The sequence below is a fragment of the Janthinobacterium sp. KBS0711 genome (assembly GCF_000988085.1).
Classification (GTDB): Bacteria; Pseudomonadota; Gammaproteobacteria; order Burkholderiales; family Burkholderiaceae_D; genus Janthinobacterium; species Janthinobacterium lividum_E.
In genome coordinates this window covers 169,751-226,172 of the sequence record NZ_LBCO01000004.1, presented here as the reverse complement: position 1 = coordinate 226,172, position 56,422 = coordinate 169,751, and the positions used below count along the sequence as shown (strand labels likewise).

Genomic DNA, 56,422 nt, shown 5'->3' with positions numbered 1-56,422 from the left:
GGAAGTGATCCTGGCCGTATTCGCCGACAAGGCCATCGGCAAGAAAAAACCCGTGCAAGCCGACATCGTCGGCCTGGTGATCCCGAACCGCTTCGTCGTCGGCTTCGGCATGGATGCGTATGGCTACTGGCGCAACCTGCCGGGGCTGTGGGCCATCAAGCCTGAGGATTTGAAGCAGGAGTGATGGCGGTGTTGTCGGATTACGCGCTGCGCGCTAATCCGACTAATGCCCGATCGCGTAGGTCGGATTAGGCCAAAGGCCGTAATCCGACAACTACCACCAGTGTTACAGCTTCAACCGCGCGCGCGCCGCATCGTATTCGGCCTTCAGGCGCGCCACCATCTCTTCCACGCTCGGCACGTCGTCCATCAAGCCCACGCCCTGGCCCGCGCCCCAGATGTCGCGCCAGGCCTTGGCGCTGCCCGAGCCGAAATTCATCGCGCTCTTGTCCGCTTCGGGCAAGGCTTCCGGATCGAGTCCGGCCGCTACAATCGATTTTTTCAGGTAATTGCCGTGCACGCCCGTAAACAGGTTCGTGTAGACGATGTCGGCCGCGCTGGAATCGACGATGGCGTCACGGTAGCCGTCGCTGACGTTCGATTCCTTGGTCGCCAGCCAGCGCGAGCCGATGTAGGCAAAGTCGGCGCCCATCGCTTGCGCGGCCAGCACGGCGTCGCCCGTGGCGATGGAGCCCGACAGGGCCAGCGGACCGTCGAAGAATTTGCGCACTTCGCCCACCAGCGCGAACGGCGACAGGGTGCCCGCGTGGCCGCCGGCGCCGCTGGCCACCAGGATCAAGCCATCGACACCGGCTTCCAGCGCCTTTTTCGCGTGGCGGATCGAGATCACGTCATGCAGCACGATGCCGCCATAGCTGTGGATGGCGTCGAGCATTTCCTTGGGCGGCGCGCGCAGCGAGGAAATGATGATGGGGATCTGGTGCTTCACGCACACTTCCACGTCATGCGCGAGGCGGTCGTTCGACTGGTGCACGATCTGGTTGACGGCGATCGGCCCGACTTTCTTGTCCGGATTGGCGGCCTGGAAAGCGGCCAGTTCGGCCTGCAGCTCCGTGAGCCACGTATCGAGCAATTCGGCGGGACGCGCGTTCAGGGCCGGGAACGAACCGACGATGCCGGCCTTGCACTGCGCCGCGACGAGGGCCGGGCCGCTGGCAATGAACATCGGCGAAGCGATAACGGGTAAGGAGAGGTTTTGCAACGCAACAGGCAATGCCATGGCGGACTCGCTGGAAAGTTGATCGGGATGAGAAACACACTGAGGTTGATTATAGTGCAGAAAAAGTACGATCGTGCTGAATTTATCGCCTGACCATTTCAGCCCTCGTTAAGCAAGTACTCACCCTCGACACGCGCCGCCGTGGCCCGCATCAATTGTGAAACGGCCCACTCGGCCAGCGCGGCCGATTCCTGGCGCAGGAAGCGCCGGTTGGCCTCTTCGAAGACGGGCATGCCGCGCAGCAGGCCCGGTATGTCGGCGAGGGCGATGCGCTGGCGTTCCAGCAGCAGGAATTTCAGCAGCACTTTTACGGCGTTCTGCGCATTGCGCACGGGGTCGGACGCCAGGTAATCAAGGCGCGAATACGCGCGCTGCAAGGCGCCGGCCGTATCCTGGAACGGCCGCCCGTGGCCGGGGATCACCACGCGCACGTCCAGACCGGCGATCAAGTCCAGGGTGGCGCGCGCTTCAGGAAAGCCGGAGCCGCCATCAAGCTCCGGGAAGATCACGCCAAAGCCGTTTTCCCACAGGGCGTCGGCGGAGATCAGGATGCCCTCCTCGGCGCAGTAAAAAATCAGCGAGTGCGGATCATGGCCCGGCGCGCCCAGCGCTTGCCAGCGCATGTCGGCCAAGGTCAACGTGTCGCCTGGCGAGACGGTGGCGTCAAAGCCGAAGCGCGGGCATTGCTGGCCCGTGGCCTGGAAACTCAGGGCGTCGACATCCCAGGCGCGCACCTTGTCCGCTTCCGACACGGGAATGGCCGTATGGCAGCCGTATTGCGCTTGCAGCAGCGCGTTGCCGCCGCAATGGTCGGAGTGCAGGTGGGTGTTGAACAGGCGGTCCAGCGGACGGCCGGCAAGGCTATGGCGCAGCAGGGCCAGGGTTTGCGGCGCATGCGTGACATAGCCGCTGTCGATCAGGGCCGTGTCGTCCCGGCCCAGGAACAGGATGTTGTTCGACGAGAGCCAGCCGCGTTCGAACACCTGCATGGCATCGGGGAACAGCGCTGGCGATCGCGGCATGGCTTCCTCAGTAGTCTGGCTCGAAGTCGAGCAGTGATTCGCGTCCTGGCAATTCTGCCCACACGGCGCGCTTGAAGTCGTCGTCGGCCTTGCTCCAGGCGATGATCTCGTCGAGCGTGCGCAAACAGCCTTCGCACAAGCCGCTGTTGCGGTTCATCTTGCACAGGCTGACGCAGGGCGACGGTACCGGCGACGGCAAGGGGAGCGGAACGGCTGGCGGAGGTGGGTTGGCGACCATCATGGAGCGGCATCGGTAAACGTGAAGGCTTTCATTATGCCGCGAAACCGCGCCGGCGAGTCGGCGGCATCGCCATGCAATGTTTCTGTGAATATATTTTCCAGAGTAAAAATGATCAAAAACGCATCTTCGGGAAATTTATTTTGCGGTGCATTCTCACTCTGCGGGTGCCCGTCCTACAACACGAACAGGCCAGATCCTGCTTGACTTGAGATATTACACAACTATACTACCATCCATACAGATGGCAATTGGATGCCACGTGGAGTTTTTGGAGAGATATGGCCAAGCAAGACAGCAAGCCCAAAATTGGGGAATCCGAGAAAATCACGATCAACCTCGGTTTGATCGACCTGGGGCAGATCGATCTGCTGGTCCAGGAGGGATTTTATTCCAACCGCACGGATCTGATCCGTACGGCCATACGCAACCAGCTGGGTACCCACGCCGACGTGGTGAGACAAACCGTCGCCCGTAAAAGCCTGGTATTGGGCATGCAGCATTACTCGCGCGCCGACCTGGAGGCGATCCAGGCAGCCGGCCAGCGCCTGCAGATACAGGTGCTGGGACTGGCCAGTATCGCCAGCGATGTCTCCGTGGAACTGGCACTGGCCACCATCGAGTCGATTTTCGTATTAGGTGCCCTGCACGCCAGCACCGTCGTCAAGACGGCGCTCGCAGGGCGAATTCACTAGCGTATTGGTTCGCGGCGATGACCCGGCCGATGCGCGGCACCGTTAAGGATGGTCATGAAACTACCTATCAACATGTTGGCGCAGATGCGCGCCGCAACCCGCAACCTGATGGGCAGCGGTCCCGCCGCCGCCACCGAAGCGATCCAGCAGGCGCTGTCCGCCGCCGGCCTGACGCCGCAAGCGGCAGCCACGCAAACGCCGCCACCACAGCCGATGCGCGACATTAATCTACCACCTGCGCCGCCACCTGCGCCCTCTCCAGCGCAGGCCCGAGCCGAGCAGCCGCAAGCTGCCGCCGCGCCAGAAACGCCTGCCGCGCCACCCACGCCCGCACAGGCGGCGCAGGACTTCGCGCAGGATTTCATGTCGCGCCTGGGCGTGCCCGCCGGCCTGGGCCAGCACAGCTTCGACATGCCCAGCTTCGAACTGCCGAATTTCCACCCGCCCGGTTTCAATGCGCCGGCCGCCACGCCGGTGGAGATCCCCGCTGGCGCGCAGTTCATCGACGGCGTGTACCGCAACCATGCGGGCACGCGCTCCTACAAACTGTATATCCCCAGCAGCTACCACGGCCAGGCCATGCCACTGATCGTCATGCTGCACGGCTGTACGCAAAATCCCGACGATTTCGCGGCCGGCACGCAGATGAATGCGCTGGCCGAAGAAAAGGAATGTTTTGTCGTCTACCCGGCGCAGACGCAGGGCGCCAACAGTTCGCGCTGCTGGAACTGGTTCAACGCCATCGACCAGCAGCGCGACCAGGGCGAACCGTCACTGATCGCCGGCATCGCCCGGCAAGTGATCGACGAATATCCTGTGAATGAACGCGAAGTGTTCGTCGCCGGCCTGTCGGCGGGCGGCGCCATGGCCGTCATCGTCGGCACCTTGTACCCGGATTTGTTTGCCGCCGTCGGCGTGCATTCGGGCTTGCCCTTCGCCTCGGCGCAGGACTTGCCATCGGCGCTGGCGGCCATGAAGGGCGGCGCCATGCCCAATGCCCAGCGCAAGGCGCCGGCCGGCGGCGTGCCCATCATCGTTTTCCACGGCGACCGCGACACCACCGTCAACCTGCGCAATGGCGATGAACTGATCGCCCAGGGTGTGCGCAGCCAGGCGGGCGGCAAGGCGGCCAAAGCCGCATCCATCGACGGCAGCGTGCCGAATGGCCACCGCTACACGCGCACCACGCACAGCCAGGCCGACGGCTCGCCGCTGGGAGAGTACTGGGTCATCCACGGCGCCGGCCACGCGTGGTCGGGCGGCAGCGGCAGCGGCAGTTATACGGATGGAAAAGGCCCGGACGCGAGCCGCGAAATGCTGCGCTTCTTCAAGACCGTCAGCTGATGTTCTCGGTATAGGGCGCGATCTGCCGCTGCTTGTCGGCGATCTCGCACACACCGTCGGCATAGCGGTGGGAGATGGCGATGAACTGATCCTGGATCTGCAAAAAGGCATCGACGATCTCGGCGTCGAAGTGCGAACCGCGTCCCTCGACGATGATCCGCACGGCCTGCGCATGGTCCATGCCCTGCTTGTAGATGCGCCGGCTGATCAGGGCGTCGTACACGTCGGCCAGCGCCATCAGGCGCGCCGAAATCGGGATGTCTTCGCCAGCCAGCCCTTGCGGGTAGCCGCTGCCATCCCATTTTTCATGGTGGCTGTAGGCGATCTCTTTCGCGTACTTGAGGAAATCGACTTCGATGCCCAGCTCGTGCTCGGCCGCCAGGATGGCGTCGCGCCCCAAAGTGGTGTGCGTCTTCATGATGGCCATTTCATGCGGCTCGAAACGTCCCGGCTTGAGCAGGATATGGTCGGGAATGCCCACCTTGCCGATGTCGTGCAGCGGCGCCGTCTTGAACAGCAGTTCGATATTCTTGTCCGTCAAAAAATCGCGGAAACGCGGCAAGCCGCGCACCTTCTCGGCCAGCGCCTTCAGGTAGTGCGAAGTGCGGCGGATATGGTTGCCCGTCTCGCTGTCGCGCGTCTCGGCCAGCGAGGCCATGGCGTGGATGGTGACGTCCTGCAGCGCCGCCACTTCCTGCACGCGGCGCTCCACTTCCGTTTCCAGGTAATGATTCTGGTCGCGCAGGAAATCCTGCATCTGCTTCATCGCCAGCTGCGTCTTGATGCGCGCCAGCACGATGGGCGCCGAGATCGGCTTGGTGATGTAGTCGACGGCGCCCAGGGCCAGGCCCAGCTGCTCGTCCGCCACTTCGCTCATGGCGGTGACGAAAATCACGGGGATGCCGGCCGTGGCGGGATCGGCCTTCAGCGCGCGGCACACGTCGTAGCCGCTCATGCCCGGCATCATGATGTCGAGCAGGATCAGGTCAGGCTGGTCGCTGCCGGCGGCGATCTTCAGGGCGCGCTCGCCATTGACGGCGATCTTGGTGCGGTAATCGTCTTCCAGCACCGCGCGCAGCAGGTCGATATTGTCTGGCGTGTCGTCGACCACCAGAATGGTTGGCTTGCTTGCCGGCGCTCTCATGCCCGTCCTTCGTTCTGCATCATTATCCTTCTCACAGTGTCAACTCCAGCGCATCGGCCACTTCGCCCAGCTGCGCCAGCGCACCTTCGAAATCGTATTGTCCCAGCATGCGCTTCAACTGGCGCGCGTGTTCCGCCTGCCCCGCCGCGACCAGCACGGGGCCGATGCCGTCGAGGTGCTTGACGGCCTGCGCATCGTCCTGCTGCAGCAGCTGCGACAGTTCGCGCAAGCCCGCTTCCAGGTGCGCCCGGTCCACCGGCGCCACGTGCGCCACCGCCGCGCCGCCCGCCTCGGCCGCATGGCCGCGCGACTGCATGGCCAGCACGATCTTCGGCACCAGCTCGTCGAGCGCCAGGGTGCAGGCTGCCAGCGCCTGCGGCAAGCCGTCGTGCGAGCCCAGGCTGAGCAAGTGCTCGACCCGCGCGGCGCTGTCGGCCAGGCCGCCGGCGCCGATATTGCCGGCCAGGCCCTTCAGGGTATGCGCTTCGCGGATGGCCGTTTCCAGCTGGTTGTTTTCGATGGCGGCAACGATGCGCTGCATGGCGTCGAACTGGGTTTCCACGAAGCGGTCCAGCAATTTTCGCATCAAAGCGGCATTGCCGCCCACGCGGCGCATGGCATCCGCCATTTTCAGGCCGGCGATCACGGGCAGCTCCGCTTCCGGCTGCGCCACCACCGCCGCCATTTCCTGCGGCGTGGCCGGCGCGATCCAGCGCGCCAGGGTGCCGAACAGCTGCGCCACGTCGATCGGCTTGGCGATGAAATCGTTCATGCCGGCGTCCAGGCATTTTTCCTTGTCGCCCACCATGGCATTGGCCGTCATGGCGATCACGGGCAAGTTTGAATAACGGGGATCCTGGCGCAGCTTGCGCGTCGCCTGGTAGCCGTCCATCACCGGCATCTGGCAATCCATCAGCACGCCGTCATAGGCGTTTTCCGCGATCTTCGCCAGCGCGATGGCGCCATTGCCCGCGATGTCGACGCGGATGCCGGCGTCGTTGAGGATATGCTGCGCCACTTCCTGGTTCACTTCATTGTCCTCGACCAGCAGCAGCCAGGCGCCGCGCAGGGCGCGTTCGTCGTCGCGGTAGCTGCTCTGGCGCTGCGTCTTGCGGCTCTGCCCCGTCACGCCGCCAAACACGAACGCAATCTGGTCAAGCAGGGTCGAGGCGCTGATCGGCTTGTTCAATACGCCGTCGAGCGGCAAGTCGCGCTGGCGCGCCGCCTCCAGCAGCGCTTCGCGATGAAAGGCCGTGACCATGATGCAGGCCGGCGTCGCATCGATGCCGGCGGCATCGGCGCGGATGCCGGCCAGGGCATCGAGGCCGTTCATGCCCGGCATTTTCCAGTCCATCAGCACCAGCCCGTACGGCCGCCCCTCGGCGCGCGCCTGCGCCACGGCGCCGATGGCCAGCGCGCCGCCAGACACGGCACGCGCCTCGAAGCCCAGCGCCGTCAGCATGCTGACGAAGATTTCACGCGCGCTGGGGTTGTCGTCGACCACCAGCACCCGCAAGCCATGGAATTGCTGTGGCAATAGCAAATTATCGCGCGGCACGGCGGCCAGGCCGAAGCGGGCCGTGAAGAAAAAGGTGCTGCCCACGCCCGCTTCGCTGACCAGGTCGATCTCGCCTTCCATCATTTCCACCAGCCGCTTGCTGATGGTCAGCCCCAGGCCCGTGCCGCCATGGTGGCGTGTGGTGGAGGTGTCGGCCTGGGTAAAGGCCTGGAACAATTTGCTGCGCTGGGGCGGCGTGAGGCCGATGCCCGTGTCGCGCACGTCCACGCGCAAGACAGCCGCATGTTCTTCCAGCTGCTGCAGGCGGATGGTGACGACGATCTCGCCCTTGTCCGTAAATTTGATGGCGTTGTTGGTCAGGTTGATAAGCACCTGGCCCAGGCGCAGCGGGTCGCCCTGCAAGGCGTTCGGCACGTCGGGGGCGATGTCGAACAGCAGTTCGAGCCCCTTGTCCTGCGCGCGCATCACGGACAGGTCGGCGATCTGCGCCAGCACGTCCTCGAGGAAGAAATCGACTTTTTCAAAGGCCATCTTGCCCGCCTCGATCTTCGAGAAATCGAGGATGTCGTCGATGATGGCCAGCAGGTTCTTCGACGCCGATTCCACCTTTTCCAGGTAGTTGCGCTGGGTCGACGTGAGTTCCGTCTGCAGCGCCAGGTGGGTCATGCCGATGATGCCGTTCATCGGCGTGCGGATTTCGTGAGACATATTGGCGAGGAAGTCCGACTTCATCTTGGTCGCATCCTCGGCCACTTCGACGGCGTGGCGCAGATCCTGCTCGACGGCCAGGCTGGTGCTCATGTCCTTGAGCGCCTGCAGCAATTCGCCCGTCTCGTCGCGCGACGTCACTTCGATGACGGAACTGAAGTCGCCATTGGCCACGCGCGTGGCGATCGCCACCGCCTCGCCCAGCGGACGCGTGATCGAGCGCGCCGACCACGCAAAGGCGAGACCCGTCAGCAAGGCCGCCAGGCCGATGCCGCCCATCAGCAGCAGCGAGGTATCGATGTCGTTGCGTATCCGTGCCGCGCTGTCGCGGATCTGCTGCTGCTGCAAGTCGTCGAGCTGGCCCACGTACAGCAGCACTTTTTCCAGCACCGGCAAGGTCTGCGTCTGCACGGCCTGCTCGGCGCGCGCATGCTCGCCGCGCTCGACCAGTTCGAACATCGTCTTGAGCGACACATAGTAGTCGGCGCGTGCCAGGTGCATCTGTTCCAGCAGGCGCCGTTCCTCGGGCCGCGCATCGAGGCCGTCGAGGATGCGCACCTGCTCGTCGATGCCCTGCTTGATCGCTTCCAGGCGCGCCTGGTTCGCCTGGCGCAGCGCCAGCTCGTGCTGGTTCGGCAGGTTGCCGATGCGCGTGGCCGCCTCGCGCGCCAGCCCGTGGATCTTGCTGGTGGCCTTGGCGGCGACCCAGTCGCGCTGCAGGATATCGTCCGTCTCGGCGCGAATGGCATAGATGCGGCTGCCGGAGAGGACGATGACGACCAGCATCAGCACGATCAACATGGCATAACCGGCATTGATGCGCACGCCGATACTGATATCCCTGAAGCGCATAACTTTCCTATAAGAAATTCTTGAAAATCGAAGTCTGAACGTATTCCCCTACAAAATGCAAGGTCTTTTGCAAAGGAAAAAGCACGCCGATGCGCTTATTTGACCGGCGTTGCTGCCGGGCGCGTCAAGGTGGCGATATGGGCTTGCAGGCAGGCGGGGCACCAGCAGCCGATGGCGGCGCTGCCGGGCACGGGAACGGCCGGCGGCAGGGAAACGCACCAGCAGGGCTCCTTGGCGTCCGGGTCAAGCTGGCCGCACTGGAAGGCGGCGCCGCACAGGCTGCACTGGCTCATGGCTGTGTGTGAATTGGCAAGTGTGTGTCATGCCGCGCCGGGAGGCGACGCAGATGTAACGGGCAGTAAAAGGGCTGGCTGGGGGACATATCGGGCCAGACTATAGGATCATCAGGGAAAATACAACAAGATCGCCCTATAATGCCTCCAGGATTTTCTTCTTCCCTGTAAAATCGCACAAATCTATTTTCCGGACTCGCCATGAATCAACTAGCTAACTTGAACCTGGACATGAATGACGACTTGACGGCGGTGTCGCCGCAAATCAAGGCGCAGATTCTGGCCGAGGCCCTCCCCTACATCCGCAATTTCCACGGCAAGACCATCGTCATCAAATACGGTGGCAACGCCATGACGGACGAACGCCTGAAGCACGGCTTCGCGCGCGACGTCATCCTGCTCAAGCTGGTCGGCATGAACCCGGTCGTGGTACACGGCGGCGGACCGCAGATCGACAACGCGCTGAAAAAAATCGGCAAGCAAGGCACCTTCGTGCAAGGCATGCGCATCACCGATGAAGAAACCATGGAAGTGGTGGAGTGGGTGCTGGGCGGCGAAGTGCAGCAGGATATCGTCATGCTGATCAACCATTACGGCGGCCAGGCCGTGGGCCTGACGGGCAAGGATGGCGGCTTGATCCGCGCGCGCAAGATGCAGATGCCGGACCGCGAACATCCGGGCGAATTCCTCGACATCGGTTTTGTGGGCGAGATCGACGCGATCAACCCGGCCGTCGTCAAGGCGCTGCAGGACGACGCCTTCATTCCCATCATCTCGCCGATCGGTTTCGGCCAGGACGGCCAGGCCTACAACATCAACGCCGACGTGGTGGCGGGCAAGATCGCGGAAATCCTGAAAGCGGAAAAGCTGATCATGATGACCAACATCGCCGGCGTCCAGGACAAGCAGGGCAACCTGGTGACCGACCTGTCGGCGCGCGAAATCGACGAGATGTTCGCCGATGGCACGATCTCGGGCGGCATGCTGCCGAAGATCTCGTCCGCGCTCGACGCCGCCAAGTCCGGCGTGAACACGGTGCACATCATCGACGGCCGCATCGAACACTCATTATTGCTGGAAGTGTTGACCGAGCAGGCTTTTGGTACTATGATCCGTTCGCACTAAAAAAATCGCAATGCATCACAGCGAGTAGTTTGGCGGCGCAGATCACCTGGCGCCGCTTTTAATTTGCCCTTGTAGCTCAGTGGTAGAGCACTCCCTTGGTAAGGGAGAGGCCACGTGTTCGATCCACGTCAAGGGCACCATCGACTTATCCCCGTATCTGAAAAATGTCCATGGCGGCGTTGCCTCGCCTCGCCGTACATGCGTACTGTCTTCGGCTCGGCGCCTTGCCCTGAACACTTTTCATCTACTCTGCCGTCATCTCCCCATAGTAAAAATGTCCATGGCGGCGTTGTCCTTCCTCGCCGACCATTCGTACTGTCTTCGTCAGTCCGCCTTGCCCTGAACACTTTTCCATCTGCTCTGCCGCGTGTTTTGCGCGACTGAGCTAGCGCTATCTCTTCTGCCTTCTGTCGTCAAAACTCAATACACCCGCTCGACCTTCAATCCGCGTTTACGCAGTAAATCCGGCACGCTCTTGTCGCCCACCAGGTGCAGCACGCCGATGGCGGCCAGGCTGGACTTTTCGCGCGCAAGCAACTTGGCGATGCCGTCGGCCAGGGCGGGGTTGCGGCCGTCCAGCAACACTTTTTGCACGAACTGCGCGGCGAACGAGGGGTCTGTGGCTGCTTTGGCGGCCAGCTTGTCGAAGGCGGCCGCGTCGGCCGTGCGCCAGGCGTTGGCGATGTCGCGTGCTTCCTGGCTTTGTTCCTGGTCTTCGATCGACGCCACGCCGTCTTCCAGGAAGCGGCACTGGTCAAGCGGCGACATGGCGCCGAACAGCGCCATCTGGCCTTCCATCGATTCGAGTTCCAGCACGGGGATCTTGCGCGCCATGGCTTGCTGCGACAGGTAATTGTCGACGGCCAGGTCGGAGCGGTAACCAAGCGTGGAAAATTCGCCGATGGCCAGCACGCTGGCCAGCATCCACGGCTTCATCGGCGCCACCGCTTCGGGCGCAATGCCGTATTTTTGCAACAGCGGCGCCAGACGCGGGGCCAGGGTCTGGCGGCAGTCAGAAGGCACTTTGCTGCCCGGCGCCTCCATGCCGTATTTGAGCACGGCACTGACGGCCTTGCGCGGATCGGCACCGGGATCGATCTCCAGCGCCAGCGCGCCGGCGCCGTCCAATGCCTGCGTCACGGTCGGCTCGAGCGGGTAAAAATCGGGCGCGCCGACATGGATGGTGCCGAACAGATACAGGGTGTGACTGGCGTCCTGCACCTTGAACAAGGCACCCCGGTTTTGCGCCACTGGCGGCGCTTCGGCCAAGGCCGCCTGCAACGGCAGCAAGAATAATCCGCAAAACATCACTATAATCTGGCGTCGCATGGTTTTCCTGATTGTTGAATTTTTCATCTTCTCTCGCTAGCAAAGACTCCTGTGCCTGTGTCCCATCTTAACCGCTCGTCGCCGGTCTGGCTGTTTGACCTCGACAACACGCTGCACAATGCCTCGCACGCCATCTTCCCCACCATCACGGCCAATATGAACACGTATATTGCCCGCGTACTGGGCGACGGCGTGACGCCGGCCGACGACGCCATCGTCAATGCGGCGCGCGCGGCCTACTGGCGCCGCTATGGCGCCACCTTGCTGGGCATGGTCAAGCACCACCAGGTGCAGGCCGCGCATTTTCTGCACGAGACGCATGCGTTCGACGATTTGCGCGCGATGATACGTGCCGAGCGGGGCCTGGGGGCTTTACTCAAACGCCTGCCTGGCCGTAAAATTTTACTCACCAACGCGCCGCTGCGCTATTCGAGCGACGTGATGCGCCACCTGGGCTTGCGCCGGCACTTTTCACACCACGTCGCCATCGAGGCGATGCATGTGCACCGCCAGCTGCGGCCCAAGCCATCGACCCTGATGCTGCGCAAACTGATGCGCAAGCACCACATCCGCCCCGGCCGCTGCATCCTGGTGGAAGACACCCTGGCCAACCTGAAGGGTGCGAAAAAACTGGGCCTGCGCACGGCCTGGATCACGCAATACCTGAAAATGGCCGATCCGATCGGCGTGGCGAAGTTGCCCAAGGCGTTAAATCGCCCCGCTTACGTCGATGTCAAAGTAAAATCTGTCCGGCATTTGGCACGCCGCCTTCACCGTCTGCGTTGAAGGGGATTCCTGGGCTTCCGGTTGACGCTGGAAGCCGCACCGCTAGCGGCGGTGACGGACCTCCCCATCAAGGCAGCATTTTTTTTAACGACAAGAGAAAATATGGCAAGCACACCGCCGGGCCAACGCAGGCTACAAATTCTTCAGGCCCTCGCCGCAATGCTGGAGCAGCCGAAAGGCGAAAAGATCACCACCGCCGCACTGGCGGCCAGACTGACCGTATCGGAAGCGGCCCTGTACCGCCATTTCGCCAGCAAGGCGCAAATGTTCGAAGGGCTGATCGAATTCATCGAGTCGAGCGTCTTCGGCCTGATCAACCAGATCGCGGAAAAACACAGCGACGGCATGACGCAGACGCGCGACATCATCGGCATGCTGCTCAATTTCGCCATCAGCAATCCGGGCATGACGCGCGTGCTGATCGGCGATGCGCTGGTCAATGAGGACGAGCGCCTGCAAGTGCGCATGAACCAGTTCTACGACCGCGTGGAACTGGCGCTCAAGCAGGCCTTGCGCGTGGCCGCCGCCGAAGGCCATGGCAAGGAAAGCGAAGTGGCGGCGCGCGCCACCCTGATCGTCAGCTTCGTCATCGGGCGCTGGCACCGCTACGCCAAGAGCGGCTTCAAGATCAATCCATCCCAGGAAGCGGCGCTGCAAATCGCCATGCTGCTGGGGTAACTCACCGCCGCAGCTGTCCCCATGCATACCGACTGTTTCGCCCTGCTCGACGACGCCAGCACACCCGGCGCCGGTTCGCGCCTGTACACGGGCCTGGCGGCGGTCTTGCGCTGCACCGAGGGGCAACAGTGGCCGGCCCTGCTCGAAGGGCTGCAAGAGGCCTTGCAACGCGGCCAGCACGCCGTCAGCGTGTGCAGCTACGAACTGGGGGCGCACTTGCTGGCCATGCCGCCGCGCGCGGCCGGCCTTGACGCGCCGCCGCTGGCGCAAGTGCTCGTCTTTGAGCATTGCACGCAGCTGTCGCAGGACGAGGTGGCGCAGTGGCTGGACGCGCGCGTCCGCGCGGACGCCGCGCCGGCCGGCGTGGCCGATATCCGCGCGAACGTGGATCAAGCCGAATTTACGCGCGCACTGCACCGCATCCACGACTACATCGTGGCCGGCGACACCTATCAGGTCAACTACACGTACCGTTTGCGCTTCGACGCCTTCGGCTCGCCCCTGGCCCTGTATGCGCGGCTGCGCGCGCGCCAGCCCGTGCCCTACGGCGCGCTGGTGATGCTGCCCGATGGCGGCGCCCTGCTGTCGCTGTCGCCGGAGCTGTTCGTGCGCCATGCGCAGGGAGAATTGACGGCGCGTCCCATGAAAGGCACGGCGCCGGCCGCCCCTGCGGATCAAACGGCAGAAAACGCGCGCCGCGCCGCCGCCCTGGCCAGCGACCCAAAAAACCGCGCGGAAAACCTGATGATCGTCGACCTGCTGCGCAACGACATCGGCCGCATCGCCGCCACAGGCTCCGTCAAGGTGCCCGCCTTGTTCGAGGTGACGCGCTACAGCAGCGTGCTGCAAATGACCTCCACCGTGCAGGCGCGCCTGTGCGACGACGCCAGCCTGGCCGACATCTTCCAGGCCTTGTATCCGTGCGGCTCGATCACGGGCGCGCCGAAACGCCGCACCATGGAAATCATCGCCGAACTGGAAGGGGCGCCGCGCGGCATCTATACGGGCGCCATCGGCTGGTTCGATCCGCCAGCCGCCGGCGCTGCCCACGCGGTGGGCGACTTTTGCATGTCCGTGCCGATCCGCACCCTGGCCCTGCAGCCGGCTGGGCCTGACGGTATCCGGCGCGGCGAGATGGGCGTGGGCGCCGGCATCGTCCTCGACAGCGATCCACACGAGGAATTTGCGGAGTGCCAGCTCAAGGCCCGCTTCCTCACGGGCCTCACGAACGACTTCGAACTGTTCGAAACCCTGCACGCGAGCCGCGACCATGGCTGCCGCCAGCAGGAGCGCCACCTGGCGCGCCTGGCCGCCTCCAGCGCCTACTTCGGTTTTAGCTGGGATGCGGACGCTGCCCGCACCACGCTGCAGGCGGCTTGCGCGGCACGCCCCGACGATGTCCCTTTTCGCCTGCGCCTGGCGCTGCGCCAGGACGGCCAGTTCACGACGCAAAGCGGCGCGCTCACCGCCTTGCCGGAGACGGTCAACGTCATGCTGGCGCCCGACACAACGATTGCCGACGACCTGTTCCTGCGCCACAAGAGCAGCGTGCGCGCGTGCTACGACTCTGCCTGGCGCGCGGCCGAGGCGCAAGGCGGCTTCGACATGCTGTTCTTTAACGAACGAGGCGAACTGACGGAGGGCGGGCGCAGCAATGTCTTCGTGCAGCTGGACGGCCGCTGGCACACGCCGCCCCTGTCCTGCGGCCTGCTGCCAGGCGTGCAGCGCGCGGCCATGCTGGCCGATCCCGCCTGGAATGCGCAGGAAACCATCATCACGCGCGCCATGCTGGCGCGGGCCGAAGCGGTCGTCGTGTGCAATGCGCTGCGCGGGGCGATCCCCGCAAAGCTGGTTATTTGATATCCACCTGCATTTCATAGCCGCCATAGATCATCCGCTTGCCATCGAACGGCAGCTTGGCCGGGTCCATCATCTCGGCCAGGCGCGGGTCTTTCATGACCTTGTCGTTGATTTCATCGCGCTTGGCGCGCGACTCATACACGATCCATGAAAACACCACCACTTCGCCATCCTGCAAGTCCACCGCCTGCGGAAACGAGGTCAGCTTGCCCGGCTTGACATCGTCGCCCACGCATTCGCGAAATTCGAGCGCGCCGTACTCGCGCCAGACGGCGCCGCAGCTGCGCGACATGGCCAGGTAGGCATCGAGCTTGGCTTTCGGTACGGGCACGACAAATCCATCGACATACGCCATGATGTTCTCCTTTGTTGTGACAAACGCGAACAACCAGCTTAGGACAATGATGGCAAGACGACAAGCGCGGCATTAAAAAAAAAGCAGGCGTTCAAGCCTGCTTGTGTGTCGGCAACTTACAGCGCCAGCGCTTTTTCCACCGCGCCAACGAGTTTCTTGTCGTCCGGCGTCACCTTGCTGGGGAAGCTTTCCACCACTTTGCCATGGCGGTCGATCAGGTATTTATGGAAATTCCAGGCCGGCGTCTTGCCCGTCTGCTTGATCAGGTCCACGTACAGCGGATTCGGCGCGGGGCCGGAGACGACCGACTTCGAAAACATGGGGAACTTCACGCCATAGGTGTTGTAGCAGAAATCGGCGATTTCCTTGCTGTTGCCCGGTTCCTGCTTGCCAAAATCGTTCGACGGGAAGCCCAGCACCACCAGGCCCTTGCTGCCGTACTTGGCGTACAGCGCCTCGAGCCCTTCATATTGATTGGTAAAACCGCAATAGCTGGCCGTATTCACCACCAGCACGACCTTGCCTGCGTACTGGCACAGGTTTTGCGGCGCCTCATCCTGCAAGCGGTTGAAGGTCTGCTTGAGGATGGCGGGGCAAGCGGCCGGCGCAGCGGCAGCTGTCGCGGTGTCGGCGGCATGGGCCGGCATGGCCAGGCTGGCGCCGGCGGCAAGGGTGGTGAGCGCAAACAGCTGGGCAAGAGTCTTGGACATGAAGGGCACCATGGTTGAACGGAAAAAAACCATTCTATGTCAAACGCCGCGCGCGCGTACAAGACGGACAACAACAGCGATTGCTTGAGCGACATCAACGACGGCGCAGTACTTTCCCAAAGCACAGTTTTTTTACCTATGCTCGGCCTTCCTGTCCCTTTCCCTGCCTTGTGGAGTCGCCATGCCCTTCCCGCACCTGACCGCATTACCCACCGCCCTGCTGGCCGCCAGCCTGCTCATCCTGGCGCCAGGCGACGCGCACGCCGCCACGACGGCCAAAGCCGCCAAGCCCGCCGCGACCAAGGATGCGCCCGCCCTGCCCGCCTACCAGGCCGACCTGAGCCAGACAACGGTGTCCGGCCTGTCCTCGGGCGGCTTCATGGCGGCGCAGTTTGCCGTCGCCTACTCGGCCACGGTGGCCGGCGCCGGCATCATCGCGGGCGGCCCGTATTTCTGCTCCGGCCAGCCGGGCCGCTTCCCCTACATTCCCTACCTGACGAATGCCTTGAGCACCTGCATGAATCCCGGCAGCGCGCAGGTGGCGCCGCCTGTCGCCAGCGAATTGCTGCGCGCGGCGAACGATTTTGCGCGCGCAAATCTCATCGACGACACGGCCAACCTGAAACGCCAGCGCGTGTATCTGTTCAGCGGAACGAAAGACCAGACCGTGACGCGGCCGGTGGTGGAGCAGGTGGGGAAATTCTATCAACTGGCGGGCACGCCGGCGGCGCAGATCCGCTTCGTCGACACGTTGGGCGCGGGCCACGCCATCCTGACGGACAGCAATGCCGACAAGCCTTGCGCCGTGACGGAGTCGCCCTTCATCAACGACTGCGACTACACGCAGGCGCGCGACATCCTGCAGCACCTGTACCCGGACCTGCAACCGTCGGCGACCACCCTGACGGGCAAGCTGATCGCCTTCAACCAGCGCAGCTTCATCCAGAACGCGTACTCGAGCATGAACAATACGGGCTACGCCTACATCCCGAAAGCCTGCGACAGCGAGAGCTGCCGCGTGCACGTGGTTTTCCACGGCTGCCTGCAAACGACGCAGGCCATCGGCGACCGTTTCTACACGAGCACCGGCTACAACCAGGTGGCGGACGCCAACAAGATCATCGTGCTGTATCCGCAAGCCGAGCCTAGCCCCGTCTACCCGTACAACCCGAAAGGCTGCTGGGATTTCTGGGGCTACACCAGCATCAATCCGATCGACCCGGATTTCTACCGCAAGAGCGGCACGCAGATGGAAGCGGTCAAGGGCATGCTGGACCGGTTGGCTGCGCTCCGCGGCTCGCGTTAAGCGGCTTAGATACCGCCCATGCAGATGTATTTGATAACGAGATAATCTTCGATACCGTAGGTCGACCCTTCACGGCCCAGGCCCGATTGCTTGACGCCGCCGAAGGGGGCGATCTCGTTCGAGATCAGGCCCGTGTTGACGCCAACCATGCCCGTTTCCAGGCCTTCGGCCACTCTCCAGATGCGGCCGATGTCGCGCGAATAGAAGTAGGCGGCCAGGCCGAATTCCGTGTTGTTGGCCAGGGCGATCACTTCATCGTCCGTCTTGAAGCGGAACAGGGGCGCCAGCGGGCCGAAGGTTTCCTCGGTGGCCACGCGCATGTCGTTCGTCACGTCGGCGATGATGGTCGGCTCGAAGAAGCCATTGCCCAGCGCATGGCGCTTGCCGCCGGCCAGCAGGCGCCCGCCCTTGCCCAGCGCGTCGGCCACGTGTTCTTCCACCTTGGCGACGGCCTTGGCGTCGATCAGCGGACCTTGCGTGACGCCCGCCTCGATGCCATTGCCCACCTTCAGCTTGGCCACGGCCGCCACCAGCTTGTCGGCAAACGCGTCATACACGCTATCCTGCACGTACAGGCGGTTGGCGCACACGCAGGTCTGGCCCGCGTTGCGGTATTTCGAGGCGATGGCGCCTTCCACGGCCGCGTCCAGGTCGGCGTCGTCGAAGACGATGAACGGCGCATTGCCGCCCAGTTCCAGCGACAGTTTCTTGATCGTCGGCGCGCACTGCTCCGCCAGCAAGCGGCCCACCTGGGTCGAGCCCGTAAACGTCAGCTTGCGCACGATGGGGTTCGACGTCATTTCACCGCCGATGTCTTTCGGCGCGCCCGTGACGATGCTGAACACGCCGGCAGGCACGCCCGCGCGCTCGGCCAGCACGGCCAGCGCCAGCGCGGAAAACGGTGTCGCTTCCGCCGGTTTCAAGACCATCGGGCAGCCGGCGGCCAGGGCCGGGCCGACCTTGCGCGTGATCATCGCGGCGGGGAAGTTCCACGGCGTGATGGCGGCGCACACGCCGATCGGCTCCTTGGTGATGACGAGGCGGCGATCCGGCCACGGCGATTGCAGGGTGTCGCCCGCGACGCGCTTGCCTTCTTCCGCAAACCACTCGATGAACGAGGCGCCGAACTGCACTTCGCCCTTCGCTTCCGGCAGAGGCTTGCCCTGCTCGGTGGTCATGATCAGCGCCAGGTCGTCGGCGTTTTCCAGGATCAGGTCATGCCAGCGGCGCAGCACGGCCGCGCGTTCCTTGGCCGTCTTCTTGCGCCAGGCGGGCCAGGCGGCATTGGCCGCCTCGATGGCGCGGCGCGTCTCGGCTGCGCCCATCAGGGGCACCGTGCCGATATGCTCGCCCGTGGCGGGATTGTTCACGTTAATCGTCTGGCCACCATCGGCATCGACCCAGGCTCCATTCACGTAAGCCTGGTGACGCAACAAGGTAGGATCTTTCAACTGCAGCATATGGATCTCCGGTCTGGTTTGAATTATCGACGAGGGATACTATGCCACAGCGCGGCCGATTCCGCAGGCGCGGCGCGGAACTGGCTCAAGCTCTACTCGACCTTGAAAGACGACAGTTTCGGGTCCGGCGCCGGGTATTCCAGCTTCATGCCCTGCAGGGTTTCCAGCAACAGGGACGCGACCACGAGGTTGCGCTGCGTCTTGGAATTCGATGGCACCACGTACCATGGCGCGTGATCGGCATCCGTCTCGCGGATCGCCGTTTCATAGGCGCGCTGGTAGCCATCCCACTTCTTGCGCTGGGCGATATCGTTGGGATCGAACTTCCACTGGCGATCGGGATCGTCGAGCCGCTCCTGCAGCCGTCCCCGTTGCTCGTCCTTCGAGATGTGCAGGAAGATTTTCAGGATGACGGTGCCCGTTTCGCTCAGCATGCGCTCGAAATCGCGGATCTGCGCGTAGCGGCGCTGGCATTCGGCCTTGTCGATCATGTCCTGCACGCGCGTGATCAGCACATCTTCGTAATGGCTGCGGTTGAAGATGGCGATCTCGCCCTTGACGGGCACGTGCTGGTGCACGCGCCACAAGTAATCGTGCGCCAGTTCGATATCGGTGGGGCCCTTGAACGCGATGGCGCGGATGCCCATCGGGTTGATGTTGCTGAAGATGGCCTTGACCGTGCCATCCTTGCCCGACGTATCCATGCCCTGCAGAACCAGCAGCACCTTCTTTTTGTGCTGCGCATACAGCATGCTCTGGCATTCGGCGATCTGCGCCGTCAGCGCCACGGTTTCCTCGCGGTCCATGGCCTTGCACTGGGCCGGCGTCAGCTTCTTGTTCGCCGCCTTGGTGGCGGCGCCCAGCAGGCGCTTGCCGGCGAAGTCCTCGTCCAGCTCGAAGCCCTTGCCGGCGCGAAATTGCGTGCGCGCCTTCATGCCGCCACCGCCAGCTTGCGGTGCTCAATTTTTGTGCAGTGATCCATCACCACGTCCAGGCCCGCCGCCCGCGCCAGCTGCGCCGCCTGCTCGTTGACGATGTCGAGCTGCAGCCACAGGCAGCCGGCCTTGACGGCGATGGCTTCCTCGGCGATGGGCAGGATATCTTCTGACTTGCGGAAGCAGTCGACGATATCGATGCGCGCCGGTGCGACGGCAGCCGCCGCCTCCGTCAAGGTGGCGTAGGCGCGCTGCCCCAGCACATCGCGCCCGGCCAGGGCCGGATTGACGGGTAGCACGTGGTAGCCATGGCGCAGCAGGTAGTCGGCCACTTCATGGCTGGCGCGTTCGGGCTTGTCGGACATGCCGACGATGGCGATGATGCGGCTGTCTTGCAGGATGCGGGCGATGTTGGACATATCTGGTCATAGTTGGGCGTGCGACATTGCCCGCCTAGCGTAGCAGATTCCCGTCCCGCCAGGAGCTAGCCAGAAGACTTAGCCTTGCGCACGGCCGCCATCTTCGCCACGAAAGCCTGCGCGCGCGCCGTCACGGCCGCGTAATCGCCCGTGGCGCCAGGGCCACTGAGGCTGCTGCCGATGCCCACGGCCACCGCGCCGCTGGCAAACCATTCATGCAGGTTCTCCACCGTCACGCCGCCCGTCGGCATCAATGGCGCTTGCGGCAGGGGTGCGCGCAGGGCCTTGATGTAGGCGGGGCCGAACATCTCGGCGGGGAAGACCTTGACGATGTCGGCGCCCGCCTGCAGGGCCGTGACGATTTCCGTCGGCGTCATCGCGCCCGGCATGGACAGCACCTGGTAGCGCTGGCACAGCGCGATGGTGTCCACGTTGACGCTGGGCGAAATGATGAACTGGGCGCCGGCCAGGATGGCGGCGCGCGCCGTCTCCGTATCGAGCACGGTGCCCGCGCCCAGCAGCACGTCATGGCCATGGCGTTCGCGCAAGGTGCGCAGCACGCCCAGGGTATCGGGCGTGGTGAACGCCACTTCCAGCGCCGTGACGCCGCCGGCGATGCACGCCTCGGCGATCCGCAGCGCCGCATCGGGCGTATCGGCGCGCACGATGCCGACCATGCCCCGTTCGAGGATGCCATTGAAAACCATGTGTTTTTGCATCTGCTCTCTCCTGTCAGGCCGGCAAGGCGCCAAAGCGCACTTCCGGCAAACCGCGCACGCCTACCTGACGCGCATGAAACAATCCGCCGGCCAGCGGTTCGCTCGCCAGCTGGGCCGGGGTCAAGCTTTCCTGCGCCGTCGTGACGAACAATTCGTCGTAGTGCGGGCCGCCCAGGCTCACGCAGCTGGGCTGCGAGACGGGCAGGCTGATCTTGCGCTCGACGCTGCCGTCCGGCGCGAAGCGCAAGACCCTGCCCGCGCCCCACTGCGCGCTCCACAGGTAGTCATCCGCATCGATGGTGGCCCCATCGGCGGCGCCCGGTCCCGGATCGAGCACGGCAAACACGCGTACCCGGCTGGCATCGCCTCCCAGGTAATCGTCCCAGCGGTAGATGGCCTTTTTCATCGAGTCGCAGAAGTACATGGCCGTGCCATCGACGCTGAAGCAGATGCTGTTCGAGATGGCGATCTGCGGCAGCGGAAGGCGCTCCAGGGTCAAATCCAGGTTGAGGCGGTAAAAGCTGCCGATGGCATCGCGGCACGGGCGTTCATCGAGCGTGCCGAAAACAAAGCGCCCCTGACGGTCGCAGCGGCCATCGTTCAGGCGCGTCATGGGCAAGTCGCCCTCCACCGTGTGCAAGCGCGTGACGGCCCCGCTGCGCGCGTCAAACCAGGCCAGTCCGGAGGCCAGCCCCAGCAACAGCACCTCGTCGCTGTCCGTCAGCGCGAAACACGCCAGGCGCTCGGGCATGGCCCAGCTCTGGCGCTCGCCCGTGGCCAGCACCAGCGCATGCAGTTGGCAGCCTTCGATATTCGTCCAGAAAACGCGGCCGCTGCGTTCGCACCAGCGCACGCCCTCGCCCAGGAAATTCTGCGCATCGACCAGTAATTGGGCCTGTGTCCCCATCATTTTTTTTCCTTCCCGTCAGTGAGATTCGCGCGGAACGGCCGAACCCCGGCAACCGACGAGGAAGTCCAGGTCCGCGCCTTCGTCGGCCTGCGTCACGTGCTTGATGTACATCGACTGGTAGCCGCCCTTCATGGCCGGCGGCGGTGCGCTCCACTCGGCGCGACGGCGCGCCAGCTCGGCCTCGTCGACGTCGAGGTGCAAACGCCGTCCCGCCACGTCCAGTTCAATCATGTCGCCATCGCGCACCAGGGCCAGCGGCCCGCCCACGGCCGCTTCCGGCGCCACGTGCAGCACCACCGTGCCGTAAGCCGTGCCGCTCATGCGCGCGTCCGAGATGCGCACCATGTCGCGCACGCCCTGCTCCAGCAGTTTTTTCGGCAGTCCCATATTGCCCACTTCGGCCATGCCCGGATAGCCCTGCGGGCCGCAATTTTGCAGCACCATCACGCAGCTGGCATCGATATCGAGCGCGGGATCGTCGACGCGCTTTTTGTAGTGCTCGATGCTGTTGAAGACGACGGCGCGGCCACGGTGCTGCATCAGCTCGGGCGAAGCGGCCGAAGGCTTGATGACGGCGCCGCGCGGGGCCAGGTTGCCATGCAGGACGGCGATGCCGCCCTCGTCCTTGAATGGCTGCGCCAGCGGCGTGATCACCTCGGGATTGAAATTTTCCGCTTCGGCCACGTTGACAGCCATGGTGGCGCCCGTGACGGTGAGCGCCTCGCCGTGCAATTTGCCCAGCAGGTCGCGGATGATCACGGGCAGGCCGCCCGCATAGTAAAAATCTTCCATCAAGTACTGGCCCGACGGCATCAGGTTCAGCAAGCAGGGAATGTCGCGGCCCAGGCGGTCCCAGTCGCCCAGGCGCATGTCCACGCCGATGCGCCCGGCAATGGCCAGCAGGTGGATCACGGCATTGGTCGAGCCGCCGATGGCGCCGTTGACCATGATGGCGTTTTCAAACGCTTCACGCGTGAGAATCTGCGACAGTTTCAGGTCTTCATGCACCATGTCGACGATGCGCCGGCCCGTCAGTTGCGCCTGCAGTTTGCGGCGCGCATCGACGGCGGGAATGGCCGCGTTGCCGGGCAAGGTCACGCCCAGCGCTTCGACCATGCTGGCCATGGTCGATGCCGTGCCCATCGTCATGCAGTGGCCGGCGGAACGCGACATGCACGATTCGGCCTGCTTGAATTCGTTTGAGGTCATGCGCCCGGCGCGCACGTCCTCGGAAAACTTCCACACATCCGTGCCCGAGCCGATCGGCTTGCCCCGGTAATTCCCGTTCAGCATGGGGCCGCCCGACAGCACGATGGTGGGCAAGTCCACGCTGGCCGCGCCCATCAGCAAGGCCGGGGTGGTCTTGTCGCAGCCCGTCAGCAGCACCACGCCGTCGATCGGGTTGGCGCGGATCGATTCCTCGACGTCCATGCTGGCCAGGTTACGGAACAGCATGGCCGTCGGGCGCAGATTCGTCTCGCCCAGCGACATGACGGGAAATTCGACGGGAAAGCCGCCCGCTTCGAGCACGCCGCGCTTGACCATCTCGGCCAGGTCGCGGAAATGGCCATTGCAGGGCGTCAGCTCGGACCAGGTATTGCAGATGCCGATGACGGGACGGCCATCGAAGGCGTCGCTGGGATAGCCCTGGTTCTTCATCCAGCTGCGGTGAATAAAACTGTCCTTGTCGTCGCCACCAAACCACGATTGCGAACGCAAGGGACGCTTGTTCTTGTTGCTGCTCATACTGTCTCCTGCGGGGAAATCAAGCCGCGCGCGGCGGCGATCAGCAGCGCACCGTGACCGGCCAGATAGTCTTGCTGCTGGTCGTCGACGATGATGCGCTTGCCATAAAAAAATCCGTGTTCTTCGATCAGCAAGCCGAGCGCCTGGCGCAGCATGGGCTTGCCGGTTATGACGAGCGGGCTATCGGGCCGCATCTGGATGGCGGTGCTGTTGCGCAGCGCCAGCAGGTCGCCGCTGAGGACGGCGCCCATCAGAAAATTGGCCCGCTCATTGCATTCGATGGCGCTGAACTGGCCCAGGGTGCGCACGCTGAAGCAGGCGCGCGCCAGCCCCGTTTTTTGCGCCGCGGCCGCGCCGGCCAGCAGCATTTTCGGCACCAGGGTTTGCGCAAAACCGCCATCGACCGATTGCTTGATCAAGGTGTGCTGCGTGATCGCCTGCAGCAGCTCGCCCGCGATGGTGGTGCTGCAGCCGAGGATGCGGCGCTGTTCGTCAACACTGATCAGCTTGGTATGCGAGCCGGGCATGATCAGGGTCGCCGCGCCCCGCAACTGCAGGCGCTCGAGCAGCGCGACGACTTCCGTCTCTTCGCCGCGCATCATGTCCATCGCCTCGACGTTATGCAGGCCGACGGCGCCATGCTGGTTGCGCACGCCGGGAATCAGCCACAGGGGCTGCGCCAGCACGTCGGGCAAGTCCACCGCCTGCATGCCTTGCGCCAGCTGGGCCAGGCCGGCGGGCGCCGGCAAATGCGGCACTTCCCGCACGCCCATGGGCGAAGTGATCATGCCCGAGGCCACTGCCAGGTCCACGTCGCACGGCGCGATGCCGGCGCTGGCCAGCACGCTGGCGATGGTGTCGCGCAGCGCCTGTTTCAGCGCGCCGTTATGGCCATCGATGGCCGTATTGCGCACGCCCGTTTCCAGCTGCGCCTGGGCGACGACGGCGCCTGCGCGCCACAGCAAGGTACGCGTATTGGTGGTGCCGGCATCGATGGTGAGTATGTTCATGGGCAGGTTCGCAGCGTCGGTCAGGACAAAAATGAATGAGGGAAAAACTACCTCATGGTAGAACTGCCCCGCATATCTGACCAATCACTTATTTGACATCATTGATACCGGTTCGGATATGTCAAACGCGTCGATATCCTGCACACCCAAACGGTAGGCGAGGTTGAAGCGCCGCACCTGTCCCGGCTGCAATTGCACGCCCTGCGCCAGCAGGGAAAAACAGCGCGCATCGGAATACAAATGGCAACTGTCCTGCGTGCTGGAAAAACGCAAGACCCGGCCGGAAGCGGGGTCGGCGACCCGCGCCGCCTCGCGCAGCTGGCCGCCGCCCGTCCAGTAAAAGTCATGCCGGAATCCCGGCAAGTGCACGAGCGCGGGCCAGGCCAGGCGTGTAGCGAGCGGCGCCGGCTGGCGGAAGTCGAAGGCGCTGCCCGCCACGTCGAGCGGAGCGCTGCACGCATGGCCGCCAGGCCAGTAACGGTCGGCGGCCAGGCGCAGCACATGGTCGCCCACGGCGGCGCGGCCGCCCTGCAGATTGAACAGGGGCGCGGCCAGCGCAAAACGGGAAACCGTCTCGGCCGTGGCGACGCAGTCGAGGTGCAGGCTGCCATCCTCGTCAAGCCGGTAGGCCAGGCGCACGGACAAGCCGTCGTGCGCCAGGTGCAGCAGCAAGTGGCCGTCGTCCGGCGGCGCGCACTGCCAGGCCGTGGACGAGCGCGCAGCAGGGGGTGCCGCGCCCAGCACGTCGGCCAGGCGGCCATAGCGGTCGGGTGCCCACCAGGCCCGCACGCTGGCATCGTGCGCGTCGATGGCCACGCGCATGCCGCGCGCATTGCGCAGCAGATGCATCATGGCGCCTGCCCGGGGGCCGGCGGTGGCCGGCTGCGTTGCTGGAATTCACGCGGCGTGCAACCGAGTTCGCGCTTGAAGACGGCATGCATGTACTGCACCGTGGTAAAGCCGCAACGCACGGCCACCTCGGCCACCTGCCCCGGCCCGCGCGCCAGCAGGGTCTTGGCCGCATCGAGCTTGAAATGCAGGATTTCATCGTGCACGCTGCGCCCCAGCTCGTGGCGGAAGTGCGCTTCCAGCGAGGAGCGCGACACGCCCACGTAATCGGCCACCTGCTCCGTCTTGATGCCCTGGCAAGCGTACTGGCGAATAAAATGGCGCGCCTGCATCACCTGCGGATGCTGGAAAGGCTGGTGGCGCGTGGACGCGAGCACGTTCAGGCCGGCCGGCGGCACGAGGATGCGCGTGCCGGACAGGCGCGCGCCATTCAGCATCTGATGCAGCAAGTGCGCCGCCGTGCGGCCCATTTCCTCCGTGCCCTGGATCACGGAACTCAATGGAATGCGCGTGAGCATGCGCGCCAGCGGGTCGTTGTCGATGCCGATCAGGGCCACTTGTTCCGGCACGGCGATCCCCGCGTGCATGCACGCTTGCAGCAGCTGGCGCGCGCGCGCGTCGCTGACGGCGATGATGCCGACGGGTTTTTCCAGGCTGTTGAGCCAGGCGATCTGCTGCTCCACCGCTTCGTCCCATGAAGGCGCGCTGGTGGCGACGCCCCGGTACACGTCGGCGCGCATGTGGTCGCGCTCCATCAAGGCGCAAAACGCCGTTTCGCGCTCCTGCGCCCAGCGGTTGACGTCGGCCTCGGGCAGGCTGAAACAGGCGAAACGCGTCAAACCCGCTTCCACCAGGTGTTCATAGGCCAGTTTGACGATCTTGAAATTATCGGTAGCCACATACGGGATGCCGGCCGGGTAATCCTCGGCGCGCGCATACGAGCCGCCCACGGCCACCACGGGCAGGCGGCTGTGCGCCAGCGCTTCGCAGACGGCGGGATCGTCGAAATCGGCGATGATGCCGTCGCCCTGCCAGCGCTCGATGCCGGGCAGGCGGCAGCGAAAATCCTCTTCCAGGAACAGGTCCCACGACACGCGCGTCGTGTTCAGGTAGGCGGCGATGCCCGCGATGATGTCGCGGTCGTAGATTTTATTCCCGTTAAACAGCAGCGCGATCCGGTGCGCGGTTGGCATCTTCATGGTGTCTCCTCCCGTGCCAGATCGTTTCACGGCTATCTACGCCCCGCTCGCGTGCTGACATCGACCCACACGGCGAGGGTGAGGATACTGCCTTTCACGATCATCTGCCAGTAGGTGTCCACGTCCAGCATGGACATGCCGTTATCGAGGCTGGCCATGACCAGCGCGCCGATCAGGGCGCCGTACACGGTGCCCGAGCCGCCGCGCATCGAGGTGCCGCCGATGAAGCAGGCGGCAATCGCGTCGAGTTCGCTGAAGGTGCCGGCCGATGGGGAACCTGCCGCCAGGCGGCCTGTATTGATCAGGCCCGCCAGCGCACACATCAGGCCCATGATGCCGAAGATCCACAACTTGACGGCTTTCACGTTGATGCCGGACAGGCGCGTCGCTTCCATATTGCTGCCCACGGCGTAGATGCGCCGGCCGAACACGGTCTGGCTGGTGATGTAGCTGAACAGTCCCAGCAAGGCCAGCAGCAACAGCACGGGCAGCGGGATGCCTTCATAGCCGTTCAGGGTTTGCACGAAGGCATACAGCACGGCGCCGATGACGGCCAGGCGCAAGCCGTCGGCCCAGGGCGCCGTCTGCGGCAAGCCATGCTGGGCGCGGCTGGCGCGCGCGCGCCACGTCAGGAAGGCGGCCAGCAGGAACAGGCCGATGCCCAGCACGATGCCGGGCACTGCGGGCAGGTAGCCTTGCCCCAGGTAGACCATCGGCTCGGAGACGGGCGCGATCGTGATGCCGCCCGTGATGCCCAGCAGGATGCCGCGGTACGCCAACATGCCGCCCAGCCCGACGATGAAGGACGGGATACCCCGATACGCCGTCAGGTAGCCATTGAGCAAACCGATCACCAGGCCGCAGCCGAGTACGGCCGCCAGGTTCAGCGCCAGCGGCCAGTGCTGCGTGACGTCCAGCACGGCGGCGATGCCGCCGAGCAGCCCCAGCAGGGAGCCGATCGACAGGTCGATCTCGCCGGCGATAATCACCAGCACCATGCCGCAGGCGAGGATGCCGGTAACGGACATCTGGCGCAGCAGGTTCGACAGGTTGCGCGGCGTGAGGAAACTGCCCTCCGTCTTCCACGAAAAGAAGGCCCAGATCAGCGCCACGGCGATCAGGAGGGCCAGCATCTTGTATTGGGTGAACAGCTGTTTGATACTGTGCGGTTTCATGCTGCGGGTTCCTTGTTTGCGGTGTTGGCGGCGGGTGCCGGGCGCTGGTCCAGCGCGGCCGCCAGCACGGTTTCCTGGCTCAGGCCATCGTTGATAAAGTCGCCGCGCAGGCGGCCTTCGCCCATCACCAGCACGCGGTCGGATACGCCCAGCACTTCGGCCAGTTCCGACGAGACCATGATGATGGCCACGCCCCGGTCGGCCAGCGCCAGCATCAATTTGTAGATTTCATATTTGGCGCCCACGTCGACGCCGCGCGTAGGCTCGTCGAGGATCAGCACGCGCGGGCGCGTCAGCAGCATCTTGGCCAGCACGGCCTTTTGCTGGTTGCCGCCCGACAGGCTCGTAATGGGCAGCGACGGGCTGGCCGCCTTCAGTTCCAGCTGCGCGATCTCGCCGCGCACGGCCGTCAATTCCGCCTCGCCATCGATGCGCGTGGCGCGCGCGAATTCTTCCAGCACGGCCAGGGTGATGTTCTGCCCCACGTCGAGGTCGGGCACGATGCCGTGGTGCTTGCGGTCTTCCGGCACCATGGCCAGGCCCATGGCAATGGCCTTTTGCGGCGAACGGGTATCGATCTTGCGGCCATCGAGCCACACTTCGGCCTGGCACGGCCCCTGATAGGCGCCGAACAGGGCCGAGACGAGCTCCGTGCGTCCCGCCCCCACCAGGCCGGCGATGCCGAGGATCTCGCCCTTGCGCAGGGTGAACGACACATCGTCGACCCGCTTGCGCTGCGGGTTATCGGCATCGATGCACGTCACGTGGCGCGCCTCGAACAGCACTTCGCCGATGGGTGCCGGCTGCGCGCGCTGCGGATACAGCTGGCTCATTTCACGGCCCACCATCTGCGCGATGATGCGCTCGACGTTCATCTGCGCCATCGGCGTGGTGGCGATATGCTTGCCGTCGCGGATGACGACGATGGTATCGCAAATAGCCGCCACTTCATCGAGCTTGTGCGAAATGTAGATGCAGGTGACGCCCTTGGCTTTCAACGCGCGCAGGATATCGAGCAGCACGGCGATTTCCGATGCCGTCAGCGACGACGACGGCTCGTCGAGGATCAGCAGGCGCGCATTCTTGTTGAGCGCCTTGGCGATTTCCACCAGCTGCTGGTGGCCGCCGCCGTAATTCATCACGGGCTGCGCCACGTTCAGTTCGGGAATTTTCAGTTCGCGCAGCAACTCGTCGGCGCGCTTGTACATGGCCGCGTAATGCATGCGCCCGCCGGGCAGGGTCAGCTCGCGGCCCATGAAGATATTTTCGGCCACGGACAGCTGCGGCACCAGCATCAGTTCCTGGTGGATGATGATGATGCCCGCGTCTTCCGTGTCGCGGATCGATTGCGCGCGCAGAGGCTGGCCATCCCACAGGATCTCGCCATCCCAGGTGCCGTGCGGGTACACGCCGGACAGCACCTTCATCAGGGTCGACTTGCCGGCGCCATTCTCGCCGCACAAGCCGATGCACTCGCCGGCCCGCACCTGCAGGTCGATGCCGTCAAGCGCACGAACACCGCCAAACTGTTTGACGATGCCTTTCATTTCAAGCAGATAGTCGGACATGCTCACTCTCGTTGCGGATACGGGGGAAATGTCGGATTAGCGGCGCCCATGGCGCCGCTAATCCGACCTACGGCCGATGCGGACGGCCGACACCACCACCGGCGTTTCCGGAGCCGGCGATTGTCGGATAACGGCCGATGCGGGCAATCGTAGGTCGGCTTAGCGCGCAGCGCGCAAGCCGACAGCAAGCAGGTGATCAATTACCCAGCTGCGCCTTGGTATAGAAACCGTCGTCAACGAGAATGTTCACATTCGCCTTGGTCAGCGGCGTTGGTTTCAGCAGCACCGTGCTGACTTTTTTCAGGCCGTTGTCATAGCTGGAGTTGTAGGCCGGCTTTTCATTGCGCGCCAGTTGCACGGCCAGCTTGGCCGCTTCGGCAGCGATGGTTTTCAACGGTTTGTAGACGGTCATCGATTGCGTGCCGGCGATGACGCGTTTCACGGCTGCCAGGTCGGCGTCCTGGCCCGAGACCGGCACCTTGCCGGCCAGTTTTTGCGCGGCCAGGGCCTGGATGGCGCCGCCGGCCGTGCCGTCGTTCGAGGCGACGATGGCGTCGATCTTGTTGCCGTTGGCCGTCAGCGCGTTTTCCACGATGGACAGCGCTTCGGTGGCGCTCCAGTCCTTCACCCACTGCTGGCCGACGATCTTGATGTCGCCCTTGTCGATGAACGGTTTGAGTACCTTCATCTGGCCTTCGCGCAGCATCTTGGCGTTGTTGTCGGTCGGCGAGCCGCCCAGCAGATAGTAATTGCCCTTCGGTTGCAGCTTGGTCACGCCTTCGGCCTGCATCTCGCCCACTTTCTCGTTGTCGAACGAGATGTACGCGTCGATATCGGCGTTCAGGATCAGGCGGTCATACGACAGCACCTTGATGCCGGCCTTTTTCGCTTCCTTGACGGTGTTGTTGAGGACCGTGGCGTTGAACGGCACGATCACCAGCACGTCCACGCCGCGCGAGATCAGGTTTTCGATCTGCGAAATCTGGCGCTGCTCGCTGGCGTCGGCCGATTGCACGAAGACCTTGGCGCCCTGCTTTTCGGCGGCGGCGATGAAGAAATCGCGGTCGCGCGTCCAGCGTTCCACGCGCAAATCGTCGATGGAGAAGCCGATCTTCGGGTTTTTGGCGTCAGCCAGGGCGGCGCTGCTGCTCAATGCCAGCATGGCGGTCATGATGGCTGCACTGATGATCTTGTTCATTGTGTGTCTCCTTGTGGATTTTATTAACAACGTTTTTTTAACTACGGGTACTGCTGAAAATCTGGTGATGCTGGTGTTGTCGGCTTACGCGCGGAGCGCTAAGCCGACCTACATCAATGGTTATGCCGTGGCAGGGTCTGGCCCACGGCGCGGTACTTCAGGGCCAGCTCCATGCAGGCGCCCGTTTCCAGCTGGCCCACGCTGGCGCGGTAGATTTCCTGCCACGGCGTGGCGCTGTCGTTGACGGGCGGCGGCAGTTCTTTGGCGCGGCGCGCCAGTTCAGCCGCATCGACCAGCATGTCGCACTGGCCCCCGTTCAAGTCCACGCGGATGATGTCGCCCGTGCGCAGCAGCGCCAGGCCGCCGCCAACGGCGCTTTCCGGCGACGCGTTCAGGATCGAGGGGCTGTCCGACGTGCCGGACTGGCGCCCGTCGCCCAGGGTCGGCAGGTTCAGAATGCCGGCCTTGAGCAAGGCATCGGGCGGCTGCATGTTGACCACTTCGGCCGAACCGGGCCAGCCCACGGGACCTGCGCCGCGCATCACCAGCATGCAGCTGTCGTCGATGTTGAGCGCCGGGTCGTTGATGCGCGCGTGGTAGTCGGCAGAACCATCGAAGACGATGGCGCGCACCTCGAACACGCCTTCGCTGCCGGGACGCGACAGGTAGCGCTCGCGGAAAGCGGGCGAGATCACGCTGGTCTTCATGATGGCAAAATCGAACAGGTTGCCCTGCAAGGCCATGAAACCGGCCTTTTCCTTCAGCGGCGCGGCAAACGGGCGGATCATCTCGCGGTCCGCGCTTTCGCGGCCAGCCAGGTTCGCCGCCATCGTCTGGCCCGTGACCGTCAAACGGTCCGCGTGCAGCAAACCCGCCTGCTGCAGCTCCCACATCACGGCCGGCACGCCGCCGGCGCGGTGGAAGCGCTCACCCAGGTATTTTCCGGCCGGCTGCATGTTCAACAGCAGCGGTACGTCATAGCCATGTTCCATCCAGTCGCTCGAGTGCAGTTCCACGCCCGCATGGCGCGCCATGGCCATCAGGTGCGGCTGGGCGTTGGTGGAGCCGCCGATGGCCGCGTTGACGATGATGGCGTCCAGGAACGCCTCGCGCGTGAGAATGCTCGAAGGGCGCACGTCGTCATGCGCCATGGCGACGATGCGGCGCCCCGTTTCATAGGCGATCTGGCCCCGTTCGCGGTACGGCGCGGGGATGGCCGAGCAGCCCGTCAGCGACATGCCCAAGGCTTCCGCCAGCGCATTCATGGTCGATGCCGTGCCCATGGTGTTGCAGTGGCCGGCCGAGGGCGCCGAGGCGGCCGCGATCTGCAGGAATTTGTCGTTGTCGATCAAGCCGGCCGACAGCTGGCGGCGGCCCTTCCAGATGGCCGCGCCGGAGCCCACCAGTTCGCCGTCCATCCAGCCGTCGAGCATGGGGCCGCCCGACAGCACGATGGCGGGAATGTCCACCGTGGCGGCGGCCATCAGCTGCGCCGGCGTCGTCTTGTCGCAGCCCGTCGTCAGCACCACGGCATCGATCGGGTAGCCATGCAGGATTTCCACCAGGCCCAGATACGCGAGGTTGCGGTCCAGCGCGGCCGTGGGACGGCGGCAATTTTCAAAAATCGGGTGCAGCGGGAATTCCATCGGGATCCCGCCCGCGTCGCGGATGCCGTCGCGCACGCGCTGGGCCAGCTCCAGGTGGATGCGGTTGCAGGGACTGATGTCGCTGCCGCTTTGCGCGATGCCGATGATGGGCCGGCCCGAACGCAGCTCCTCGGCCGTGATGCCGTAGTTCATGAAGCGCTCGAGGTACAGCGCCGTCATGTCGATGTGGTCGGGATTGTCGAACCAGTCCTGCGAGCGGAAGCGCCGCGCCGGGTGTTTGCCTGCGGTGCTCATGCGCCGTACCAGCCTGCGTCGACGTAGTATTCGCGTCCCGCGCACTTGGCCGCGTTGTCCGACGCGAGGAACAGCGCCAGCGCCGCCACGTCTTCCGGCTCCACGCGCAGCTGCAGGCATTGTCCCTGCAGGATCACGGCTTCCGCTTCCGGCGTATGCCACAGCTTTTCCTGGCGCGGCGTGCGCACGGCGCCGGGAATGATGCAATTGACGCGGATGCCGTCGACGCCCAGGTCGCGCGCCAGGCCGCGCGTCAGGCCCTCGATGCCGGCTTTCGCCGTCATGTAGATCGACAGGCGCGCTTGCGCCAGGTGCCAGGAAATCGACCCCAGGTTGAGAATCACGCCGCTGCCCTTGGCGCGCATGGCGGGCGCCACGGCCTGGGCGCAGAAATACTGGTGGCGCAGGTTGACGGCCATGCGCTCGTCCCAGTAGGCGGGCGTGACGTCCTGCAGTTCGTGGCGGTCGTCATTGGCCGCATTGTTGATGAGGATATCCGTGGCGCCCGCGCTGTGTTCGATCTCGGCGAAGGTGGCGGCCAGAGCGCCCAGGTCCGTCAGGTCGCAATAGCGGAAAACGGGCGGCTGCGGCAGGTTGGCCAGCTTGTCCTGCAGCGCCAGCGACGCTTCGCGGGCGATGTCGAGAAAGGTGACGTGGGCGCCCTGGCGCGCGAACGCCTCGACGATGGCCACGCCGATGCCGGTGCCGCCGCCCGTGATGACGACGCGCTTGCCGGCCAGGCTAGGGTAAGTTGCATGCTGCATGGTGTCTCTCTTTTTAAAATAATCGGATCAAAGCAAGCCGCGCTGGGCCAGGTTCTGGTACAGCGCGCGCACGCCGAACGTCCAGGGGGCAATCGCATCGCAGCGCTGTACTTCGTTGACCAGCGCGCCCAGCGAAGCGCTGGCAATCGTCACCCTGTCGCCCAGATGGTGCGTAAAGCCGCCGCCCTGGGCGCCGCGGTCCTTCACGGGCGAGAACATGGTCCCCAGGAACAGCATGAAGCCGTCCGGATACTGGTGGTACTGGCCGGCCGTCTGGCGCACGAGGTCGAGCGGGTCGCGGCTGATTTCTCGCATGAAGCTGGCGCCTTCGAGCACGAAGCCGTCGTCCACGCCCTCGATCAGCAGCGACACTTCCGCCTCGCGCACGGTGTCGAGCGTGAAGTGCTCGTCGAACAGGCGGATGAAGGGGCCGATGGCGCAGGAGCCGTTGTTATCCTTGGCCTTGCCCAGCAACAGGGCGCTGCGTCCTTCGATGTCGCGCAGGTTGACGTCGTTGCCCAGGGTCGCCCCCAGCACCTCGCCGCGGCTGTTGACGGCCAGGACGATCTCGGGCTCCGGGTTGTTCCAGGCCGAAGATGGCAGCAAGCCCACCTGCGCGCCACAGCCCACCGACGACATCGGCTGGGCCTTGGTAAACACTTCCGCATCGGGACCGATGCCCACTTCCATGTATTGCGACCAGGCGCCGCGCTGCTGCAGCTGCTGTTTCAGGCGCTGCGCCGCGTCCGAGCCAGGCTTCAGTGCAGACAGATCGCCGCCCAATGTCATTTGCAGGGCGGTGCGCAAGCTGGCCGCGCGCGCCGCGTCGCCGCCCGCCTGCTCCTCGATCACCCGTTCGAGCAGGCTGACGGCGAAAGTCACGCCGCATGCCTTGACGGCCTGCAGGTCGCACGGCGCCAGCAGCAGCGGCTCGCCGGCCGGCGCGGCCAGTGCCTGCTCCAGCAGCGCCTGCACGGAGCCAAGCGCGATGCCGGGTGCATGGCGAACGATCTCGAGCGCATCGCTGCATTCGAACAGCTCGGCCACCGTCGCCACCGTCTGCGTGATGTCGACCACTTCGCCGCCGCGCACGGCGACGACGCAGGGGCCGTCACGCCAGATGCGGCCGACAAGGAGGGCCTGCGCCAGGTCGGCGGGCAACAGGGAGGCGGGAGAAATCGGCTGCATGGCAAGCTTTCAAAAGATCGTGACGGGATGGCGGGTCTTCAAGTTCGGACCGATTCTGCGCGCCGCCCTGTATCGCCGCAATTACGAAAATCACCAAATTGAATGATGATTATTGGTATTGCAGTGCACCAAAAAAAGCCGCCGCCCGGCCCCCGTTTCCGCCCTGCGCGCAGGCGGGAGGGTGCGCCATGGCGCATTGCATCAATTGACCCATCGATATCATTTTGGATATCACCAATGCGAAAAAAGTGATTGGTGAGGGATGGATGGACAAACTAGTATCAGCCGTGGCCTGCAATCGGCCATTCGCACGGAGCCCGCCCACTGGACGACGGCCCTGGCACATTCAACTATCGAAGACGGTGGAGACCTGAAATGAAAACAACAATGAAAATGCTGACCGCGAGCCTGGCGCTGGCCATCTCCGGCATGGCGGTAATGCCCGTGGCAAGCGCCGCCGACAAGGGCGCAATCGGCATCTCGATGCCAACCAAATCGTCCATGCGCTGGATCGCCGACGGCGACAACATGGTCAAGGTATTCAAGGAGCGCGGCTACAAGACGGACTTGCAGTTTGCCGACGACGACATCCCGAACCAGCTGGCGCAGGTGGAAAACATGATCACCAAGGGCGCCAAGGTGCTGGTGATCGCCGCCATCGACGGCACCACCCTGTCGAACGTGCTGCAAAAAGCGGCCGACAAGGGCATCAAGGTCATCTCGTATGACCGTTTGATCCGCGGCACGAAAAACATCGATTACTACGCCACCTTCGACAACTTCCAGGTCGGCGTGCTGCAAGCGGGCTATATCGAATCGGCGCTGAAACTCAAGGAAGGCAAGGGCCCGTTCAATATCGAACTGTTCGGCGGCTCGGCCGACGACAACAACGCGCACTTCTTCTACAACGGCGCGCTGTCGGTGCTCAAACCGTACATCGACAGCGGCAAGCTGGTGGTGCGCTCGAAGCAGATGGGCATGGAAAAGGTCGCCACCCTGCGCTGGGACGGCGCCGTGGCGCAAGCCCGCATGGACAACCTGCTCAGCGCCTACTACGGCAATGCGCGCGTCGACGCGGTGCTGTCGCCGTATGACGGCTTGAGCATCGGCATCCTGTCCTCGCTCAAGGGCGTCGGCTACGGCACGCCGAAGCAGCCGTTCCCCGTCGTGACGGGCCAGGATGCGGAAATCCCGTCGGTGAAATCGATCATCCGCGGCGAACAGGCATCGACCGTGTTCAAGGACACGCGCGAACTGGCCAAGGTCACGGCGAACATGGTCGACGCGATGATGAGCGGCAAAACGCCGACCGTCAACGATACCAAGACCTATAACAACGGCGTGAAAGTCGTGCCGTCCTACCTGTTGAAACCGGTCACCGTCGACAAGGCGAACTGGAAGCAGGTGCTCGTCACCGGCAGCGGCTACTACACGGAAGCGCAAGTGAAATAAGCATCGACGGTACTGAAGGCCCGGCGCTGCCGGGCCTTTCGCTTCACGCACCATCAAGAACAAGACTGCAGCACGACCGATGCCGACCAGCGCGGCCGTGCCAGAGAGGTTATATGACGAACACTATCCTGGAAATGCGCGGGATACGCAAAACATTCCCGGGCGTCGTTGCGCTCGACAATGTCAACCTGCGGGTACGCAGCGGCGAGATCCACGCCATCGTCGGCGAAAATGGCGCCGGCAAATCGACCCTGATGAAAGTGCTGAGCGGCGTCTACGGCCATGGCAGCTATACGGGCGACATCGATTACCTGGGCCAGACGCGGCACTTCCGCGGCATCAAGGACAGCGAAGAAATCGGCATCATCATCATCCACCAGGAACTGGCGCTGGTGCCCCAGCTGTCGATCGCCGAGAATATCTTCCTCGGCAACGAACCGTCCCGCATGGGCGTCATCGACTGGGAATACGCGCAAAGCAAGACGCGCGAACTGCTGCACAAAGTCGGCCTGAAAGAGTCACCTGACACCCTGATCACCAACCTGGGCGTGGGCAAGCAGCAGCTGATCGAAATCGCCAAGGCGCTGTGCAAGGACGTCAAGCTCTTGATCCTCGACGAGCCGACGGCCAGCCTGAACGAAAGCGACAGCGCGGCCCTGCTCGACCTGCTGCTGGGCCTGAAAGCGCAGGGCATCGCCTCGATCCTGATCTCGCACAAGCTCAATGAAATTTCAAGGGTCGCCGATGCCATCACGGTGCTGCGCGACGGGAACACGGTCGACAGTTTCGACTGCCGCGTGGAGCCCGTCAGCGAAGACCGCATCATTGAAAAAATGGTCGGACGCGAAATGGCGGACCGCTATCCGCCGCGCACGCCGACGATAGGCGAGACCATTTTCGAAGTGCGCGACTGGCGCGTCTTCCATCCCGAGCATGCCGACCGCCCCGTCATCAAGGGCATTAACATGCACGCGAAAAAGGGAGAGATCATCGGCATCGCCGGCTTGATGGGCTCCGGACGCACGGAACTGGCGATGAGCATTTTCGGCCGTGCCTACGGCCAGCGCATCAGCGGCACGGTGCTCAAAAATGGCCAGGAAATCGACGTCAGCACCATCGGCAAGGCGATCGCGCATGGCCTCGCGTATGTGACGGAAGACCGCAAGGGCCTGGGCCTGATCCTCGAGGAAGACATCCAGAAGAACACCAGCCTGGCCAACCTCGATGCGATTTCGCAGCACATGGTGATCGACGAGCAGCGTGAATTCAGCGTGGCCGAGGAGTTCCGCCGCAAGCTCAAGACACGTTGCTCGAGCGTGGCGCAGAAAGTGGTCAATCTGTCCGGCGGCAACCAGCAGAAAGTGGTGCTGGCGAAGTGGCTGTTTTCGCGCCCCGACGTGCTGATCCTCGATGAACCGAGCCGCGGCATCGACGTGGGCGCCAAGTACGAGATCTACAGCATCATCAGCGACCTGGCGGCCGAAGGCAAATGCATCATCATGATCTCGTCGGAGATGCCGGAATTGCTGGGCATGTGCGACCGGATCTATGTCATGAATGAAGGCCGCTTCGCGGCAGAACTGAGCGCGGCAGAAGCATCGCAGGAGCGAATCATGCGCGCGATCGTTACACACGGAGAAAACAATGGACAATAAACTGACAGCAGGCGCGCCGGCAGCAGCAGCGGCCGCGCCGCAAGCGAAAAGCTATGCCGGCTTTTTGAAGAACAATATGCGCGACTACGGCATGCTGCTCTCGCTGATCGTCATCATGGGCTTTTTCCAGTACATGACGGACGGCACCCTGATGCAGCCGCTGAACCTGACCAACCTGGTGCTGCAAAATAGCTACATCGTCATCATGGCGCTGGGCATGCTGATGGTCATCGTGGCCGGCCATATCGATTTGTCCGTCGGCTCGGTGGTCGGCTTCGTCGGCGCGCTGGCGGCCGTCCTGATCGTCAACTACAACATGAATTTTGTTGCCGCCAGCATCATCTGCCTGCTGGCCGGCGCCGTCATCGGCGGCGCGCAAGGCTATTTCGTCGCCTTCTTCAAGATCCCGTCGTTTATCGTGACCCTGGCCGGCATGCTGGTCTTCAAGGGCCTGACCCTGGCGCTGCTCGCTGGCCAGTCGGTCGGTCCTTTCCCGGAAGGCTTCCAGATGCTCAGCTCGGGCTTTTTGCCTGACCCGTTCGGCGGCGAAAACCTGCGCGGCTTTTCGCTGCTGCTGGGCGTGATCGCCGCCGCGGCGCTGATCATCACCTCGCTGCGCAGCCGCGCCAAGCAACTGAAACACGGCATGGAAAACGAACCGCGCGCCTTCTTCCTGCTGAAAAACGCGATCTTCGCCGCCGTGATGGTGTATTTCAGCTACCTGCTGGCGTCGTACCGCGGTTTTCCCAACGTGCTGGCCGTGATGTCGCTGCTCATCGTCGCCTACACCTTCATTACCAACCGCACCGTGCTGGGCCGCCGCGTGTATGCCGTGGGCGGCAACGAGAAGGCGGCGCGCCTGTCCGGCATCAAGACGGAACGGGTCAGCTTCTACACCTTCGTCAACATGGGCATGCTGGCCGCGCTGGCCGGCCTGATCTTCGCCGCGCGCCTGAACACGGCCACGCCAAAGGCGGGTACGGGTTTCGAGCTGGACGTGATCGCCGCCTGCTTCATCGGCGGCGCCTCGGCCTCGGGCGGCGTGGGCAAGGTGATGGGAGCCGTCATCGGCGCCTTCATCATGGGCGTAATGAACAACGGCATGTCCATCATGGGCATCGGCATCGACTACCAGCAAGTGATCAAGGGCCTGGTGCTGCTGGCGGCCGTCTTCATCGACGTCATTAATAAAAATAAATGAGAAGAACAAGGAAGCACAGGTTCGAGCCTTAGGGGGCTCTGGCCGGCGCTTGCGCCGGCCTTTTTTATGCGGCAGCTAATCGCGCAGCGCGATCTCCCCACCACGCCGCCTCTTCAAATACGGAAAAGCCCGACAGATCGGCATGCGCGAACAGGATGGCGCCATCGTGCTCGCGCAGCGCCTTGAGCCCCGCATTGCTGCGAAAACCGGGCAACGGTGCGGCCATGGCGTGGCCCCGTACGGTGATGTCGACCCGTTCCACGCAGCTGGCGAAATCGCGTCCATACGCCGTCTTCAAATCGACGCTGGCCAGCGCCAGCAATTCTTCGGGCGTGGCCGTGTCGAGCCATTTGCGGGCTTCCTGCGGCGTGCGGTCGGACAGGGCCACGTAGGCGCTGAAAACGGTTTTCTCGGGCGGACGCACGCGGATGTCCTGGTGCGTGGATACGACATAGCCGAGGCCCGGTTCCTGGTACACCACGTTGTCCCAGCACAGGGGCGCATGCGGCAGTTCGTCGGGAAAGCGTTTCAGTAAAAAATTGGCCACCATCCACGGCGCATACGCGGGCGTGTGGCGCTTCGCGTCAAAACCATAGCCGGCGATGTTGTCCACTACGCGCGCAGCGACATACAGCGGCATGGCGCAGATGGCCTTGCGCGCCTTGACCAGGTAGGTGCGCGGCTGGCCGTCGACCAGTTCCAGGCACAGCGCCTCCACGCCGTTAGCCGTCGTCTGCACGGAAACCACCGTGCCCGCATGACGTTTGACGCCCGACGCCTGCTCCATGGCCGTGGCGACCGGTTGCATGCCGCCCGGCCAGGTCAGCCAGGCGCCATTGCCCGCGTTGGCCGCCTGGCCCCAGCGGCTGCAATAGTAATGCAGGCCGGCCCAGGCCGAGACCTGGTCGTAGCGCGTGCCGTAGTCGTCGCGGCAGCAGTAATTCAGATACCAGTGCAGGGTGGGCGAGGTATAGCCTTCGCGCTCCATCCACTGCTTTAATGTGATGGTGTCGAGCGCCTGCCAGGCCGGGTCTTGCGACGACTCCACGGTAGGGAACACGAAGACGCGCTTGCCGTCGTTGCCATGCGCCTGGCGCAGGCGCCGCACGTCGGCAAAGAAGCGCTCGTGCTGCGCCAGTTCCTCGGCAGAGACGCCTTCGGTGGGAATGAAGCCGTCCTGCCAGTGGCCGTTGAACAGCAAGCGCTCTTCCGGCGCGTGCAGGATGTAGCGCTCGTCATAATATGGCTTTTCCGCTTGCGGATCGCGCTGGATGATCCCCAGGTCGAACAGGATGTCGCGCACATGGGTCGATTCGGGCGACGGCAGCGGCAAATAATGGCCTCCGGTCGGATAAGCCAGGTCGCCGAACTGCCCGCCAGCCGCGTTGCCATAAGGCTGCGGGCCATCGATCATGAGGAAATCCTTGTGCCCCAGCTTGTTCAGGCGCCAGGCGGCCGTCAGGCCGGCGATGCCCGAGCCGAGGATGGCCACGTCGGTATGCAAGGTGCGTGACGGTGGCGGCAGCGCCTTGCGCTCGCGCAGCAGCTCACGCAAATAATGTCCCTCGCTGCGTCCCGGGTACAGCACCTTCGGCATGATTTCCTGCCAGCGCAGGTAGGCGGCGATGCTGCCGATGCCTGCGGCGGCCGCCGCCGTGCCGCCGGCGGCCCACAGCATGAAGGAGCGGCGCTGCATCAGCGGATCACCCGGTTCCAGTCCTGCTCGAATTCATGCACGAGCGACTGGGTATTCAAGCGGTTGGGCGCCATCGGCAGCGGCTGCATGTCGGGCGGGAAGATGAACATTTCGCGCGTGGTGTCCGCATTCAGGTAGCGCATGGGCAGGCGATAGCTGGTGGGCGGTTTGTAGTCGAGCTGGGGCGAAGCGAGGATAAACCCCCATTCGCCGAACGAAGGCACGTAGGCGTGGTAGGGCCAAGTGCGCATGCCCACTTCGCGCAGGGTCGAATTGATGGTCCAGTAGGCGTGCGGGGCAAAGAACGGCGACGTCGACTGCACCACCATCAGGCCCTTGGCCGCCAGGTGTTTTTTCACCAGGTCGTAGAACGGCACCGAATACAGCTTGCCGAGCGCGAAGCTGGACGGGTCGGGGAAATCGACGATGGCCGCGTCGAACATGCCACCGTTATTGCGCAGCCAGACGGCGGCATCGGCATTGACGACGGTGACGCGCTTGTCCGAGAACGAACTGTTATTCAGCTTGGCCAGTTCCGGGCGCGTGGTAAACGCGGCCGTCATGGCGGGATCGAGATCGACCACGGTGACGTGCTCGATGTGGGGATAACGGAGGATTTCGCGCAGCGCCAGGCCATCGCCGCCGCCCAGCACCAGCACGCGGCGCGCCCACGGCAGCGCTTCCAGCACGGGGTGCACCAGCGCCTCGTGGTAGCGGTACTCGTCGCGCGAGGAAAACTGCAAGTTGCCGTTGATGTACAGCCGCGTATCATCCTTCCAGTGCGTGATCACCAGGCGCTGGTAGGGCGTGGTGGTGGAATACACGATCTCGTCGCCGAACAGGCCATGTTCGCCCCAGGCCACCATGCGGTCCGACATGGCAAAGCCGGCGATCAGCACCAGCATCACGGCGCAGGCACGCAGCAAACGCCCCGTGAGATTTTTCAGCTCGGCGCGGAACACATAAATGCTCCACAGACCCACGCCCACGTTGAGCATGCCGAACAAAAAGCCCGTGCGCACCAGGCCCAGATACGGCGACAGCACCAGCGGGAACAGCAGGGAGACGGCCAGCGCACCCAGGTAGTCGAACGTCAGCACGCGGCTGACCAGCTCGGAAAATTCCGTCTGGCGCGTGTTCAGGGCACGCATCACCAGCGGCACTTCCATGCCGACCAGTGCGCCGATCAGGAACACCATCACATACAATAAGGTGCGAAATGGCGCGGCCATCCACGAGAACGTCATGAACAGGATGGCGGCCGACAGGCCGCCGATCAGGCCCACGGCCAGCTCGATGTCGACGAAGCGCGAAAGCACGTCATCATCCTTTACGTATTTGGAAAAGTGAGCACCCACACCCATCGCGAATAGGTAGCAGCCGATGATGGTGGAAAACTGCAGGATGGAGTCGCCGAGCAGGTAGCTGGACATGGCGCCAGCGATCAGTTCATACGCGAGGCCGCAGGAGGCGACCACGAAGACGGACAAAATCAGAATCTTTTTGTTCATTGGACTTTTTTTGTTCTAATATGCGTTGACGTTATCAAATGCTCATTGCGAGGAATGCCGTGCCCGACATCCTAAACTATCTGATCCACCTTTTACTGGCCGCCGCGCTGCTGATTGTATTTTTTATCATCTACACGCGCGTCACGCCGTATAACGAAGTACTGCTGATCCGCCAGGGCAACCAGGCGGCGGCCCTGTCGCTGGGCGGCGCCATGCTGGGCTTTTCCGCCACCATCGCCTCGTCCCTGATGCACACGGCCGGCTACCAGCAATTCTTCGCCTGGGCCTTTGGCGCCATGGTGGTGCAATTGCTCGCCTATGTGGTCACCACACGTTTGCTGCGCATGTCGAAGGACCAGATCGAATCGAACAACAGCGCCTTCGGCGGCCTGCTGGCCGCCATTTCCCTGTCGATCGGCGCCATCAACGCCGCCTGCATTTCCTGACGTTTTTACCTCATTCAAGGACACCATCATGAGCCTCGGCAGCTTTATCAAGAAGCAGTTTATCGACGTACTGCAGTGGAACGAAGAGACGGAAGGCGTACTGGCCTGGCGTTTTCCCATGCAGGATTTCGAGATCCAGAACGGCGCCATCCTGAATGTGCGCGAATCGCAGGTCGCCGTCTTCGTCAATGAAGGCAAGATCGCCGACGTCTTCGGTCCCGGCACGCACAAGCTGACGACGCAAACTTTACCGTTGCTGACCAACCTGAAAAACTGGGACAAGCTGTTCGATTCGCCCTTCAAGTCGGACGTGTATTACTTCAGCACGCGCGTGCAGACTGGCCGCAAGTGGGGCACGCCGCAGCCGATCACCATCCGCGACAAGGATTTCGACATGATCCGCGTGCGCGCCTTCGGCATGTACTCGTACCGCATCGCCGACGCCCGCACCTTCTTCACCGAGATCAGCGGCACGCGCGAAGTCTATACGCGCGACGAGGTGGAAGATCAGTTGCGCGGCATTCTGATGTCGAGCATGGCCAGCTCGCTGGGCGGCGCGAATGTCCCCTTCCTCGACATGGCGGCCAACCAGGCGCTGATGGCGCAGGAAGTCAAGGATGGCCTGGCGCAGGCGTTTGCCCGCTACGGCGTGGGCCTCGATGAATTCAACGTGGCCAGCATCAGCCTGCCAGAGGAATTGCAGGCGGCGCTCGACGAACGCATCTCGGCCGGCATGAAGGGTGGCCTGGGTGCCGACAAGATGAGCGGCTACACGAAATTCCAGGTGGCCAACGCGATCCCGCTGGCGGCGCAAAACGAAGGCGGCATGGCCGGCATCGGTGCGGGACTGGGCGCCGGACTGTCGATCGGCCAGGTGATGGCGCAAAGCATGGGCGGCGCGCTGCAGCAGCAGGCACCGGCGCCGACGCCCGGCGCGCCGCCGGCCCCCGTGGAAGAACCGATCGAAGCGCGCCTGGAAAAACTCAAGGGCCTGCTGGACAAGGGTCTCATTTCGCCGGCCGACTACGACGGCGCCAAGGCTGAACTGCTGAAAAAACTGATCGGCTAAGCGCGACTGCATGCAAACTGTTTCCTGTCCCAGCTGCGGCGCGGAAGTCCGTTTCCGCTCGCACGCTTCCGTGCTCGCCGTGTGCGAGTACTGCCACAGCACCATCCTCAAGGACGCCGATTCCGTCAGGGACGTGGGCAAGATGTCGGCCGTCCTGGAAGACTATTCACCGATCCAGATCGGCACGGCCGGCGTGCACGATGGCGTGCACTTCACCGTCGTCGGCCGCATCCAGCAGCGCTACAGCGCCGGCACGTGGAACGAGTGGTATCTGCTGTTCGATGACGCCAGCACCGCCTGGCTGGGCGACTCGTCCGGCCTGTACACCCTGACGCGCGAACGCAGCACGCAGGACGCCCTGCCCGCCTTTGGCGAGCTGGCGCCGGGCAGGCGCTACACGATTTGCGGCGAGCCGTACACGGCGGCCGAGATCCGCAGCGCCGAATGCATCGCCGGGCAGGGAGAACTGCCGTTCAAGGTGGGCGCCGGCTGGCGCATCCAGGTGGCGGACTTCCGCAACTACGCCAGCTTTGTCACGCTCGACTACACGGATGGCCCGCAACCGGTCGTCTACCAGGGCGTCGCCGTCACCCTGGACAGTTTGAAGTGCCAGCTGCTGCGCGACGACGATGCCATCGCCAAGAGCGCCGGCAAGTATCGCGGCAAGCTCGATGCGCTCGACTGCCCCTCCTGCGGCAACGGCATCCACTATGTGCCTGGCGCGGCGGCGCAACTCGTGTGCCCCGCCTGCCACGCGCAGCTCGACGCCAGCGGCCCGGAAGCGCAGGTGCTGGCCATCGGCAAGCAGGTGCACGACAACGCCGACATCTCCCTGGAGCTGGGTGCCAGCGCGAAGATCAGCAATGTCGACTTCACGGTGATCGGCATGATGCGCCGCGCCGACGACGAAGGTAGCGAGTGGAACGAATACCTGCTGTACAACGCGCGCGCCGGCTTCTTCTGGCTGGTGGAGACGGACGATGGCTGGTCGCGCTCGAACGTGCTGCCGAACTGGCCCAACTGGACGTCGCTGGACGCCGATACCTGCAAGCTCGATGGCGCCACCTATCGCAAACTGTATGACTACGGCTCGCAAGTCGTGTATGCGGCCGGTGCCTTCAACTGGAAAGTGGCTGTCGGCGACAGCACGCACGTGCATGAATTCGAGCAGGGACAGACCAAGCTGGCGGCGGAAATCACCAGCGAGGAAATGACCTGGTCGCGCTCCGTGCCCGTCGCCTATGACCAGATGGCCGCCTGGTTCGGCGCCGCCTTCCATGGCGGCGACCAGGTGCACAATATCCAGCTGAGCCACCGCGGCATCGCCAAGGTCTTCATCGTCATCGTGCTGGTCTTGAATGCGATCCCGATGTTTGTCTCGTTCTCCAGCACCTTGATGTGGAGTTTGCTGGGCTGCCTGGCGCTGTTCCTGCCTGCCGCTTTTCTCGACAAGAATGCAAAGAATCCCCCATGAGTAAATATGTGATCTATGCCCTGATGGTGACCTTCAGTGTCACGGCCGCCAACTGGGTGCGCATGTTCAAGGTGGCCGGCAGCAGCAGCGGCAGCAGCTGGAGTTCGCGCACGGGCACCGGCGGCGGCAGCTACGGCGGTGGTTATGGCGGCGGCTCCGGCGGCGGTGGCGGGAGTCACAAATAAGCATGGCGTCCACACCGCATCTGCCCCTGGGCACCCATCTGCTGGCCGACCTGTCGGGCATCGCGCCGGAACGCCTGCGCGATTGCGCGGCGCTCGAGCGCCTGCTGCGCAACGCCGCCGTCGCGGCCGGCGCGCAGGTGCTGCACGGCCATTTCCACAGCTTTGGCCCGGGCCAGGGCGTCACGGGCGTGCTGCTGCTGGCCGAGTCGCACATCTCGCTGCATACCTGGCCCGAGGTCGGCTTTGCCGCCATCGACATCTTCATGTGCGGCGCGGCGCGGCCGCAGCTGGCGCTCGACATCATCAAGGATGCGCTGCAGGCGGCGCATTGCCAGCTGCAGTCCGTACGACGCGCGCCGCCCGGGCATTCCTAGCGCCGCTGGTGGATCGCGTGGGGATCGCTTACACTGTCGGCTCATATCCCAACCGTGACTCCCATGCGCCGTTCCGCCCTCCTTGCCCTGCCCCTGCTGCTGCTGGTTTCCGCCTGCGATGACTACACGGCGCCCAGCCTGTATCAGGCCACCACGCCCGAGTGCAAGACGTGGACGGAGGGCTCGCGTTTCGAGCTGCCGCGCGGTATCAGCATCTACGCCACGCCGCCCGTCACCCTGAAGGAAGGCGGCACGGAGCTGGCGCTGATTTTTACCTTGCCCGTCGGTACGCAAGCCAGTTTTACGCGCCTGTCCTTTCTGCTGGAAGAACCGAAACAGCCGCCCTTCGCGCAGGCCAAGATACTCACCATTTACCAGCGCGGCATGAACCAGAAGGCGGAGATCGTCGACGTCATCGAGCAGCTGCCCATCATGTTTTCCGCCGTCGGCAACAGCAAGGAAACGCAATGGCGCCTGCGGTTGCAACTGCCGCGCCAGCTGCCGCAGCGCTTTGATCTGTCGATGCCCGACATGCTCGTCGGCGGCAAGCGCTACCCGGTGCGCACGTTTACCTACCGCTATTTCCCCGAGCGCCAGGCTTACGGCATGTGCAGCTAAGCCACACCTTCTGTTGACGGCGGCGCAGGCCGCTGGCACACTGGTGTTTTCCATCACACAACAGGAGTAGACAACATGCGCCATTCGGATACTGCCGTGCTGTCGGCTGCCTGATCACCGTTTTTCCCCGCTAAGCCTTTTAGCCTGCACTTCCCCATACGCTGATCGCGTAGCCGACGTTCCCCTTCTTTCGTGCCAGTCAAAGCGACTGGCGGTGCCTGCACGCGCAGGCGACATGTCCGCACGCGGACGACAGAATTTGGAATCACGCTACCATGATCGCATTCGATTTTGCGCAACTACGCCTTATCGGGCTGCAGCAGGCCATCGCCAGCGCAGCCACCCAACTCGACATCTCTTCCCCCACCGCGCAGCTGATGCGCGTTTGCGCCGTGCACCGCGACAGCATCATCGTGCACGATGGCCTCCTGGAACAGCCGGCAAAAATCCTGCCGCGCCTGCTGCACGAACTGCAGGAACACGACACCATCCTCACGGTGGGCGACTGGGTCGCCGCCGAAGCCGACGGTCACGGCGCGCTGTGGATAACGGCGCACTTATCCCCGGTCACGCAGATCGCCCGACGCGGCAATGACGGCCGGCGCCAACTGCTTGCCAGCAATGTCGATACGGCCCTGCTGGTGATGGGACTGGACGAAGATTTTAATCCGCGCCGCCTCGAGCGTTATCTGTCCATCGTGCTGGCGGCGCAAGTGACGCCCGTGGTGGTGCTGAGCAAGGCCGACGTGGCCGACGACGTACCGGGCAAGCTGGCGCAGCTCAGACAGCGCCTGCCGCCCCACGTGCCCCTGTTTGCCATCGATACGCGCCATGCGTATGACGTGGCTATCCTGGAACCCTGGTTGAGCGCCGGCCAGACCCTGGTGCTGCTCGGTTCATCGGGCGCCGGCAAGTCCAGCCTGACCAATACTTTATGCGCGACGGAGCAGGCAACCAACGGCGTGCGCCATGGCGACGGGCGTGGGCGCCACACGACGACGGCCCGCTCGCTGCACCTGTGCACCAGCGGCGCCTGCATCATCGACACGCCGGGGCTGCGCAGCTGGCGCGCCGATGCCGATGTGGAAACCTTGGCCGCTACCTTTGACGACATCGCGGCGCTGGCGGCAACGTGCCAGTTCCGCGATTGCCAGCATGCCAGCGAACCCGGTTGCGCCGTGCGCGGCGCCGTCGATGGGGACCGCCTGCGCAATTATCACAAGCTGCTGCGCGACGCCCGCCGTAGCGAGGAGACGCCGCTCGAGCGCATCGCCGCGCGCGCCAAGTGGAAGACGATATTGAAGGCGGGACTGGAAAGGGGAAAGGACAAACGCCGCTAATTTTTACTGAAATTCGTTTGCTGAAAAAAAAGGCAGCCCGAAGGCTGCCTTTCTTGCGCGGCGCAAATTGATTACATCTTGCGCAGCTTCTGGATCGCTGCCAGTTGCGCAATCGCGCTGGCCAGCTCGGCTTGCGCTTGCGCGTAGTCGATGCCCGAATCCTTGTTGTGGATATTTTCTTCCGCCAACTTCTTCGCTTCCAGCGCTTTCGCTTCGTCGAGGTCGTGACCGCGGATCGCGGTATCGGCCAGGACGGTCACGGTATCCGGTTGCACTTCCAGCAGGCCGCCGGCGACGAAGACGAACTCTTCTTCTGCCTGGCCGACTACCTTGATGCGGACCGCGCCCGGACGGATGCGGGTAATCAAAGGCGTGTGGCGTGGGTAGATACCCAGCTCGCCCTGTTCACCCGGCAACGCGACGAATTCTGCTTCACCTGAAAAAATCAGTTCTTCAGCGGAAACCACGTCAACGTGAATTGTGTGTGCCATGTGTGTCCTATCGGGTTGAAGAACCCCGCCTTCTGAGGGGCGGGGTTAGGCCCAGACTTAACTTAGTTAAGTTTCTTGGCTTTTTCGATTGCTTCTTCGATCGTGCCGACCATGTAGAACGCTTGTTCCGGCAGGTGATCGAGTTCGCCCGAAGCGATCATTTTGAAGCCCTTGATCGTGTCTTTGAGCGAAACGTATTTACCAGGCGCGCCGGTAAAGACTTCAGCGACGTGGAAAGGCTGCGACAGGAAACGTTGCATCTTACGTGCGCGGGCAACCAGCAGTTTGTCTTCCGGTGCCAGCTCGTCCATACCCAGAATCGCGATAATGTCGCGCAATTCCTTGTAGCGTTGCAGGGTCGTTTGCACGGCACGCGCGGTGTCATAGTGCTCTTGACCAACGATCAACGGATCCAGCTGACGCGAGGTCGAATCCAGTGGGTCCACGGCTGGGTAGATACCCAGGGAAGCGATGTCACGCGACAGCGCAACGGTCGAATCCAAGTGAGCAAACGTGGTAGCAGGCGACGGATCGGTGTAATCATCGGCTGGAACGTAGACGGCCTGGATCGAGGTGATCGAACCGGTCTTGGTCGACGTAATACGCTCTTGCAGACGGCCCATTTCTTCAGCCAGGGTCGGTTGGTAACCCACAGCCGACGGCATACGGCCCAGCAGTGCCGAGACTTCGGTACCAGCCAGCGTAAAGCGGTAGATGTTGTCGACGAAGAACAGAACGTCCTTGCCTTCATCACGGAACGATTCAGCGATCGTCAGGCCGGTCAGCGCGACGCGCAGACGGTTACCTGGCGGTTCATTCATCTGACCGTAGACCATCGCCACTTTGGAGTTCTCTGGGTTTTCCAGATCGACCACTTTCGCGTCAGCCATCTCGTGGTAGAAGTCGTTACCTTCACGAGTACGCTCACCAACACCGGCGAACACGGACACGCCGCTGTGCGCTTTGGCGATGTTGTTAATCAGTTCCATCATGTTCACAGTCTTGCCTACGCCAGCGCCGCCGAACAGACCAACTTTACCGCCTTTTGCAAACGGGCAAACCAGGTCGATCACCTTGATGCCGGTTTCCAGCAGTTCTTGCGATGGCGACAGTTCGTCGTATGCAGGAGCGGTGCGGTGGATCGACGCGATCTGCTCGTGCGACACTGGGCCGCATTCGTCGATCGGGTTGCCCAGCACGTCCATGATGCGACCCAGGGTTGCTTTACCGACTGGCACCATGATAGGTTTGCCGGTGTTCTGGATCATCATGCCGCGACGCAGGCCATCGGACGAGCCGAGTGCAATGGTACGGACAATGCCGTCGCCCAACTGCTGTTGTACTTCCAGGGTCAGTTCCGAGCCTGCCATCTTCAAGGCATCAAATACCTTAGGCATCGCGTTGCGGGGAAACTCAACGTCCACCACAGCGCCGATACACTGAACGATTTTGCCATCAGCCATGTTCGTTCCTTCAATATAGTTAAATTCGTTTAAACCGCAGCCGCACCGGCGACGATTTCGGAGAGTTCTTTGGTAATCGCAGCTTGGCGGGTCTTGTTGTAGATCAGCTTCAATTCGCCGATCACACTACCCGCGTTGTCGCTTGCAGCTTTCATCGCGACCATCCGTGCCGATTGCTCGGACGCCAGATTCTCCGCGACTGCCTGGTACACCAGCGCTTCTACATAGCGCTCCAGCAATTCGTCGATCACGCTTTGCGCGTCCGGCTCGTAGATGTAATCCCACGAGTGAGCACCCTTGTCGGCGACCATCTTGTCGGCCGTCAGGGGCAGCAATTGCTCCACGACTGGTTCCTGTTTCATCGTGTTGATGAATTTGGTGTAGCACAGGTACACTGCATCGATCTTGCCTGCCTGGAACTCTTCGAGCATGACCTTGACAGGTCCGATCAGTTTGTCCAGGTGGGGCGTATCACCAGTTTGAATGGCAGAGGCGACGATCTTGACGCCGATGCGATTCAAAAAACCCAAACCCTTGTTACCGATGGCAACTGCTTCAACCCGGTTGCCAGCTGCTTCCAGCTCGCGCGACTTCGACGTCACCTGGCGCAGGATGTTGGTGTTCATGCCGCCGCACAGACCCTTGTCGGTCGTGACAACGATGAAACCCACTGCCTTCGCTTGCGTACCCTGGGCAGCTGCCAGGAACGGGTGCGTGTATTCCGGATTGGCGGTCGCCAGATTGGCGGCGATATTCCGAATCTTGTCACTGTAGGGACGGGCGGCCCGCATCCGGTCTTGCGCCTTGCGCATTTTGGACGCGGCGACCATTTCCATCGCCTTGGTGATCTTCTTCGTATTCTCTACGCTCTTGATCTTGCCTCGTATCTCTTTGCTTGATGCCATGAGTCCTTACTCCTTCTGCGCGTAGGGCGGCGCCTCACTCGAGGTGGGCGCCGCCTGGCCGCTTAATATGCGCCGGATTTCTTGAAATCAGCAATGGCCGCCGACAGAGTTGCTTCGCTGTCTTTGTCGAGTTGCTTGGTTTCTTCGATCTTGGCCAGCAGAGCAGCTTGCTTGGTCTTCATGTAAGCGTGGACACCAGCTTCGAACGACAGCACTTGCTTGACTGGCACGTCGTCCATGAAGCCTTTATTCACCGAGAACAGCGATACGGCCATCAGCGAGATCGACAGTGGCGAGTATTGGGCTTGCTTGAGCAATTCCGTTACGCGGGCACCACGGTCCAGCTGCTTGCGGGTCGATTCATCCAGGTCCGAAGCGAACTGCGCAAACGCGGCCAGTTCACGGTACTGCGCCAAGTCGGTACGGATACCGCCGGACAGGTTTTTGATGACCTTGGTCTGGGCGGCGCCACCGACGCGCGATACGGAAATACCGGCGTTAATTGCAGGACGGATACCGGCGTTGAACAGCGAGGTTTCCAGGAAGATCTGACCGTCGGTAATCGAAATCACGTTGGTTGGAACGAATGCGGACACGTCGCCAGCTTGCGTTTCAATGATCGGCAACGCCGTCAGGGAACCGGTCTTGCCTTTGACGGCGCCGTCGGTGAACTTCTCGACGTAGTCGGCGTTCACGCGTGCTGCGCGTTCCAGCAGGCGGCTGTGCAGGTAGAACACGTCGCCTGGGTACGCTTCGCGACCTGGTGGACGGCGCAGCAGCAGCGAGATTTGACGGTATGCAACAGCTTGTTTGGACAGATCATCGTAGACGATCAGTGCATCTTCACCGCGGTCACGGAAGTATTCGCCCATGGCGCAACCGGAGTACGGCGAGATGTATTGCATGGCGGCCGATTCCGAAGCGGAAGCGGCGACAACGATGGTGTATTCCATCGCGCCGTGCTGTTCCAGCGAGCGCACGATGTTCTTGATCGACGAGGCTTTTTGGCCAATCGCGACGTAGATACATTTCATGCCCTGGCCTTTTTGATTGATGATCGCATCAATCGCCACAGCCGACTTGCCGGTTTGACGGTCGCCGATGATCAGTTCGCGCTGGCCGCGGCCAACTGGAACCATCGCATCGATCGACTTCAGGCCGGTTTGCATCGGTTGCGAAACGGATTCACGGGCGATCACGCCCGGTGCGATTTTTTCAATCGCGGCCGTCAGTTTGGTTTCGATGGCGCCTTTGCCGTCGATCGGCTGGCCCAGTGCGTTGACAACGCGGCCGAGCAGCTCAGGACCGACTGGCACTTCCAGAATGCGGCCGGTGCATTTCACCGTGTCGCCTTCGGAAATGTGCTCGTAGGCACCCAGAATCACGGAACCGACGGAGTCGCGTTCCAGATTCATTGCCAGGCCAAACGTGTTGCCTGGGAATTCCAGCATCTCGCCTTGCATCACGTCCGACAAACCGTGGATGCGGCAGATACCGTCGGCGACGGAAATAACCGTGCCTTGATTACGCACTTCAGCGCCGCCGTCAAGACCTTGGATCCGGCTCTTGATCAACTCGCTGATTTCAGATGGGTTGAGTTGCATACTAACTCCTAAAAGTGTTTCTCTCAGCTTGCGCGAGGGGTAAGGGTCTGTCTAAGCTGGCCTGCCGAAGCGCGTGTCTTACGACACCAGTGCAGCGTGCAGTTGCTGCAACTTGGCGCGCACCGAGGTATCGAGCACTTGGTCGCCAACGACCACGCGCACGCCGCCGAGCAGCGATGGATCCACTGTGACGGCAGGGTTGAGCTTACGACTGAATTTCTTTTCCAGCGTTGCGACCAGCTCGGCCGTTTGGCCTTCGCTCAGATCGAAAGCGCTCGTGATCTCGGCGTCAGCCGCACCTTCCAGGCCATTTTTCAAGGCATGGAATTGCGCGCCGATTTCCGGCAGCAGGCTGATGCGGCCATTTTCGATCAACATCGTGACGAAGTTTTTCACTTCCTCATTGAGCGGCGATTTCAACAACGACAGGATGGTGGCGGCGACGTCGCTTTCCGAAACTTTCGGATTGCGCGCGTACGCCTGTACCTCGGGGTGGCTACCGATCTGTGCCAGTTCGGACACCAGCTCGGACCACGCCGCGAGGTTGCTTGACTCCTTACCAGCTTGGGCTACGCGGAACAAAGCTTCCGCGTAGGGACGGGCGACGGTTGCGAGTTCTGCCATGATTACAGCTCGACAGCAAGACGCTGCAACATTTCGGCGTGAGCCGTAGCGTTAACTTCACGCTTCAAGATCTGCTCGGCACCCTTGACAGCCAGGTCAGCCACCTGAGCGCGCAATTGTTCGCGTGCTTTCGACAGTTGCTGTTCGGCGTCCGACTGGGCTTGCGCAATGATACGCGCAGCTTCAGCTTGTGCATTTTGCTTGATCTCTTCAGCAACCAGCTGCGCGCGCTTTTCAGCGTCCGCAACACGTTGCGACGCTTCTTCACGTGCACTGTTCAATGCCTCTTGCGCACGCTTTTCAGCGACTGCCATCGAAGCTTGACCTTGATCGGCCGCAGCCAATCCATCCGCGATTCGTTTGGCACGCTCATCCAGCGCATTGTTCAGCGCTGGAAATACGAACTTCATCGAGAACCAGACCAACACCGCGAAGGTGATCATCTGGCCGATGAGCGACATATTGATGTCCATACCTTTGCTCCTAACTAAAAGTTTCTCCTAGGGTTGGAGCGAATTACTGAGCAACAGCCGTCAGAGCGGACAGGAACGGGTTAGCGAACGTGTACAGCAGAGCAACACCAACGCCGATCATCGAAATAGCATCCAGCAGACCAGCGATAACGAACAGTTTGGTTTGCAGTTGTGGCATCAGTTCTGGTTGACGTGCCGAAGCTTCCAGGAATTTGCCACCCAAGATAGCGAAGCCCAGAGCGGTGCCGATTGCGGCCAGGCCGATGATGATTGCTGCTGCCAGAACGGTCATGCTTTGTACTTGTGCGATCAGAGCTTGCATAAAATTCTCCTAAATTTAAAAACGAAAGATACTAAAAAAACAAAATATAAAGTTAATGATTAATGTTTCTCAACCGCGAGGCTCAGATACACAACCGTCAACGCCATAAACACAAAAGCTTGCAAAGTTACAATCAAGATATGGAAAATTGCCCATGGACCACCCAACGCCCACTGTGCCCACCAAGGCAACAACGCGATCAAGATGAAAATCAGTTCGCCGGCATACATATTGCCGAACAGTCGCAGCGACAGGGAGATCAGTTTTGCAACCAGCTCAACCATTTGCAGCAAGAAATTGACAGGTGCCAGGGCGATCGTGCCGATCAGGCCGCTCGCGTGGAACGGTGCCGTGAACAGTTCCTTGATCCAGCCGCCCAGGCCCTTGGCCTTGATCGAGAAGGCGATCACGCACAGCACGACCGACAGCGACATGGCGAAGGTGTGGTTGACGTCGGCGGTCGGCACGGCGCGCAGTTTATGTACGCCAAACCAGCTCAGGATCTTCGGCAACAGGTCAACCGGCAGGAAGTCCATCGCGTTGAGCAACCAGACCCACACAAAAATAGTGATGGCCAGCGGCGCGATGACCTTGCTTTTCGCGTGGAAGGCCCCATTAATAGTGTCATTGACGATTTCCATGACCATTTCGACGAAGTTTTGCAACTTGCCAGGGACACCAGCCGTCGCGCGGCGCGACGCCATATAGAAAACAGCCAGGAAAACAAAGCCCAGAATGGCCGAAATCCAGAACGTATCCAGATTGATCATGCCGTCGGCACTTCTCAGGTGGGCCAGATGGTGACTGATGTATTCTGTGGCGTTGGCCGGGGCAGCATGGCCCGCTTCAATAGCGTGTTCTGTGGTCATAATGAATTTAGATTTGTCGTTTCAGAGCTCAACAGGCCCCAAAACCAATGATTAAACAGCGAGCAATGAAAACCAGTATGCTAAGGTTGCCACCGCGAAACCCAAGATCAGCCATAACCAGGCGGCCGACTGAAACAACACCAGTGCCAATATAAACAGCACCGCTGTGATAAATATTTTCACCACTTCTGCGCGCAAATGCGCCCGGAATGCCTTATTGGCGTCGCTAGAACCGCGAACCACCAACAGGGCATACACCAGGCTACCGATGACTGCGATAGCGCCGCCGTATGCGGCGGACCAGCCTCTGACACTGCCACCGAAAAACAGGGTGACCGTGGCAAAACTGATAGCGATTGCTAGCTGCAAGGCAACTACTTTGTAGACTGGCTTGGCAATACTTTGTTGTGAATCACTCAATTGCCAAGTTCCCAGAAAAATCTACACACGCAAAGACACGGGATTATAGTTGGCTTTGATCTATAGAGTCAAACGTTGCTGCACCGCAGCAGGGCAATTGCTGCGTGAAACTGACGCTTTACCGACTATTCGCCGCCTTTTGCACCACTATATGGCAAAGCCGCTTGTCTGGCCGCTTCCAGCCGTGTTATCAAGGAATCACGTGGTGCATCCGGAAAGCATGGCCGGATTGTCCACACCCGCATGGCCCCTGCCTTTGCAGCTTGCTATTTAACCACGCAAGCGGGTCAACAAACCATCCAATACGTCAAGATCGGCAAAATCGATCACCAATTGGCCACGGCCCTTGTTGCCCATCTTGAACACCACGGGCGTGGCCAGCGCATCGGACAGCTCTTCTTCCAGGCGCGCGATGTCGCCGGACTTTTCCTTTTGCCGCGGCTCGACCGGGTTGGCCGCTTCCTCGACCGTGCGCGTGACGAGCTTTTCCGTTTCGCGCACGGACAGGCGCTTGGCCACGACCTGGTTCGCCAGGGTGATCTGGCTGGCCGCATCGACGGCCAGCAGCGCGCGCGCATGGCCCATGTCGATATCGCCGGCCATCAGCATGGTTTGCACGGGAGCGGCCAGGTTCATCAAGCGCAACAGGTTCGACACGGCGCTGCGCGAGCGTCCCAGCGCAGTGGCCGCTTGCTCATGCGTAAAACTGAAGTCGGCGATCAGGCGGTGGATGCCTTGCGCTTCTTCCAGTGGATTGAGGTCTTCGCGCTGGATGTTCTCGATCAGCGCCATGGCGGCGGCAGCCAGGTCGTCCACGTCGCGCACCAGTACCGGCACTTCCGTCAGGCCGGCCAGTTGCGAAGCCCGGAAACGGCGTTCGCCGGCGATGATTTCATATTTCACCAAGCCGCTCAAGGTGTCTTGCCCGATCGGGCGCACCAGGATCGGCTGCATCAGCCCTTGCGCCTTGATCGAGGCGGCCAGTTCGTTCAAGGCTCCCTCGTCCATGCGCGTGCGCGGCTGGTATTTGCCGGCTTGCATTTGCGACACGGGCAAGTTCGACGGTTGATTCGTGTCCGGACTGGTGAAGTCGCCACCGCCGCCGCCCAACAGGGCGTCGAGTCCGCGACCCAATCCTTTTAATTTTTTCGTAGCCATGCTGTCCTAATCGTGTTTTCAGAGTAAGCGCTTACATCATGAAGTGCAGACGCCCGCCCCTTGTTTACATATGTTTGATGCGTTCGACCATCTCGGCGCCGAAGGCGATATACGCCTGGGCACCTTTCGAGCTGGGGTCGAAGGTCACGCCGGGCAGGCCGTACGACGGCGCTTCGGCCAGGCGCACATTGCGCGGGATGATGGTATTGAACACCTTGTCGCCGAAGTGCTGTTCCAGCTGCGCCGACACTTGTTGCGATAATGTCATGCGCGGATCGAACATCACGCGCAAGAGCCCAATGATCTTCAGATCCGGATTCAGGTTCGCATGCACCTTCTTGATGGTGTTGACCAGGTCGGACAAGCCTTCCAGTGCGTAGTACTCGCACTGCATCGGGATGATCACGCCATGCGCGGCGCACAGGCCGTTCAAGGTCAGCATCGATAATGCCGGTGGGCAATCTACCAGGATGAAGTCATATTCACTATCCACTTCGGCCAGCGCATCCTTCAGGCGGCGTTCGCGGTTGTCCAGCTCGACCATCTCCACTTCGGCACCGGCCAGCTCGCGGTTCGATGGCAAGACATCGAAGCGCCCCGCTTCCGAACGCTGGCGTGCCGTCTTGACATCGGACTCGCCCAGCATCACTTCATAGGTCGACGCCTTCAAGCCGGCCTTGTTGATGCCGGCGCCCATGGTCGCATTGCCCTGCGGGTCGAGGTCGACCAGCAGCACGCGCTGGTTCAACTTGGCCAGACCGGCGGAGAGGTTGACGCTTGTTGTGGTTTTACCAACACCACCCTTTTGATTTGCTACACAAAAAATT

At 62.7% G+C, this 56,422-nt stretch carries 54 protein-coding genes, 1 tRNA gene and 1 pseudogene (1 of these 56 only partly in view); 19 read left to right on the top strand and 37 right to left on the bottom strand.

The window, feature by feature from the left end; translation table 11 throughout:
* Nucleotides 1-184 (top strand): annotated as a pseudogene (locus VM94_RS28790) (hypoxanthine-guanine phosphoribosyltransferase); the annotation flags it as partial.
* A 102-nt stretch (nt 185-286) separates the two neighbouring features.
* Here VM94_RS28790 and VM94_RS01575 read toward each other — a convergent pair.
* From VM94_RS01575 to VM94_RS01565, 3 genes are all read right to left on the bottom strand, one after another.
* Nucleotides 287-1,240 (bottom strand): NAD(P)H-dependent flavin oxidoreductase, encoded by a 954-nt coding sequence (locus VM94_RS01575; RefSeq protein WP_046681881.1) that lies wholly within the window; start codon nt 1,238-1,240, stop codon nt 287-289.
* Nucleotides 1,241-1,338: 98 nt separating this feature from the next.
* A complete protein-coding gene (locus VM94_RS01570) occupies nt 1,339-2,262 on the bottom strand; it encodes an MBL fold metallo-hydrolase (protein WP_046681880.1) in 924 nt (307 codons plus the stop codon).
* 7 nt (nt 2,263-2,269) lie between these two features.
* Nucleotides 2,270-2,503, bottom strand: a complete 234-nt coding sequence (locus VM94_RS01565) for a DUF1289 domain-containing protein (RefSeq protein WP_223278955.1) — start codon at nt 2,501-2,503, stop codon at nt 2,270-2,272.
* Nucleotides 2,504-2,781: 278 nt separating this feature from the next.
* Between VM94_RS01565 and VM94_RS01560 the strand changes: the two genes are divergently transcribed.
* Together VM94_RS01560 and VM94_RS01555 are read left to right on the top strand one after the other, a co-directional pair.
* Nucleotides 2,782-3,195: a CopG family transcriptional regulator gene (locus VM94_RS01560; RefSeq protein ID WP_046681879.1), complete on the top strand. Its 414-nt coding sequence runs from the start codon at nt 2,782-2,784 to the stop codon at nt 3,193-3,195.
* Nucleotides 3,196-3,249: 54 nt separating this feature from the next.
* Nucleotides 3,250-4,539: an extracellular catalytic domain type 1 short-chain-length polyhydroxyalkanoate depolymerase gene (locus VM94_RS01555; protein WP_235432787.1), complete on the top strand. Its 1,290-nt coding sequence runs from the start codon at nt 3,250-3,252 to the stop codon at nt 4,537-4,539.
* On the opposite strand, the gene VM94_RS01550 is transcribed toward VM94_RS01555, so the two are convergent.
* From VM94_RS01550 to VM94_RS01540, 3 genes are all read right to left on the bottom strand, one after another.
* Complete coding sequence (locus VM94_RS01550) at nt 4,532-5,683, bottom strand: response regulator (RefSeq protein ID WP_046681878.1); 1,152 nt, start codon at nt 5,681-5,683, stop codon at nt 4,532-4,534. The two genes, VM94_RS01555 and VM94_RS01550, sit on opposite strands and share 8 nt — an antisense overlap.
* A 31-nt stretch (nt 5,684-5,714) precedes the next feature.
* Entirely contained in the window at nt 5,715-8,762 is a 3,048-nt protein-coding gene (locus tag VM94_RS01545) for a response regulator (protein WP_046681877.1), read from the bottom strand.
* Between the two features lie 95 nt (nt 8,763-8,857).
* Entirely contained in the window at nt 8,858-9,055 is a 198-nt protein-coding gene (locus VM94_RS01540) for a cysteine-rich CWC family protein (protein ID WP_046681876.1), read from the bottom strand.
* Between the two features lie 231 nt (nt 9,056-9,286).
* Here VM94_RS01540 and argB point away from each other — a divergent pair, with 231 nt between their 5' ends.
* Nucleotides 9,287-10,180 carry an acetylglutamate kinase gene (gene argB, locus VM94_RS01535; RefSeq protein ID WP_010393729.1) on the top strand — a complete coding sequence of 298 codons (894 nt, stop codon included), beginning with the start codon at nt 9,287-9,289 and terminating at the stop codon, nt 10,178-10,180.
* A gap of 65 nt (nt 10,181-10,245) precedes the next feature.
* Nucleotides 10,246-10,320: transfer RNA gene (locus VM94_RS01530), tRNA-Thr, on the top strand.
* A gap of 280 nt (nt 10,321-10,600) precedes the next feature.
* Here the strand turns inward: VM94_RS01530 and VM94_RS01525 are convergent.
* A complete protein-coding gene (locus VM94_RS01525; protein ID WP_235432785.1) occupies nt 10,601-11,470 on the bottom strand; it encodes a TraB/GumN family protein in 870 nt (289 codons plus the stop codon).
* A gap of 90 nt (nt 11,471-11,560) precedes the next feature.
* Between VM94_RS01525 and VM94_RS01520 the strand changes: the two genes are divergently transcribed.
* The 3 genes from VM94_RS01520 (at nt 11,561) to pabB (ending at nt 14,833) form a co-directional block, all read left to right on the top strand.
* Nucleotides 11,561-12,295 carry a pyrimidine 5'-nucleotidase gene (locus tag VM94_RS01520; protein WP_082127501.1) on the top strand — a complete coding sequence of 245 codons (735 nt, stop codon included), beginning with the start codon at nt 11,561-11,563 and terminating at the stop codon, nt 12,293-12,295.
* A gap of 102 nt (nt 12,296-12,397) precedes the next feature.
* On the top strand, nt 12,398-12,973 hold the full coding sequence (gene slmA / locus VM94_RS01515; protein WP_034752791.1) for a nucleoid occlusion factor SlmA: 576 nt from the start codon (nt 12,398-12,400) through the stop codon (nt 12,971-12,973).
* 21 nt (nt 12,974-12,994) lie between these two features.
* Nucleotides 12,995-14,833, top strand: coding sequence for an aminodeoxychorismate synthase component I (gene pabB, locus VM94_RS01510; protein WP_046681874.1), 1,839 nt, complete (start codon nt 12,995-12,997; stop codon nt 14,831-14,833).
* On the opposite strand, the gene VM94_RS01505 is transcribed toward pabB, so the two are convergent.
* Complete coding sequence (locus tag VM94_RS01505) at nt 14,826-15,188, bottom strand: DUF1428 domain-containing protein (protein ID WP_046681873.1); 363 nt, start codon at nt 15,186-15,188, stop codon at nt 14,826-14,828. The genes pabB and VM94_RS01505 overlap by 8 nt on opposite strands.
* A 116-nt stretch (nt 15,189-15,304) precedes the next feature.
* Nucleotides 15,305-15,898, bottom strand: coding sequence for a glutathione peroxidase (locus VM94_RS01500; protein WP_046682056.1), 594 nt, complete (start codon nt 15,896-15,898; stop codon nt 15,305-15,307).
* A gap of 181 nt (nt 15,899-16,079) precedes the next feature.
* Here VM94_RS01500 and VM94_RS01495 point away from each other — a divergent pair, with 181 nt between their 5' ends.
* Complete coding sequence (locus VM94_RS01495) at nt 16,080-17,204, top strand: extracellular catalytic domain type 2 short-chain-length polyhydroxyalkanoate depolymerase (RefSeq protein WP_052755451.1); 1,125 nt, start codon at nt 16,080-16,082, stop codon at nt 17,202-17,204.
* A gap of 5 nt (nt 17,205-17,209) precedes the next feature.
* On the opposite strand, the gene gabD is transcribed toward VM94_RS01495, so the two are convergent.
* The 15 genes from gabD to VM94_RS01420 all read right to left on the bottom strand — a co-directional run bounded on the left by gabD (nt 17,210) and on the right by VM94_RS01420 (nt 34,245).
* Nucleotides 17,210-18,664 (bottom strand): NADP-dependent succinate-semialdehyde dehydrogenase, encoded by a 1,455-nt coding sequence (gene gabD / locus VM94_RS01490; RefSeq protein ID WP_046681872.1) that lies wholly within the window; start codon nt 18,662-18,664, stop codon nt 17,210-17,212.
* Nucleotides 18,665-18,756: 92 nt separating this feature from the next.
* Entirely contained in the window at nt 18,757-19,599 is an 843-nt protein-coding gene (locus VM94_RS01485) for a PPK2 family polyphosphate kinase (RefSeq protein ID WP_138828950.1), read from the bottom strand.
* A complete protein-coding gene (locus tag VM94_RS01480) occupies nt 19,596-20,018 on the bottom strand; it encodes a CoA-binding protein (RefSeq protein ID WP_046681871.1) in 423 nt (140 codons plus the stop codon). The genes VM94_RS01485 and VM94_RS01480 overlap by 4 nt, the downstream gene beginning before the upstream one ends.
* Nucleotides 20,019-20,083: 65 nt before the next feature.
* On the bottom strand, nt 20,084-20,737 hold the full coding sequence (locus VM94_RS01475; RefSeq protein WP_046681870.1) for a bifunctional 2-keto-4-hydroxyglutarate aldolase/2-keto-3-deoxy-6-phosphogluconate aldolase: 654 nt from the start codon (nt 20,735-20,737) through the stop codon (nt 20,084-20,086).
* A gap of 13 nt (nt 20,738-20,750) precedes the next feature.
* Nucleotides 20,751-21,647, bottom strand: a complete 897-nt coding sequence (locus tag VM94_RS01470) for an SMP-30/gluconolactonase/LRE family protein (RefSeq protein ID WP_409929548.1) — start codon at nt 21,645-21,647, stop codon at nt 20,751-20,753.
* Nucleotides 21,648-21,662: 15 nt separating this feature from the next.
* Entirely contained in the window at nt 21,663-23,393 is a 1,731-nt protein-coding gene (araD, locus tag VM94_RS01465) for an L-arabinonate dehydratase (protein ID WP_046681869.1), read from the bottom strand.
* Nucleotides 23,390-24,403, bottom strand: coding sequence for a 2-dehydro-3-deoxygalactonokinase (locus VM94_RS01460; protein WP_046682052.1), 1,014 nt, complete (start codon nt 24,401-24,403; stop codon nt 23,390-23,392). Before VM94_RS01460 ends, araD begins: the two co-directional genes overlap by 4 nt.
* Before the next feature lie 84 nt (nt 24,404-24,487).
* Nucleotides 24,488-25,255 (bottom strand): aldose epimerase family protein, encoded by a 768-nt coding sequence (locus tag VM94_RS01455; RefSeq protein ID WP_082127500.1) that lies wholly within the window; start codon nt 25,253-25,255, stop codon nt 24,488-24,490.
* Nucleotides 25,252-26,451 (bottom strand): XylR family transcriptional regulator, encoded by a 1,200-nt coding sequence (locus VM94_RS01450; RefSeq protein ID WP_046681867.1) that lies wholly within the window; start codon nt 26,449-26,451, stop codon nt 25,252-25,254. Before VM94_RS01450 ends, VM94_RS01455 begins: the two co-directional genes overlap by 4 nt.
* 32 nt (nt 26,452-26,483) lie before the next feature.
* Complete coding sequence (locus VM94_RS01445; RefSeq protein WP_034783811.1) at nt 26,484-27,626, bottom strand: sugar ABC transporter permease; 1,143 nt, start codon at nt 27,624-27,626, stop codon at nt 26,484-26,486.
* On the bottom strand, nt 27,623-29,194 hold the full coding sequence (xylG, locus tag VM94_RS01440; RefSeq protein ID WP_046681866.1) for a D-xylose ABC transporter ATP-binding protein: 1,572 nt from the start codon (nt 29,192-29,194) through the stop codon (nt 27,623-27,625). The genes VM94_RS01445 and xylG overlap by 4 nt, the downstream gene beginning before the upstream one ends.
* 196 nt (nt 29,195-29,390) lie before the next feature.
* Nucleotides 29,391-30,365 (bottom strand): D-xylose ABC transporter substrate-binding protein, encoded by a 975-nt coding sequence (gene xylF, locus VM94_RS01435; RefSeq protein ID WP_099377905.1) that lies wholly within the window; start codon nt 30,363-30,365, stop codon nt 29,391-29,393.
* Between the two features lie 140 nt (nt 30,366-30,505).
* Nucleotides 30,506-32,293 carry an IlvD/Edd family dehydratase gene (locus VM94_RS01430; RefSeq protein ID WP_046681865.1) on the bottom strand — a complete coding sequence of 596 codons (1,788 nt, stop codon included), beginning with the start codon at nt 32,291-32,293 and terminating at the stop codon, nt 30,506-30,508.
* Nucleotides 32,290-33,057 (bottom strand): SDR family NAD(P)-dependent oxidoreductase, encoded by a 768-nt coding sequence (locus VM94_RS01425; protein WP_046681864.1) that lies wholly within the window; start codon nt 33,055-33,057, stop codon nt 32,290-32,292. The genes VM94_RS01430 and VM94_RS01425 overlap by 4 nt, the downstream gene beginning before the upstream one ends.
* A gap of 27 nt (nt 33,058-33,084) precedes the next feature.
* Complete coding sequence (locus VM94_RS01420; RefSeq protein ID WP_046681863.1) at nt 33,085-34,245, bottom strand: fumarylacetoacetate hydrolase family protein; 1,161 nt, start codon at nt 34,243-34,245, stop codon at nt 33,085-33,087.
* Nucleotides 34,246-34,674: 429 nt separating this feature from the next.
* On the opposite strand from VM94_RS01420, the gene chvE reads away from it, so the two are divergent.
* From chvE to mmsB, 3 genes are all read left to right on the top strand, one after another.
* Nucleotides 34,675-35,697: a multiple monosaccharide ABC transporter substrate-binding protein gene (gene chvE, locus VM94_RS01415; protein WP_223278970.1), complete on the top strand. Its 1,023-nt coding sequence runs from the start codon at nt 34,675-34,677 to the stop codon at nt 35,695-35,697.
* A 113-nt stretch (nt 35,698-35,810) separates the two neighbouring features.
* Nucleotides 35,811-37,352 (top strand): multiple monosaccharide ABC transporter ATP-binding protein, encoded by a 1,542-nt coding sequence (mmsA, locus tag VM94_RS01410; protein ID WP_046681862.1) that lies wholly within the window; start codon nt 35,811-35,813, stop codon nt 37,350-37,352.
* A complete protein-coding gene (gene mmsB / locus VM94_RS01405) occupies nt 37,342-38,553 on the top strand; it encodes a multiple monosaccharide ABC transporter permease (protein WP_046681861.1) in 1,212 nt (403 codons plus the stop codon). The genes mmsA and mmsB overlap by 11 nt, the downstream gene beginning before the upstream one ends.
* 64 nt (nt 38,554-38,617) lie before the next feature.
* Here mmsB and VM94_RS01400 read toward each other — a convergent pair whose 3' ends face one another.
* Together VM94_RS01400 and VM94_RS01395 are read right to left on the bottom strand one after the other, a co-directional pair.
* Nucleotides 38,618-40,249 carry an NAD(P)/FAD-dependent oxidoreductase gene (locus tag VM94_RS01400; protein WP_046681860.1) on the bottom strand — a complete coding sequence of 544 codons (1,632 nt, stop codon included), beginning with the start codon at nt 40,247-40,249 and terminating at the stop codon, nt 38,618-38,620.
* Entirely contained in the window at nt 40,249-41,760 is a 1,512-nt protein-coding gene (locus tag VM94_RS01395; protein ID WP_046681859.1) for a polyamine aminopropyltransferase, read from the bottom strand. Before VM94_RS01395 ends, VM94_RS01400 begins: the two co-directional genes overlap by 1 nt.
* 59 nt (nt 41,761-41,819) lie before the next feature.
* Between VM94_RS01395 and VM94_RS01390 the strand changes: the two genes are divergently transcribed.
* The 7 genes from VM94_RS01390 (at nt 41,820) to rsgA (ending at nt 47,266) form a co-directional block, all read left to right on the top strand.
* Nucleotides 41,820-42,206 carry a DUF350 domain-containing protein gene (locus tag VM94_RS01390; RefSeq protein ID WP_082127519.1) on the top strand — a complete coding sequence of 129 codons (387 nt, stop codon included), beginning with the start codon at nt 41,820-41,822 and terminating at the stop codon, nt 42,204-42,206.
* Nucleotides 42,207-42,234: 28 nt separating this feature from the next.
* Nucleotides 42,235-43,275 (top strand): SPFH domain-containing protein, encoded by a 1,041-nt coding sequence (locus VM94_RS01385; protein WP_046681857.1) that lies wholly within the window; start codon nt 42,235-42,237, stop codon nt 43,273-43,275.
* 10 nt (nt 43,276-43,285) lie between these two features.
* A complete protein-coding gene (locus VM94_RS01380) occupies nt 43,286-44,749 on the top strand; it encodes a DUF4178 domain-containing protein (RefSeq protein ID WP_046681856.1) in 1,464 nt (487 codons plus the stop codon).
* Nucleotides 44,746-44,934: a hypothetical protein gene (locus VM94_RS01375; RefSeq protein WP_046681855.1), complete on the top strand. Its 189-nt coding sequence runs from the start codon at nt 44,746-44,748 to the stop codon at nt 44,932-44,934. Before VM94_RS01380 ends, VM94_RS01375 begins: the two co-directional genes overlap by 4 nt.
* Before the next feature lie 2 nt (nt 44,935-44,936).
* Nucleotides 44,937-45,308, top strand: coding sequence for an adenosylmethionine decarboxylase (speD, locus tag VM94_RS01370; protein WP_046681854.1), 372 nt, complete (start codon nt 44,937-44,939; stop codon nt 45,306-45,308).
* 63 nt (nt 45,309-45,371) lie between these two features.
* Nucleotides 45,372-45,926, top strand: a complete 555-nt coding sequence (locus VM94_RS01365; protein ID WP_034752711.1) for a hypothetical protein — start codon at nt 45,372-45,374, stop codon at nt 45,924-45,926.
* Nucleotides 45,927-46,201: 275 nt separating this feature from the next.
* Nucleotides 46,202-47,266: a ribosome small subunit-dependent GTPase A gene (rsgA, locus tag VM94_RS01360; protein ID WP_046681853.1), complete on the top strand. Its 1,065-nt coding sequence runs from the start codon at nt 46,202-46,204 to the stop codon at nt 47,264-47,266.
* Between the two features lie 71 nt (nt 47,267-47,337).
* Here rsgA and VM94_RS01355 read toward each other — a convergent pair whose 3' ends face one another.
* The 11 genes from VM94_RS01355 to VM94_RS01305 all read right to left on the bottom strand — a co-directional run.
* The gene (locus VM94_RS01355) at nt 47,338-47,757 is read right to left on the bottom strand and encodes a F0F1 ATP synthase subunit epsilon (protein WP_034752707.1); all 420 of its coding nucleotides are present in this window, start codon (nt 47,755-47,757) and stop codon (nt 47,338-47,340) included.
* Nucleotides 47,758-47,819: 62 nt separating this feature from the next.
* Complete coding sequence (atpD, locus tag VM94_RS01350) at nt 47,820-49,220, bottom strand: F0F1 ATP synthase subunit beta (protein WP_034752705.1); 1,401 nt, start codon at nt 49,218-49,220, stop codon at nt 47,820-47,822.
* A gap of 29 nt (nt 49,221-49,249) precedes the next feature.
* Nucleotides 49,250-50,125 (bottom strand): F0F1 ATP synthase subunit gamma, encoded by an 876-nt coding sequence (gene atpG / locus VM94_RS01345; RefSeq protein ID WP_046681852.1) that lies wholly within the window; start codon nt 50,123-50,125, stop codon nt 49,250-49,252.
* Nucleotides 50,126-50,187: 62 nt separating this feature from the next.
* On the bottom strand, nt 50,188-51,729 hold the full coding sequence (atpA, locus tag VM94_RS01340; protein ID WP_034752701.1) for a F0F1 ATP synthase subunit alpha: 1,542 nt from the start codon (nt 51,727-51,729) through the stop codon (nt 50,188-50,190).
* Between the two features lie 78 nt (nt 51,730-51,807).
* Nucleotides 51,808-52,353: a F0F1 ATP synthase subunit delta gene (locus VM94_RS01335; RefSeq protein WP_034752699.1), complete on the bottom strand. Its 546-nt coding sequence runs from the start codon at nt 52,351-52,353 to the stop codon at nt 51,808-51,810.
* A gap of 2 nt (nt 52,354-52,355) precedes the next feature.
* Nucleotides 52,356-52,826: a F0F1 ATP synthase subunit B gene (locus tag VM94_RS01330; RefSeq protein ID WP_034752697.1), complete on the bottom strand. Its 471-nt coding sequence runs from the start codon at nt 52,824-52,826 to the stop codon at nt 52,356-52,358.
* Between the two features lie 43 nt (nt 52,827-52,869).
* Nucleotides 52,870-53,148 (bottom strand): F0F1 ATP synthase subunit C, encoded by a 279-nt coding sequence (atpE, locus tag VM94_RS01325; protein WP_034752695.1) that lies wholly within the window; start codon nt 53,146-53,148, stop codon nt 52,870-52,872.
* Between the two features lie 59 nt (nt 53,149-53,207).
* Nucleotides 53,208-54,017: a F0F1 ATP synthase subunit A gene (gene atpB, locus VM94_RS01320; RefSeq protein ID WP_046681851.1), complete on the bottom strand. Its 810-nt coding sequence runs from the start codon at nt 54,015-54,017 to the stop codon at nt 53,208-53,210.
* A 51-nt stretch (nt 54,018-54,068) separates the two neighbouring features.
* Nucleotides 54,069-54,437: an ATP synthase subunit I gene (locus VM94_RS01315; protein WP_034752692.1), complete on the bottom strand. Its 369-nt coding sequence runs from the start codon at nt 54,435-54,437 to the stop codon at nt 54,069-54,071.
* Between the two features lie 270 nt (nt 54,438-54,707).
* Nucleotides 54,708-55,595: a ParB/RepB/Spo0J family partition protein gene (locus VM94_RS01310; RefSeq protein WP_046681850.1), complete on the bottom strand. Its 888-nt coding sequence runs from the start codon at nt 55,593-55,595 to the stop codon at nt 54,708-54,710.
* 64 nt (nt 55,596-55,659) lie between these two features.
* Nucleotides 55,660-56,422, bottom strand: partial view of a ParA family protein gene (locus VM94_RS01305; protein ID WP_046681849.1) — the 3' portion only. Its footprint extends 8 nt past the window's final position; the window shows 763 of its 771 coding nt (coding positions 9-771); its start codon lies beyond the right edge, outside the window — the gene reads right to left on this strand; its stop codon occupies nt 55,660-55,662.

Coding starts and splice junctions, on each gene's coding strand:
- atpA (WP_034752701.1), bottom strand. CDS start 51,729: ATGCAACTCAACCCATCTGAAATCAGCGAGTTGATCAAGAGCCGGATC.
- VM94_RS01455 (WP_082127500.1), bottom strand. CDS start 25,255: ATGATGCATCTGCTGCGCAATGCGCGCGGCATGCGCGTGGCCATCGAC.
- atpB (WP_046681851.1), bottom strand. CDS start 54,017: ATGACCACAGAACACGCTATTGAAGCGGGCCATGCTGCCCCGGCCAAC.
- VM94_RS01485 (WP_138828950.1), bottom strand. CDS start 19,599: ATGAAGGCGCGCACGCAATTTCGCGCCGGCAAGGGCTTCGAGCTGGAC.
- VM94_RS01470 (WP_409929548.1), bottom strand. CDS start 21,647: ATGATGGGGACACAGGCCCAATTACTGGTCGATGCGCAGAATTTCCTG.
- VM94_RS01430 (WP_046681865.1), bottom strand. CDS start 32,293: ATGAGCACCGCAGGCAAACACCCGGCGCGGCGCTTCCGCTCGCAGGAC.
- VM94_RS01375 (WP_046681855.1), top strand. CDS start 44,746: ATGAGTAAATATGTGATCTATGCCCTGATGGTGACCTTCAGTGTCACG.
- VM94_RS01335 (WP_034752699.1), bottom strand. CDS start 52,353: ATGGCAGAACTCGCAACCGTCGCCCGTCCCTACGCGGAAGCTTTGTTC.
- chvE (WP_223278970.1), top strand. CDS start 34,675: ATGGCGGTAATGCCCGTGGCAAGCGCCGCCGACAAGGGCGCAATCGGC.
- VM94_RS01460 (WP_046682052.1), bottom strand. CDS start 24,403: ATGAACATACTCACCATCGATGCCGGCACCACCAATACGCGTACCTTG.
- xylG (WP_046681866.1), bottom strand. CDS start 29,194: ATGTCCGACTATCTGCTTGAAATGAAAGGCATCGTCAAACAGTTTGGC.
- gabD (WP_046681872.1), bottom strand. CDS start 18,664: ATGCTGCAGTTGAAAGATCCTACCTTGTTGCGTCACCAGGCTTACGTG.
- VM94_RS01570 (WP_046681880.1), bottom strand. CDS start 2,262: ATGCCGCGATCGCCAGCGCTGTTCCCCGATGCCATGCAGGTGTTCGAA.
- VM94_RS01540 (WP_046681876.1), bottom strand. CDS start 9,055: ATGAGCCAGTGCAGCCTGTGCGGCGCCGCCTTCCAGTGCGGCCAGCTT.
- VM94_RS01395 (WP_046681859.1), bottom strand. CDS start 41,760: ATGAACAAAAAGATTCTGATTTTGTCCGTCTTCGTGGTCGCCTCCTGC.
- VM94_RS01495 (WP_052755451.1), top strand. CDS start 16,080: ATGCCCTTCCCGCACCTGACCGCATTACCCACCGCCCTGCTGGCCGCC.
- VM94_RS01310 (WP_046681850.1), bottom strand. CDS start 55,595: ATGGCTACGAAAAAATTAAAAGGATTGGGTCGCGGACTCGACGCCCTG.
- VM94_RS01555 (WP_235432787.1), top strand. CDS start 3,250: ATGAAACTACCTATCAACATGTTGGCGCAGATGCGCGCCGCAACCCGC.
- atpD (WP_034752705.1), bottom strand. CDS start 49,220: ATGGCTGATGGCAAAATCGTTCAGTGTATCGGCGCTGTGGTGGACGTT.
- VM94_RS01420 (WP_046681863.1), bottom strand. CDS start 34,245: ATGCAGCCGATTTCTCCCGCCTCCCTGTTGCCCGCCGACCTGGCGCAG.
- VM94_RS01560 (WP_046681879.1), top strand. CDS start 2,782: ATGGCCAAGCAAGACAGCAAGCCCAAAATTGGGGAATCCGAGAAAATC.
- mmsB (WP_046681861.1), top strand. CDS start 37,342: ATGGACAATAAACTGACAGCAGGCGCGCCGGCAGCAGCAGCGGCCGCG.
- atpE (WP_034752695.1), bottom strand. CDS start 53,148: ATGCAAGCTCTGATCGCACAAGTACAAAGCATGACCGTTCTGGCAGCA.
- VM94_RS01565 (WP_223278955.1), bottom strand. CDS start 2,503: ATGATGGTCGCCAACCCACCTCCGCCAGCCGTTCCGCTCCCCTTGCCG.
- VM94_RS01450 (WP_046681867.1), bottom strand. CDS start 26,451: ATGAAGATGCCAACCGCGCACCGGATCGCGCTGCTGTTTAACGGGAAT.
- slmA (WP_034752791.1), top strand. CDS start 12,398: ATGGCAAGCACACCGCCGGGCCAACGCAGGCTACAAATTCTTCAGGCC.
- araD (WP_046681869.1), bottom strand. CDS start 23,393: ATGAGCAGCAACAAGAACAAGCGTCCCTTGCGTTCGCAATCGTGGTTT.
- VM94_RS01385 (WP_046681857.1), top strand. CDS start 42,235: ATGAGCCTCGGCAGCTTTATCAAGAAGCAGTTTATCGACGTACTGCAG.
- VM94_RS01425 (WP_046681864.1), bottom strand. CDS start 33,057: ATGCAGCATGCAACTTACCCTAGCCTGGCCGGCAAGCGCGTCGTCATC.
- VM94_RS01475 (WP_046681870.1), bottom strand. CDS start 20,737: ATGCAAAAACACATGGTTTTCAATGGCATCCTCGAACGGGGCATGGTC.
- VM94_RS01445 (WP_034783811.1), bottom strand. CDS start 27,626: ATGAAACCGCACAGTATCAAACAGCTGTTCACCCAATACAAGATGCTG.
- VM94_RS01365 (WP_034752711.1), top strand. CDS start 45,372: ATGCGCCGTTCCGCCCTCCTTGCCCTGCCCCTGCTGCTGCTGGTTTCC.
- pabB (WP_046681874.1), top strand. CDS start 12,995: ATGCATACCGACTGTTTCGCCCTGCTCGACGACGCCAGCACACCCGGC.
- atpG (WP_046681852.1), bottom strand. CDS start 50,125: ATGGCATCAAGCAAAGAGATACGAGGCAAGATCAAGAGCGTAGAGAAT.
- VM94_RS01545 (WP_046681877.1), bottom strand. CDS start 8,762: ATGCGCTTCAGGGATATCAGTATCGGCGTGCGCATCAATGCCGGTTAT.
- VM94_RS01400 (WP_046681860.1), bottom strand. CDS start 40,249: ATGCAGCGCCGCTCCTTCATGCTGTGGGCCGCCGGCGGCACGGCGGCG.
- xylF (WP_099377905.1), bottom strand. CDS start 30,365: ATGACCGCCATGCTGGCATTGAGCAGCAGCGCCGCCCTGGCTGACGCC.
- VM94_RS01500 (WP_046682056.1), bottom strand. CDS start 15,898: ATGTCCAAGACTCTTGCCCAGCTGTTTGCGCTCACCACCCTTGCCGCC.
- mmsA (WP_046681862.1), top strand. CDS start 35,811: ATGACGAACACTATCCTGGAAATGCGCGGGATACGCAAAACATTCCCG.
- VM94_RS01480 (WP_046681871.1), bottom strand. CDS start 20,018: ATGTCCAACATCGCCCGCATCCTGCAAGACAGCCGCATCATCGCCATC.
- VM94_RS01380 (WP_046681856.1), top strand. CDS start 43,286: ATGCAAACTGTTTCCTGTCCCAGCTGCGGCGCGGAAGTCCGTTTCCGC.
- rsgA (WP_046681853.1), top strand. CDS start 46,202: ATGATCGCATTCGATTTTGCGCAACTACGCCTTATCGGGCTGCAGCAG.
- VM94_RS01575 (WP_046681881.1), bottom strand. CDS start 1,240: ATGGCATTGCCTGTTGCGTTGCAAAACCTCTCCTTACCCGTTATCGCT.
- speD (WP_046681854.1), top strand. CDS start 44,937: ATGGCGTCCACACCGCATCTGCCCCTGGGCACCCATCTGCTGGCCGAC.
- VM94_RS01505 (WP_046681873.1), bottom strand. CDS start 15,188: ATGGCGTATGTCGATGGATTTGTCGTGCCCGTACCGAAAGCCAAGCTC.
- VM94_RS01330 (WP_034752697.1), bottom strand. CDS start 52,826: ATGGACATCAATATGTCGCTCATCGGCCAGATGATCACCTTCGCGGTG.
- VM94_RS01550 (WP_046681878.1), bottom strand. CDS start 5,683: ATGAGAGCGCCGGCAAGCAAGCCAACCATTCTGGTGGTCGACGACACG.
- argB (WP_010393729.1), top strand. CDS start 9,287: ATGAATGACGACTTGACGGCGGTGTCGCCGCAAATCAAGGCGCAGATT.
- VM94_RS01355 (WP_034752707.1), bottom strand. CDS start 47,757: ATGGCACACACAATTCACGTTGACGTGGTTTCCGCTGAAGAACTGATT.